This window comes from Peribacillus sp. FSL E2-0218, from assembly GCF_037992945.1.
GTDB lineage: Bacteria > Bacillota > Bacilli > Bacillales > DSM-1321 > Peribacillus > Peribacillus simplex_B.
Genome location: NZ_CP150304.1, coordinates 4,240,194 through 4,297,864, shown reverse-complemented (window position 1 = coordinate 4,297,864; position 57,671 = coordinate 4,240,194). Strand labels below are relative to the sequence as shown.

Sequence of the window (57,671 nt, the reverse complement as noted above, 5' to 3'; positions counted from 1 at the left end):
GAAAAATATAAAAAAGGTAGTTTATATGAGACGAAAAATGAAAAAATCATCGATTCAAATTTCGAGAAATGAAGAGAAAAAAGAACATCTACAAACGGTACATATTGTATTTGGTGATTCGACTGCAGGTAGCTTAAAATTCGCATTTCGTAAAACTATTTATGCAAAAACAGAAGAAATCATAGTGTTACCCGATATTTTATCGGTTGGTCCAATTGAATCACTCCAAACAAAAGAAGGGATAGAAAATCGTTTTCAATGGTTTAAGGAAAACTATCGTGATGACTTCAAAACTGTTGAAGAATATAAACAGGGTATGTTAAAAGCAATCGAGAAAATAATAGCGATACCACCTTATCAAAAGGTGATTATTTGGACATGTGAGAATGCTGCTGAGCAAACAGGTCTGCGTATTGTCCTTTATTTATTGCAAAATAAAGTCAATAATGTGTTCGAACTCAATACGTTTACAGCTTTTCACGAATTCTTTACATACCCTTTGTTAGAAGAGGAACAGTTTCCTCGTTCATCAGGAGAATTGACTCCCGAAAAATTGCTTCAATTTTATGAACAATTTGAGCTTAGACCATTGAATTTTGCAAAACGTAATGCTCTCAGCGACGAAGGACAGAATTTAATGCTGATTGGAAATCATTTGAGAACATGGGAGCATGGTGAGCTTAGGGATTCAAATATTGAACGAGGTGATGATTTTATCATTCTTTGTGCAAAGAAATTACATAAAGAACAAGGTACATATGATTATATGAAGTCGGCACGTTTGATTGGTGAAGTCGTTGGTCATATGCAGCAATACACTGGAGATGTATGGATAGAATATCGACTCCGAAATTTAATTTCAAAAGAAATATTTGAATATCGAGGGGATTTAAGTGCAATGAGACTATACGAAGTAAAATTAAAAAAAGAGTTACTTCACTAACGGGTGCTTTAGCTGAAGATCGGAGCTGACAATAAGGCAGCTCTTTTCTTATGGAACAAAAGGGGCAGGTTAGCTCAACAAGAAAATGTTAAAATAGGGAGTTGAAAGGTGGTTGATGTTGAGTGTATGTATTCCCAGAAGAAAACGACTTTCTTTCGTTATTTGAGTGCGAACCTATATTATTTGATACCTCTGCGAAAGATTTACCATTTTATTATAATAAAGCAACATATCAATTTTCTAATGGGGAGGAAGACTTTATTGTTACACTTTCTCCATCTTACGGTGAAGTGAAAATACAAGTAACCCAACCGACTTCAAGTAAATTGTTATCACTTTTGGATTTAAAACGAGTTGATAAATTTGAGATTACAGCAGACAAAAAGGAACTTTCAAGTGTACTTTTAACAGTTCTGCATGAGGATTCCCAACAAACAATAGAAGTTGATTTTAAGCCGAAATTTAAACTGATTTTTAGAGAACATGATAGGCGGTAAAAACACAGTCTTGTTAAACTAACGGGTGCATTAGCTGATTAGGGAATACAAAAATGAGCAATCTTTATTAACAATGAATAATCCAATTAGATAATAGAAGGGCATGTTTTGATCAATCTTTTATCAAAACATGCCCTTCTATTTTTCTTTTATCAAGATCAAGCCTTGTTTCAAAGCTGCACCAAACTCGAAAATCCGAAGGAATTGCGCCTTCTAAAATTTAAGGGTGTTTCTAGCTACAGTTAATCCTGCAAATTAAATTGAATATAATCAAGGTTGTAGGAACCTGGGCTTGTGACCTTGACTGTAAATAGGTGAGTACCTTTCTTTAGGTAGCGGTACTCCAAATTCTGAAGCTGGAATGCACGTTTGTGAGTTGTATTTTTCAGCTCGGTCTCCCCGCTTGTTTTGCCAGCCCAATCCAAGGTGATGGCACCAGCCGGGGTAGCGGCTGCAGAAACTCTGCCGGAGATTTTATATGTTCCTGACTTCTTAATGTTCACTTCGTATTTCGCCCACTCACCTTCCATGTTATGGCTTACAGCAATGGCTCCATCGATTTCGCAAACATCGAGTGAATCTTGGTCGGCTGTATTGCAGCGGTTGGCGTCCTGATCAAAATACCCGGTACCTTGCCCACCGCCAAGATGCTCCTCAGCCTGAACCCGAACTGTACGGTTCCCGGTATCGTACTGCCAGTGTCGCATATTGCCTCCATGCCGCCAGTAATCGATCGCTTCAATATTGTCAGTCTGTATCATATTCACTCCAAGCTTTGTTACGGCCTTCCATCCCATATTTACATCTCTTAGTGAAGCCTCATCCGTGTATTTTGCAGCAAGGCCATTCCACATTACATTTGCTAAGACCCTGCTACTTTTCTTGATTTGTTTCAGCTTTTCTGGCTGAATCTGCGGATCTGCAAGATCTGCAAAAACAATTTCATAAGCGACCGGCTGACGCCCCGGGAACGTTCCTATAGAGTTGACGTTGTTATCAAGGATAATGTGCATATATAGGATTTCTGGATCTTTCTCCATAAATTTGGCTGCTTCTTCAACATTTGGACTGCCCTTAAACAGACCGTGATCTACTGTGTCGGTTTTAACGAGAACCTTGTACATTTCATCCCGTATCTCCCAGCCCTTGTCCAGGTTTACAATTGCCCGGTCCTTTGCTACAAGCATGACCTCTTCAAGCGTTGGAATTTTGTGCTTGGTGAGCGCTGCCGTTTTACCTCCGAGACCTTCCTTGAGGCGAAGTTTCTTAATTTGAGCCAGTGTGAAGTCAGAAACCTTTCCTTTGCCATTGGTAGTACGATCAACGGTCGTATCGTGCATTAATACAGGTACACCATCAGCGGTTAGCTGGACATCTATTTCCACAATATCGGTGCCGTCTTTAATGGCCTCATTGACTGCTGCAAGCGAGTTCTCTGGATATTCACGCCATTGGCCCCGATGAGCCAGGGTCATGAGTGGCGCATTTTTACCATGATTGAGCAGCTCTGCGTGAATCTGTTCAAAGGATTTGTGCTCTTGGACAGCAATCGGTTTAGAGGCCTTTGCTCCTGCTTCCTGTACCGGCATTAAGGCAGACGCTATGAACCCTAATAAAAATAACTTTTTTAGCTTCAGCATTGTTAAGGCTCCTTTCTACTTTTAATCAATGAAAGATTGGAATAATATTGTCAACCTCCCAACATCGTTACTGAACCTTTCCGTTTTTACAGTTTCATTATACTTTCACTCTGCAATTAAATATCATGATTATACAAATTTTTACAAGCTTTTACATAGGTTTTACAAAGTTATCAATCGCTATCCTTGCTGGACAAGTCAAAGGATTTCGGAAAACCGCGAGATGCTGCAAACACTATTGAATTTCTTTCAGAAGGGGGATGTAAAGGTACATTAAATGAAAAACGCTTTTGTTCTGGAAGCTTTTTGTCGTAATACATTTCAAGGATAGGTATCAGTTTGTGAAGGGGGGACTTAGACTAAAGGGGCATAATAGCTGTAGAAGAACTATGAACCAAATTTTGTAATATCCCATGATGTAGGATAGAATTAATATATTAAAACAAGATTATTTTTGGAGGGAAACCATGAAAGAAAGTACAAAAAAAGAAGTTTATTCTTGGGTAAAATCAATTGTTTTTGCATTCATCTTCGTTTTTATTTGTAGACAGCTTCTTTTTACACCTACAACTGTATTGGGAGCATCCATGTCGCCTACCTTTCATGACCAAGATAGAGTGGTTGTAAGTAAAACGACTGAAATACAACGGTCTGATGTGATTGTATTCCATGCACCAGATGTTGATGGTAAAGACTATATTAAGAGGGTAATAGGTCTTCCTGGAGATAGTATTGATATGAAAGATGATGTGCTCTATATTAATGGAAAAGCCGTAGAGGAACCGTATTTAAATGCAAATAAAGAAGATAATCCTTTTAATAAACTGACAGAGGACTTTTCATTGCAAGAAAAAACTGGAGAGTCCCAAGTTCCTAAAAACATGTTATTTGTGATGGGGGATAATCGTTTAAATAGTAAGGATAGCAGGATTTTCGGATTTATTTCCTACGACTCGATTGTTGGAGAAGTGAAATTTCGATTTTATCCATTACAAGAAATCGGCATACCTAAATAGTTGCCAAGGCAATCTTTCATAATGAACTATCGGGTGCTTTACTTCATTACCAGGAGCTGATCAGCAGCTCCTTTTCTTATGGAACTATCGGGGCAGGATAGTTCATTAAGAATACATGTTTTCTTGGAAATAATTGTTATAATGAAGTGGGATATTCGTTAGGAAGGTTGCTGTTCAAGGTGGAGTATAGTTATGAAATCTAAAAAGACAGTATTGATTAATTTCATACTTGGAGTGGGTATTTGTTGGAGGGGATATAATGGAGTACAGGGGTGCATCAGCTTACAACGATGATGAATTTTTCAAGAATTATATAACCAGGAGAAATCGTGAGGAAAGTCCAAACAATATTATTGAAAAACCTATATTGCTTGAACTTATTGGTAATGTAGAAGGAAAAAAGGTGTTAGATTTAGGTTGTGGTGACGCTAAATTTGGATCTGAACTTCTAAAAAAAGGGTGTATTTCATATGACGGAGTAGAAGGATCAGAAAATATGGTAAGAGAAGCTACTAAAAATCTTAATGGCACAGAGGGGCAAGTGCATCTCGCTTCAATGGAAACGTGGAATTTTGAAGCAGATAATTATGATCTTGTTGTTTCACGGTTAGCCCTTCATTATTTAGAGGAATTAAAAGTTTTATTTAAAAAAGTTCATAAATCACTAACAGATAACGGGAAATTTATATTTAGTGTTCAACATCCTGTTTTAACCTCATCAACCAAGAGCGCTGCGGCTTCTTCCTCAAAAACTGATTGGATAGTAGACGATTATTTTAATAGTGGCGTAAGGATAGAACCTTGGATTGATAAGAAGGTTGTTAAATATCACCGAACGATTGAAGAATATTATCAACTTTTAAAACAAGCTGGATTCATGATTGAAGATATGAGAGAAGGCACCCCAAGACCTGAGAAAATTAAAAGTGAAAGTGAATATAACCGAAGAATGAGAATTCCTCTTTTCTTAATGTTTTCTTGTAAGGGAGATTAGCTTTTGAAGCGACTAAGGTTTTATTACATATATTGTTTAGAGGAGTTGGATAATATGATTAAAGGTTTATATGAGGTACATCTGCCAGTTCATGATTTACAACGTTCGATGGAGTTTTATAAAAACCTTGGATTGCAATTGGCTTGCGAATACGACGACATTGCCTTTTTTTGGATTGTACCAAACAAAACATGGCTAGGACTTTGGAAAACTGATATTTCTAAAGATAGGGAACCTGCCAGTTTTCCAGGTAATGGTCGGCATTTAGCTTTTGAAGTTGATTTCGAGGATATTAAGAAAGCAAGTGTATGGCTTACTGAAAGAGGGGTTACCCTTCGTTCTCATGGTGGATTGGAACCGTTGGAACCAATAGCTAGACCGCATCAGCAGAATGTATCGATTTATTTTGATGATCCTGATGGAAACGCTTTAGAATTTATGTGTAAATTGCCTGATGGTACTCCGAATGAACCAAGTAAAATGATGTATTTGAGCCAACTTGAAAAACTTATCCAAAAATAATTCAATAACCTTACCTTATTCCGTTAAAGGGTGCGATTCTTTAATTTTCTAATAGAACTAACGGGTGCGTTCGTATTATAAGGTCGACCAGTAAAAATTACTGGTTGACCTTTTTTTAATAGAATCTATTATATCAGTAGCCAGGGTAGGACGTACGGGTGCGTGGGACTTGATCCCGTGAACTAAACTGTCCGCCCCCTACTTGTAGAAACATGTTTGAGGCTGGTTGGGACGCAGATCTCGTATAACAAGCGAAGCTATGACACTACATGGAGAGGACTAGGGGTACTGGTTAGTAAGTAGAGGAGGAAAAAACAATGAATCCAGTTGTTGGTCTGGATGTGGCAAAAGGAGAGAGCCAAGTTCAGGCATTTTTAGATCAATCTAAACCGTATGGGAAGAGCTTTTCAATGAAGCATATCAAAGAGGAGTTAGATCATTTTTTAGAATTTCTAAAAGAAATGGAAGAGGTGACAGGGCAGATGCCTATGGTCATTTTAGAATCTACAGGGCATTACCATTCTCCTGTTATTCAATACCTGGAGGAACAAGGGATTCCATATATCTTACTAAATCCGATTATTTCTTATCAGGCAAAGAAGTCCAGCTTACGGAAGGTAAAAACGGACGCTATCGATGCGTACCAGTTGTGTGTGCTGTATTACAAAGAGGATTTAGAACCTCATAAAGTTAGAGGAATTCAGCTATTAGACCTTCGGAATTTGTCCAGACAACAGGAAATCGTAACGAATATGTATGTGGAAGCTAAACTTCAGTTTCACACCATTTTAGATCAAGTGTTTCCTGAATACCGGAAGGTTTTTGGGGATCTATATTCAAGGGTTTCCTTATTGATATTAAAGGAATATCCCACTTCAGAGGCGGTATTAGCAGCCGGAGAAAGTAAACTAGCAGAGAGTGTTATAGAGTTCTGTCCTAGCCGATCGGGTCAATGGGCATGGGAAAAAGCAAAAAAAATAATGGACTCCGCGTCTCGAAATCCATTTCAAATAAACGTGTATCAAAGTCACGTAATCAATCTTCGTATGTATATTGAGTTGCTTTTTCATTACCAGGGACACCTCTCTGAGTTGGAAGATCGTATAGTGGCCCTGGCAAATGAACTGGAAGAATATAAGATCATCCAATCGATTCCCGGTATCGGAGAAAAAATCGCAGCCACGATTATCTCTGAGATTGGTGAAATCGATCGGTTTAATCACCCGAAAAAACTAGTTGCCTTCGCTGGAGTAGATCCAAGTGTTCACTCATCGGGTAAGTTTACGGCAACCATTAATCGTATTACTAAAAGAGGTTCGAGCAGACTACGTCATTCTCTGTATCTTGCCGTACTATGTGGCATAAGAAGTTCAAGGAACAAAAAGCTTAAAGCCTTCTATGATAAGAAAAAATCAGAAGGAAAACCAGCCAAAGTGTCAATCGTTGCCTGTATGAATAAGTTGCTTCATTGGATTTACGCTTTATTAAAGAGAAAAGAAGCATTCCTAGATTTAGCCTGATTAACGATTTTGTGAAACAGAGAAAAATCCTTCCAAAAGGGTTTTGGAGGGTTATTTGTCATGAACAAAAATAGTATATCATAAGGGAAATGAAAATTTTAGAGAAAGATATTGACTTCCTATTAGCTGGTTAGTTCAGAGTACATATTATACATGACTAATATGTACTCTCCTTTATTTAATAAGGTTTTTTATAATTAGGTCTTGATAAATAATGAGGTCAAGTTTTTTCAACATCAGTTCGATAACAGCTTTTTAGGCTTCTTGACTTTTAGATATTATTCTATCCATTGTCATTAAATTATTACCAATATTTATTAAAAAATAATAAACATTTCCTATGGATTTGTTGAATAATCAACAGAAAGCTTTCATTTAACCATTGTAAGCATTTTATTTATTTTTATAATTATAGACAGATGTTGATTAATTATTAAAAAAATTCTTGCTGAAAATATAGTTTACGAGTGGGATAAGATGATTGATGTCAACATCAAAGGTATTTTTTATGCCATCGCTGCTATCGTTCTATTTATGAGAGAACGTAAATCAGGTCACGTAATAAATCTTTCTTCGGTAGCTGGACATAACATCTACCCTGGTGGAACGGTTTATTGTGGCACTAAATTTGCAGTAAGAGCAATCTCAGAAGGTTTACGTCAAGAAGAAGCGATGAATGGCACCAATATCCGTGTGACCAATATTTCTCCTGGGTCTGTCAGCAGTGAATTATTAGAAACTACAACAGACCCAACGATGAAGGCAGGATTGGAGGAATTTTACAAAATTGCAATTGATGCTGAAAACATTGCACGTGCGATTTCATTTGTGATTGAACAACCATCTGATGTAGCCATTAATGAGATGATTATTCGTCCTAAAAAACAAGAAGGTTAGAAAATCAATATTTTTAAATTGGTTTACGCGTAATTTTGAGGGAACATTCGAAGGTAAGTCAAACATGTATCAATTGGATTGAGGAATGAAAGATCTAAGAAGTAGAAAAGCTCCTCTAGTTGTTTTTAATACACATTCTGGATAAGAATTTTAAAAAATAAAGGAGATAAAAATATGAAGAAAAGAATTTTGGGGAAAAACGGATTGGAAACATCTGCTATTGGATTTGGTTGCATGGGATTGAACTACCATAGAGGACCAGCAAAAGATCGAAATGAAATGATTTCAGTTGTTCACTCAGCGATTGATTCAGGAATTACGTTGTTTGATACGGCGGAAGTTTACGGACCTTATACGAATGAAGAATTAGTAGGGGATGCCATAGTAGACCGCAGAGATAAAGTGCAAATTGCAACAAAAGGGGGATTTAAAATCGATGGCGTTACCAACACTAACACACCCGATAGCCGTCCAGAAACGCTACGTCATTCATTAGATGGCTCTCTAAAACGTTTAAAAACAGATTATATTGATTTGTATTATATCCACCGTATTGATCAAAATGTACCAATTGAAGAGGTCGCGCAAACAATTCAAAAATTTAAAAAAGAAGGTAAAATAAAACATTGGGGTCTATCAGAAGCCGGTGCTGAAACTATACGTAGAGCTCATTCTATAGAACCATTAGCTGCTGTTGAAAATGAATATTCCATGTGGTGGCGCGAACCCGAAAAGGCAATATTCCCGGTTTTAGAAGAACTAGAAATAGCTCTTGTCGCTTACAGCCCCTTAGGCCGTGGTTTTTTAACAGGAAAACTCGATAAAAATATGTCTTTTAGTGAAAATGATAACAGAGGAGAATTACCTAGGTTTACTAAAGAAGCTTTAGAAGCCAATCAGGTAATTCTTGATTTTATTGAACAAATAGCCAAAGAAAAGAACGCTACCCCAGCTCAGATTGCGTTAGCTTGGCTATTGAGACAAAGACCTTGGATTCTTCCTATTCCTGGAACTACAAAAATTGAGCGAATTAAAGAAAATAAAATCTCCGCGGAGATTTTATTTTCAATCGATGAAATGCAACAGATTAATGAAGTCCTAGATAATATTAAAATTGTAGGAGATCGTTATCCAGAATCCGAGAAAAATAAAACTGGAAAATAACTCTGCATCAATTAATAGAAGAAATTTCAATATTGAAATGTTTCTTTTTAAATACAACTATTCACAAAAAAGAATCCATTTTAAATTATCTTTTTTTAAAATGGATTCTTTTCTGCCGTAAAATATGGGTTTGTTGAACAATATCAATTAAAATTCATTTTAAAACTACATTAGAGAAACCTGAAGAATATGTCTACAAGAAATGTTTACAACAGCTAATAATGAAACTAATTCAATCATTTTTTATAATACTGCTTAGAATCTATTAAAAGAATTACTAACAGATAAACTTCTAGATTGGAGATAACAATACAGTGAAACATTTATTCTATTTTTTTATTTCCATACTTGTATTAACAGGTTGTCTGAGTGAAACAAAGGAACCCAATAGAACTGATTCAACAGGAGAAGACACTTCTGAAGTTACGGAAACAGAAAATAACAATACAGAATCCCGATTCATAGGTATGTCAACGAGAGACTGGAAGGTAGAAGAGCTAGCTGATAATTTGCATTATCCATGGGATATAAAAGTGATGGATAATTTCATTGTTATTCCGGAGGTTGTTGGAACGATTGCCGTGATGGAGGATGGTCAACTTAAAAGGTATGATGTCCAAACGTCTGATCCTATAGTACAGGAGGGGGGAAGTGGCTTACTCGGCATAGCTCTTGCAGATGATTTTTCAGATAGTGGAGTAGCATATTTATATCACACGTACCGGACAGATTCAGGATTGGCCAATAAGGTTATACAGATGGTATATGACGGTGACTCCTGGAAGGAAACAAATGTACTACTTGATGCAATTCCAGGTCATGAGCTATACAACGGAGGTAGAATCGCCATTGGTCCTGATGGATATTTGTATGTTGCAACAGGCTGGGCTCATGAAGAGGAATTTGCACAAGATATTGATAATTTAGGTGGGAAAATTTTAAGAATGAATGTAGATGGTTCAATTCCAGAGGATAATCCATTCCCTGAATCGTATGTGTATTCATATGGGCATCGTAATCCTCAGGGATTAACATGGAATGATGATGGAACTATTATGTACAGCTCGGAGCATGGCGAATCTGCTCATGATGAGATTAATATCATTAAGCCTGGAAAAAATTATGGATGGCCAGTTATAACGGGCGATGAGGAACAAGAAGGGATGGAAAAGCCCTACCATCACTCAGGAACCGATACATGGGCACCTTCAGGAATTACATTTTTTGATAATCATTTATTTGTAGCAGGTTTAAAAGGACAAAGCTTGTATGTTTTTAATGAAACAGAAAAGTCTTTGGATGTAGTATTTACTTCGAATGAAAGATTGAGAAATGTTTACCCATTTGAAGGATATTTGTATCTGATTACAACCAATACTTCGCCGAGGGCAGATAATCCCGGAAATGATGATCGTTTGTTAAGGCTAAGTCCCCGTCAATAAAAAAATCAATTTCTTCAGCCTGAAAATGCAAACATAGAAAGAGAAGTTATATGGGAATGAACATAGGGAGTGTCGAATGGTTGGCATTTTGGGGGAGTTATCTTGGAGGGAAAGCAACATTAATAGCTGTGTGCTTTACTTTAAGACAAAATGAATAGTTTTTATACAGAACCAAGAAAAACCTAAACTTTCAAGAAGAACGTTCTAGAATAGCTCTCATGCCCTATATAGACGTTAGGGTTTTCGTTGATAAAGAGTTTCACGAGTAAGGCTAAGGCCGAACCTTTATGGTTCAGGCCTATTTTTTGTTAGCACCTACAATAAATAATTTAAGGATCTCTTGGAGATAGCCTTTTATGACACCTTGTTAGTGCCTAAAAATCTATTTTGTTAAATCATTGAAATTTAAGGGTGTGGAAATTTTCCTTTTGTTCATTCCACAAAATTTTGAAAACTAACTCAATGAATTAAAAAAATGACAATTCCACTTAAAAGTTTATTTTTCTAACTGAAATGAACGGCTTAAAGAATATTCTGAAAAATATGAACGATTTTGAATAAATTGTTCAATAAACAACAAATGGCATTAATTTGATCATTGAAAGCACCCTGTTTTTTTTCATACTTATAAACAGTTGTTAATTTTCCAATCGACATTGATTATTCAAATCAAAATTTAGAAAGGGGAACAAATGAAAAAGAAAATTACAACAATGATTTTGTCACTTTCGCTGCTTTCTGTAGGGAGTTTCTTTGCAGGACAGGCACTGGCCGCAGATGCAAAAGAAAATTCACAAACAATTACTAGAGATGGTTATCAGACTTCCTCCAAGGGATCGGCGGAATTTTTTACCGGCAATGTACGAATTGATTCCTTATTCTCTGAAAATGATTCGGCACCCTATACTGGTGGTTACGTAACGTTCCAGCCAAGTGCCCGTTCCGCATGGCATACCCATCCGGCAGGACAAAGACTGATTGTTACAGAAGGAGTTGGCTGGGTACAGGAGTGGGGTGGACCGATTGAGAAAATCCGGGAAGGCGATGTGGTCTGGTGTCCGCCCGGTGTCAAGCATTGGCATGGTGCCACACCAACTACTTCAATGACACATATTGCTCTCACAGGAATGCTCGAGGGCAATAACGTTGAATGGTTAGAGAAGGTTAGTGATGAGCAATACGATACGAAAACTGAAAAATCAAAAAAATAAAAAAAGAAAAATAAAACACAAGCCCTAACTGCTAAACAAGAAAATATCGTGACGATTGCATCATTTACTGCCAGTGGGGACATGCCAAAGTTGAATAATGCCTTGTACGAAGGTTTGGGAGCTGGTTTGACTGTCAATGAAATCAAGGAAGTCCTCGTACAGATGTATGCTTATGCAGGGTTCCCAAGGAGCTTGAATGGGCTCAACACTTTTATGGGCGTCATGGAAGAAAGGGAAGACAAAGGTATCAAGGACGTGATTGGTAAGGAAGCAAGCCCATTGCCTGTCAACAAAAGTAGCTTTGAACTTGGAACGGAAATCCAGACCAGCCTGGTTGGAACACCTGTTACAGGGGGGTATATAAATTCACCCCTGCTATAGATCAGTTTTTGAAAGGACATTTGTTCGGTGACATTTTCGGACGTGACAACCTGGATTACCAGAGTAGGGAGTTAGCAACCATTGCAGCCCTAGCGAATATGGAGGGAGTCAACTCCCAACTGGAGGCCCATTTTACCATAGGATTTAATACAGGTCTTACTGATGATCAAATGAAGAGCCTGATATCAGTCCTTAAATCCGAAGTTGGCAAGAAAGAAGCTAAAAATGCTGATAAAGTATTAGAGAAGGTTCTAAGCAACAGGGAAAAATAAGATTATTTGCTGAACTAAGTATAAATACGGGTTGAAGTTAATCTGAGCATTATATCCGTCCAATTCAGAGAAGTTTACCTCAGTGTAAGGCAAATAGAATGCTCGGTTACCAATACTCTTTCGTTGTTGCCAAGGAGAAAAACAACGAAAAGAGTGTATACCTATGGCCCTGTGGAGGTAATGATAAAATGGTGATTTCAGGATAACGAGTGATCCATTAGGATAACTATCAACAGAAGATGCGTTATCAGATAATTTCATTTTATAATTCCCATCACTCTACAAAATGACTACTCATTATGAAGTGTCCTTGTCAATTAGACGTAATAATTAAGCACCACAACCTGAGTCTTGTATAGTTCTGAACTCAGGTTATTTAATTTCTTTTGGAAACGTTGATAAATTATCATAGATTCCGTCTATCAGAATCCCCAGCTGTACTGCAATAACACGAGGCGGACAAGGCATCTCTTTTGTAATCCACCATTCCACCATTCCTACAAAAGCTGTCACAATAAACTGAAGTAAAACCTCTTCATTCACTTCTGGATTTAACTCTTTTGACATGTCAATATCATTTTTGATTTCTTCGATGAGCAGCTCTAGGAACCGACTGCGAAAATAAGAGGCTTTACTGCTTGCAAACAACGTTGAAAAGAATGAATAGTTGCTCTCAAAGTATTTGAACCATTCTACATTTGAATCTACAAAATCTAAATCCATTTCTACTGCAGATTCGCACATTCTCCTTAATTCATTAATATGTTCATCAATGATTTTATCCAGTAAATCAAACTTATCCATGTAATGAAGGTAAATGGTTCCTCGATTAACATTTGCCTTGTCAGCAATATCTTGAATGGTAATATCATCAAAATTTTTTTCAGACATCAGTTCGATAATAGCTTTTTTGATAGCTTCTTGGCTTTTGGTTATTCTTCTATCCACTTTAGACATTATTAGGTCACCAACCTTTCCTAAATATAATCAACAATCTTTATTCATTTGTTGAATAAACAACAAATAGCTTTCATTTAACAATTGAAATAATCCTTTTTCTTTTTATAATTATAGACAGATGTTGATTAATCAATCAATATAGAGTTTTTAAAGTTTTAACATTAAGTAATGAAGGTAGGTGACGAATTTTATGGCTAAACGAAACAATTTGCTTTTATTAATATTGACCATAGGTGTTTTCGGTATCTTGAATACGGAAATGGGGATCGTTGGGATATTGCCTTCGATTGCTGATTACTTTCATGTAAGTATACCTAAAGCAGGGTTGCTAGTGAGTCTTTTTGCACTTGCTGTTGCAATCTCTGGTCCAATTATGCCGTTATTGTTCTCTGGAATAAATCGCAAGAAGGTAATGTTATTTGTGTTAGGTGTTTTCATTATAGGTAACATTGTTTCCATGTTTACATCGAGCTTTATAATTTTATTAATTGCTCGTGTAATTCCAGCCTTTTTTCATCCTGTTTATGTCTCAATAGCTTTGACAGCAGCTGCAGCCTCAGTTAGTGAGGAAGAAGCTCCAAAAGCTACTGCTAAAGTGTTTATGGGCGTAACGGGCGGAATGGTGCTTGGTGCACCAGTCTCTAGTTTTATCGCTAATACAACTTCGCTTGAAATGGCCATGTTATTCTTTACGATTGTAAATGCTATAGCATTCATTGCGTTATTCCTATTTGTACCATCTATGCCTGTTAAGGAAAGACTCTCTTATGGTTCTCAATTGAGTGTATTGAAAAAACCAATTATTTGGCTATCTATTGTTGCTGTCATTTTTATTAATGCAGCGATGTACGGAGTTAGTAGTTACCTTGCTGAGTATCTTGTAACCATTACGAATATACCTGGTAAAACGATTGGTTTAATGTTATTCATATTCGGTGGGGCAAGTATAATAGGAAACATCATTGCAGGGAAGTTGCTTACTAATAATGCCTTAAAATCTGTAGCATCTTTTCCATTCGTATTAGGAGCCGTTTACATCTTAGTATTCTTAATGGGACAGTTCACTGGACCCATGGCGTTAATACTTTTTATTTTTGGTATACTAGTGGCTTTAGGAAATAATATTAGTCAATATTGGATTACGTCTGCAGCACCAGAAGCTCCTGAATTCTCAAATGGATTGTTTTTAGCATCTGGAAACTTAGGGGTAACAACCGGCACGTCTGTAGGTGGATTAGTTATATCAGGAATGGGTATACAGAACATCGTATTAGGCGGATTCCTATTTCTGATATTGAGTTTAGTATTTATTTTACTGAGATACCACAAAGAAAAAGAACTTACTGGCGCCCAGTAAGTTCTTTCAGACTGTAGACAAACTCGATTTTTATCGAGTTTGTCTACAGTCTGAAGCGAAGGGATAATCCCTTCGCTTTTTATTGTATATATTACTAGAATAGATGTCGCTTTATAAATCCACAATAAGCAGCTAAAAGGAACTTCCAGCCGAAGATCCTTTTTTAGTTAAAATCGCCCTTTAAATTATTTTAAGGAAGAGGGAAATATCCTTCTGCCTATTATCGTATGAATATTGATCCACCAGTCCATGTTATGTAGAGGCTTCCACTTATAACTTTAACTTTATAATCACTATAACGAGCATGTTCACTCAATCCTTGATTTCCACTTTGGACTGAATCTTTCACATAAATTAATGAATTCAAAGAACTGTAAAAGGTATACTTACTTTCATACTCATCTTTTGGCCATTGAAATGGTTCCTTTTCATGTATAACATAAGGGGAAGAAAGGTATTTAGCACTTTTAATAAAAGTATAGTTTTCGGATAAAATGGAAAACGACCCTAATAAGTAAAGAAAATTAGCAAAAACAACTATATTAAACAAAGTACTTTCTTTCTTTTTATTAAGCTTAATCTTTTTCAATAGTATAGAAATAGAAACAGGCATAGTAATTAAACCAATTAATGCAATCCATTTATCAAAAGGTTCGCCATTCACCCATATTAGTATTCCCATTAATCTCAATAGAACAAAGAGTAACACAAAAGCCGTCAATAATGATGATAGGCCGATGATAAACTTCTTAAACTTCAACGATTTCACCTCTTCGGAATTCTACCATTTTTCTGGTTTTCAGTAAATATAAAGAAAAGACTAAACCCACGTTAAGTAAAATCAGCAGATATGTGTACTTGGATAAAACCGAATGAATTACCATCAAGATAACGTAGCCCTGATTGGTTCCTTTACTAATAGTTTGTGATAAATGCACTTAAACTACGGGTGCTTTAATAAATGAGGGAGTTGCTTTGGAAGCTCTTCTTCTTATGTCACTAATGGGCAGGGTAGCATAATTAAATTATAAAACCAAAAACAACTCTTTATTTTGCATCTTAAAATACGATATAATCGTATTTAACGATATAAAGGGGTGTTATTTGTGAACAGTAAAGTTTCACTATTAAACCAATATTGGACGGATATTTATTTTCATTTACATTATCTCCATAAAGAAAAGATCTCACATCAAGTGGTCCGTATTCTTCAACTTATAGATAAACAGGAACAAATAGGAGTAAATGGGGTCGCTTCATTCATACAAGTCTCTCATAATACTGCCTCGGAACACGTTAAAAGAATGATTGAAAAGAACTATGTAATAAAGGGGAGAGATCCTCTTGATGATAGAAAAGTAATTCTTCGTCTAACCGATTTTGGTAAAGAAGTTTTACATAGAAATACGAGTCTAGATGAAGAAAAATTAGAACAGGTGTTGAGTCAACTAAGTGACGATGAAAAAAATTTAGTAGAACAAGCCCTAAAGGTCTTAAGTGAGCGAGCAAAACAATGTATGTAATAACGAAAATTATTGCTTCAGCAATCGTTATTGGTGTGGTTACGGAAATTTCAAGAAGATTTCCTTCATATGGAGGAATACTTGCTGCGCTTCCATTGGTTAGTTTACTTAGCATAATATGGCTGTATGTCCAAGGGGAACAAACCGCCACATTAAGCAAGTTTGCATTAGGGGTACTTTGGGGATTTCCTGCAACTGCAGTTTTGTTAGTGATCGTTTATATAGCTTTACAAAACTCCGTTCAATTATTTATATCCATTGGTTTAGGAGTATGTGGCTGGTTGATATTTTTATTGGTTCAAGATCTTGTTCTAAAATACGTCAGAGTTCTTTTCTTCAACTAACAGATGCATTAGCTTAAGATTGGAGGTATTTTTTTAGTAGTGTTTTATGTAACTAACGGGCATTATAGCTGGATTCATTCTTTATTTTATCGAATAGATTATAGATAGGATAAAATAAAGTAGTGAAAGAATGATAATGAATACATCTGAATTAGTTGATAATGAAACAACACATTCAGAGGATATGAATACATTTGAAACGCTCTTCGGGGATGTAAAAGGGAATTCAAGTTATGAAGCCTTGTCGGGATCTCATACTTTTAAATGGGAAGATAGCAGAGGAAATGGGTTATCAAAAGTATTTTGACAAATGGAAAGTGCAAAGATTGTTTAACTACCGGGTGCATTAGCTAAAAGAAGGATTGTTCAACAATCTGGGCATTTTATTGAAAACAGGTCTTGTTTAAAATGAGTGTATTTGAAATAATTGGAATCTGATAAAAGAAAAAGTTTTTTGGTAGGTGGTGATTCGTTCGTGGAGAGTGTTTTCGTAAAGTTAATTTTATTGTTATCTATTTTTGGACTTTTTCTCTTTTTCATTAATAAAGTTTTGAGAAAATGGCTTAATGTTAAAAAGAAAGAATTGTTTTCCTATGGCCATGTAAATGATAAACACAAAAAAATTGATTGGACAATTAGAATCATTTTTATTGTCTTTTCGTTTATCGGTTTTTTAACTAACGTCAAACGTGAACCTTTAGAGCATATTTGGTATTTGGAAACGCATATCCTCTTGTTTGTTTTTATAATTGCATCTGAAACAACTAGAGTGATTATGGAGAAGAAATATGCAGAAAACAGAAATGATTATATTTTTTCAACTATTCAATTAGTGATAATATCAATATTTTTACTTTTAATGTTTACGACTGATTTTTTTGGATTGTTGAAATGGTAAAAAATCTATCTTCAGCAATCGGGCACGATTCTTATACATAGTTTTTGTCGGGAATGTATAACTAATATATATATTATGTAAAAATGGAATACAGATATTGTTTGGAGGGATTATTCTGACAGTAGAAAAAAATTTAAGGGTTTGTGAAAAGGGACATAAGTATTACAAAAGTAGTGACTGTCCAAGTTGTCCTACATGTGATAATGAGAATAAGCCTAAAAGTGGCTTCCTCTCGAAACTCAGTTCACCTGCAAGAAATGCATTGGTTCACGAAGGGATCGACACGTTGAAAGAACTATCAAAGCACACGGAAAAAGAAATTTTAAAAATTCACGGTATTGGCCCAGCTTCCTTACCAACTTTGAGAACTTCATTAGAAGAAGAAGGGTTATCATTTAAAGAATAAAGAATTATGACGTACATTACTTGACGAACATGTGCGTTAGGTGAAGATCGGAGCTGTCTTTAAGGCAGCTTTTTTCTTATGGAACTAACGGGGCAGGTTAGTTTAATAAAAGTTGCGTATTGTTTACGCAACTTTTATTAAATTAAATCTAGAAAATAGACATAGATATTAGTCGGGATAAGAGATAATTAAATAGAATCTAACCAGTTCATCAGAAGAGTTTATATAAATGTGTTCAGTATTTGCGTTAAATTTAATAGTCTCATCAGTGTTTAATTCAAACTTCTCACCTTGAACATCGAGTGTAAGTGTACCGCGTTGTATAAGTAAATATTCCTCACCTAAATGCTTTTCGGATATATGACTAAAACCAGGTTTTAGGTCTACAGTGAAAATTTCAAACTTTTTTTCTGGATGAAATGGGAAAACGGAATATACAAGATAATTTCCATCATCATCAAGCAATGGGTTCAGTTGATTGATGTTTATTTTTTCAATTTGTGGCTTATCAGTTTCCTTTAAAAAAGCAGAAAAAGATACTTGTAACCCATTTGCAATTTTCCAGAGAGTGGTGACAGTCGGATTTGATTTTCCATTTTCAATTTGAGCTAACATTGCTTTACTAACTCCAGTCAGTTCTGCTACCTTATCTAAACTCAATCCTCGCGTTTTTCTCATTTGGGCAAGGTTATTAGCTATAACCTCTTGAATGAATTCCATAAAAAATCTCCTTGACTCTTTTTTATGTTTATTATAACATACAAACATATAACATAACAGACATACATTTAACATAACAGACTAAAAGGTGGTGCAACTATGAATGAATTAGCAAACGAAATAAATAGCGAAGAAACTCTCCCTACATTTTCTCAAGGAGTAAAAGATTGTATTCCTACTTTAATTGGTTATATCAGCATTGGAATTGCTGCGGGGATTGTTGGAGCTTCATCAAATCTAAGTCTTTTCGAAGTAACTCTTTTATCGGCATTAGTTTATGCTGGTGCATCTCAATTTATTATTTGTGCACTGTTAGTATCAGGAAGTCCTATTTCAGTCATTTTATTTACAACTTTCATAGTGAATTTGCGGAATTTTTTATTAAGTATGACATTGGCTCCCCACTTTACAAAATATTCTTTAATGAAAAATATCGGTATTGGAGCTCTTGTAACAGATGAGTCATTTGGTGTAGCCGTTAATAAAATTGCTAAAAAAGAAATTATGAGTGCTCAATGGATGAATGGACTGAATGTAACGGCTTATATATTCTGGATTTTATCTTGTATGTTGGGCGCTATCTTTGGTAAATGGATTTCAAATCCAGAAGCATTTGGATTAGATTTCTCTTTAACAGCTATGTTTTTGGCATTACTTGTTTTGCAATTACAAAATATTGATCAAGGTAGATTGAAGTTTTATCTATCATTAATTGTTTATGTAGTTTTATTGATGCTGGTACTATGTATGCTTGTTCCATCTTATATTGCAATTATCTTATCGACAATAATCGTTGCAACGATTGGAGTGGTAAAAGACAAATGAGTATTAATTTATCCGTTTTATTAGTCATTTTAGGGTGTGCTATTGTAACCTTTATTCCGAGAATTATTCCATTTATAGTTATAAGAAATATTGAGCTCCCGAAAATTGTGGTCAAATGGCTTTCATTTATCCCTATTTGTATTTTTGCTGCACTAATCGTTGATAGCTTCATCATTGAAGATGAATCATTACTATCGGTTGATTGGAGCGTTCTTGCTGGTATAATACCTACTCTTATTGTAGCCATATGGACGAAGAGTTTGTCCGTTACAGTTTTAGTGGGCATAGTGTGTATGGCTACTCTTAGGTTTTTGTTTTAAAAAAGCCAACGATTGTGAAAAAATGCACTTAAACTCCCATGAAAATTAAAAAACCTCAAAACCTAGAAAAAAACACAACAAAATAGACCCAGTAAAAACGCTTTTAAAAAAAAGGCTGAGCCTTATGAGTGATCTGATTGGTTTGGTAAATCGTTAAACAAAAAACCTCCAAATATAGAAAAATAAGTAGAGGCTAGCGCGACGACCAAAAAAGGATTAATCTCCCATGAGTGCTACCCATAAAGGGCGCGACAGTCGGTGGTACACCGTGGTCGTCGGAGTCAGACTAACGGATGGGCTCAAAGGCACCATAGTTCAACGACCTTCTTCGCCAGCCATTAAAACATTATCGACATAGAGACCAATTTTCATTCTCTGTGGTGAAGCGCTGATTTTTGCTAACGGGTGCTTTACTTCAATAGATAGGTTGCTGAGGCAGCTCTTTTTGTTATGGAACTATCGGGGCAGGATAGTTCATTAAGACGATTGGAAAATGAAGTATAATTTAAAAAGTGAAATTAAGAAATGAGTGATGATGAAGTGGATTATAATGAATTGATGCAAGGGAAAGGATTTATTTATTTGGAAGAAATATTTGAACCCAAAGAAAATTCATTACGATTGCTTATTAATAGAAGCAGGCTCAACAACGATTTACCTATGGTGCAATTAGAATTTGAATCCTATATTTCATATTCTGTTATTGATGAATGTTTTTCATATTCTATAGATAATTCTGAAATATCAAAGGGAGAGCTATTTAGGATATATACCAAGTCAAGGTACTTGGATTTAACAAAATTAGCCACGAATGAACGAGAAGATATATGTCCTTCTGAAAATACGTTCATTATCAGTTTTCCTGCTTAAATCACACGATTGATGTCATTTCTTGTGAAGAACCAAAAATAACCGTGGTATCAGGATAAACTGATTTATTTGAATCCTTTTCTTGTTGAACTACCGAGTGCGGTTGCTGCGGTAACCTTTTCTAATGGAACTAAAGGGGCAGGATAGTTCAACAAGCATAGTGTACTCGTACTGTGACAATACAAAATAATGAGAATAGAATAATTGTTATTGGTATAACCAATTGTATTTTTATGGTAAAATTAGTTATTAACCTAATTACCAAAGAGGTGATTTAATGGATTTTTTATTCTCTTCTTATTCAAGTTACGTTATTACCTTTATTCTTCTAGTTACTTTTGTAATAGCCCTTACAAAGAACAAAAAAAGATTAGCCATTGCTTGTCCACTTATTTTCATACTTTTAGGTATTATTAATCTCGTATCTGGCCTTTTAATTGTAGGAGGTTTTGAAGGAATGGCTGTTTCGATTTCTGGTTTTGTTTATTTGGGACTGGGAGCAATTACACAACTTATAAACAGTCTATTTATTTTTTATAGGACAAAAGATACTCATAAATTTTAGACGGTAAATCCGTCTTTTTTTATGTCGTAGTTTGTGTCAACTCTGCGATAAGTCTTAATGAACTAACGGGTGCGTTTGCTGAAGATCAAAGTTGTCATTATGGCAGCTTTTTCGTTATGCAACTAACGGGGCAGGTTAGTTCTATAAGAAATTTTAAGTTGATAACCGAATAAAGGGGTATCAGGAGATTTTGAAGAAGTGGGTGTCGAAATGCTGCAACAGATTAAAATACAGAATTGGTTATTAGAAGTTGATATTGATAAGACCCGAGAATTTTATAAAAAAGGTATAGAGGTATGTAGTTGTCTATACTGCAACAATTTTGTGGCTGCTTGTAAGTATATAGATACTTCCGTAGCAAATATATTCAGTAGACTAGGCATTGATCCTACTAAACCAGGACACCTCTCTGATTATCCTACAAATGAATGCGGAATACGTGCATACATAGGTATTTATCATTTAGTTGGTAGAGTGTTGGAAGGAGAATTGTGTACAACGTCTACTTGGAATGATACTAATACAGTTCGTATAAAGAACTTTACAATAGGTTTTTCTTACGACCTAGAGTTTGTACCAGAATGCTTCCCGAATCCTGTCGTGCAGTTGGAATTTGGGGCTGATATCTCTTGGGTACTTGATGAAAAGCCCGATGAATGTTAAGTGAAATAACTAACAGGTGCGATAGCTGGAGAAAAGAGCTGTCTTAAAGGCAGCTCTTTCTTATGGAACGATTGGGGGCAGGATAGTAAGATAAAAATATTAAAACAATAATATAGAATCAATACTTATTGGTAGGTGAAAACAGTGTATTTTAAGGCATTTTTTAAAAAGAAAAAAATAGATTTAATTATTTTTGCATTCGCTATGATTTTAGGATGGATTTCAAGTTATATACTTATTAAAGGACCAGCATCCTGGGGAGGTCCTGTTGGTGTAATAATCGCTTATTTAATAAGGTTCTTTTGGGAATATAGGAAATTTAAAATAGATACTAAAGAATCAAATAAATTTTCACATAGTAGACGGAGTTTTTAATAATATTAAGAACTTCGTTTCTTGTTTTACCAACTTTCTCATTGTGACTAAATACACTTAAACAAACGGGTGCATTAGCTGAAGATCGGAGCTGTCATTAAGGCAGCTCTTTTCTTATGGAACTAAAGGGGCAGTTTAGTTGAATAAGAAAATATGATAGACTTAATTTAAAAAAAATTCAAAAAAGGAGTTTTAACTTTGAATACTTTAACAATAAAAGAACTTAAATTACGTAATGAGATAATTGAAGCATTTCCGATAATGAAGCAGTTACGAACTCATCTTGACGAAGGTACTTATCTTGAATTAGTAATGGAAGCACAAGAAGTAGATAGATATAAAATGTTGGCTTTATTTGATGATGAGAAAATTGTGGCGGTTACCGGTTTTAAGGCAATGACAACACTGTATTATGGAAGATTTGTTTGGGTTTGTGATTTGGTTACGGACATTAATATACGGTCAAAAGGATATGGTGAAAAGCTACTAACATATGTTCATGAATGGGCAAAAGAAAATAAGTATGAAAGTGTTGCCCTATCTTCAGGGTTACAGCGTACAGATGCACACCGTTTTTATGAAGATAAAATGAATTATGACAAAGTAAGTTATGTGTTTAAAACACCTTTAAAATAAGTATAAACTACGGGTGCGTTAGCTAAAGATCAGAGCTGTCTTTAAGGCAGCTATTTTCTTATGGAACTAAAGGGTGCTTTAGCTGAAGATCTGAGCTGTCTTTTAGGGCAGCCTTTTCTTAATGAACTAAAGGGGCAGGTTAGTTGAACAAAATATAAAGACTTATAAAGCTAACAAGTACCATACTTCAAGAAGGAAGTGTGGTTATTCTTATTGAAGTAAAGGAGTGGCATGGTTTAGAAGGGAAATAAAGGTACTTAATAGTGAATGGGGTTTTTACATGACAGAAGTTTTTCATATACCATATGGGGATCACCCATCCCAATTCGGTGTATTGCGTATGCCAGGGGTGTCTGGACTTAGTCCAGTAGTTATTACGATTCATGGTGGTTTTTGGCAATCAAAATATGGACTTGAAGAAAATGACCCACTTGATGAAGATTTGACTCGTCGTGGTTATGCTACTTGGAATATTGAGTATCGAAGAGTCGGAGAAGATGGCGGAGGTTGGACAGGAACATTTATTGATGTTATAGATGCTGTAAATCACCTGCCCCAGCTTAAGGAACGCTTTCCACTCGATCTCTCTCGAGTGGTTATCCTTGGGCATTCAGCAGGGGGACACTTGGCTCTCTGGTTGGCATCCCGAATTAACAATGTTCAAACGGACGAGATCGGTAGTACTCTGCTTGTACCTATACAGAGTGTGATAAGTTTGGCAGGGGTTTCGGATCTGAGGAAGATGTGGGATATCCATGAAGAACAAGGTGGGGTTAGTCACGTAGCTTCTTTTATTGGTGGATCACCTCATGAAGTATCTATCGTTATAGGTTAGCTTCACCGATAGAATTGTTGCCTTTGAATGTCGAGCAAATTTTAATTCATGGTAAATTAGACCGCCATGTACCAGTTGATTTGAGTGTTGAGTATCACCGTAGGGCTATTGAACAAGGCGATAAAGTTCGTTTGGTAGTGCTTCCAGAGGTGGAACATTTTATGATTATCGATCCGTCATCATCGGCATGGAAGGCAGTGACTGATTCACTGGAAACTTCAAAAAGAAGTTCCCGTTAAAGAACTAACGGGTGCTTTAGCTTAGGATCAGAGCTGCCTTTAAGGCAGCCTTTTTTTATGGAACTAAAGGGGCAGGATAGTTCAATAAGGATAATGGTTATTTGTGGTAAAATTCAGAGGAGATGATTGTTTAATTTACAGGGGGGGTTCAAATGAGTGAAGATAAAGAAACACCTGAAAGAAGAAGAGAAAGACTAAGACAAGAAGAACTAAAAAGGAATCCTGGTGGGAGTCTTCACGGTGGAGGCCTTCCAGATTTTGTAGGCAGTATGGGATGGAAAAGTACAGGAATTCTTATTCTTATAATCATAATTGGCTTTATTTTTGTATCAATCTTCTTCAAGTAACGGGTGCTTTACTTCAATAACAGGGGTTGCTGCGGCAGCCTTTTTCTTATGGCACTATCGGGGCAGGTTAATTGCATAAGGTTATATTTGCATTAAGATAGAATATAAGTGAAAAAGTTAAAAAATAAGGGGTGTTTTTTTGGCGAAAAATATTGGGAATTCAGATAATTTTAAACAAGTAGTAAAGAGAATTTGTAAAATTAACAATATTCCCCCCCAGAAACCTAAATTTGAAGTTATCGATAACTTAATGGTTATTAGTATAAAGAACCATTTAAAAGATGGAGTAGACTTAGATTGTTTTAATATTCTAAATCTGATTTACCGAATAATTGGACCTTTAGGGATAAGATTCAATCAACAAATGTACCTCTATCCAAATTCGGAAAGACTGGCTAGAGTAACTGTATCTTTTAAAAAAGAAGATTATGATGATTTAAATATCAAAATGAAAGAATTTTGTGAATAAATTTACTTAAGCTAACCGGTGCGTTAGCTGAAGATCGAGCTGTCTTTAAGGCAGCTCTTTTCTTATGGAACTAAAGGGGCAGGCTAGTTCAACAAGGGTTTTACCAATATTTGTGGAATGTTATTTGTTACCAACAATTTTAGGAGGGGGTAACTTGAACAAAAACAAAGTAGGATGGTTGTTTTTAGGGCTTGCAGGGTGTTTAGGCTTATTATTTATTATGATGGCAGGGGAAGGTTACGGTTTATCTACTAGTAGTATAGACGGGAATATGCAGTTGAATTTTTTAGGGATAAAAATCGCTGACGGTATTACAACAACCGCAAGATGGAACCAGTATGGAACATATTTTTATCTATGGAGTTTAGTACCATTAACTTTAACTATTTTCTGTTATCGTAAATTTTTAAAACTTGTACCAACTATTTCAAACTAATATATATGAGTAGCTGTCTTTTAGGGCGGCTTTTTTTATTTATTGTTAAGATTGTGAAAGATTGTACTTAAACTAACGGGTGCGTTAGCTTTAGATCGGAGCTGTCTTTAAGGCAGCTCTTTCCTATGGAACTAAAGGGGCAGGTTAGTTTAAGAAAAAATGCTATAATGATTATCACGTCAACTATTTATGTATATAAATCCAAATCTTTTTTGGATATCTTGACTCGATGTAAACGAAAGCGAGAATGAGAATATGAATATAACGGACTATCTCAATGGAAGGTTTCCAACAGTCGAATTAGTCCCAAGCATTTATTATCAATGGGACATTGGCATCCACTTTTCACTTGGTGAGGAAATCTATCAATTCAAAGAAAATGATGAACTCAATCTTGAAAGATTTCGTCTAGTATATAAGCAAACCTCCACAATATTTAATGAATTGTTTGAGCAAAATGACGACTTGTTCTTTGTAACGAATGTATATAAGCACAGAACAAAAGAGAAACGTACAAGAAAACTGAAGGTATACCAACCTTTTCTGAAGTGTAAAAATAATTTGAATCGAATTCAGGTGAAAACATACCCTTATCCCTTCAAATTGGACGGAGCAGAAGAATTTGAGATGCAACAATTTTCCTTGTTGTGTAAACCAGAAGACATACGTGTAAATGATTTACTTAAGGCAGCGAGTAATGAGGATTTTCCATTGAAACCAAAGTTTGGGAGATACTCCATTGCTTATCCTGATGTTTTCTTAGTGAACATTACAAAAGACATTATTTTCTTTGTCTACGACGATCGAGGGTGCGAAGTCATAGCCCGTGAAGCAGACCAGATACGTCCTCTTTATGAGAAATGCTATGATTGGGTAGAAGAAATTGATAGAAAAAGGATTGAAAAAGGGTTGGGAGAAAGATAACAAAAAATTAAAATGACCAAATTTTCATCTAATATCTCTTGTTAAACTAACGGGTGCTTTACTTCAATATCAACTAACGGGTGCGTTAGCGTTATAAGAAAGGTGACAAATGTCAACCCTTAGAACGAGAAAGTGAGAATAGTTAATTAAATGGGTCTTATAAAAGGTGAATAAAGAATATAATTAGACTTCAGATAGGGGTGAAAATAAAAATGAAACCAGGTGAAACAGAAGAGGTTATTTTACTAAATCAAATTGTTGTAACGGAAGAGTTTTTAAATTCTAATCCGAGTGTTGAAAAAACACAACAAGTCTTAAATCATGTTAAACGGACAGGCTGCTTAGATGAACCTATTACGATAAATAGGGATACAAAGATCCTTAGGGACGGGTACAGACGCTATATTGCAGCCAAAAAGGTGGGGATGGAGCTTGTCCCTATTATTTATGAAAAATAAGCTTTTACATAATCAAAAATAGAAAAAAGGAAGAAAACCCTAAAACCAAAATTTTCGGGTTTTTTACTTCCTATAAGTCCATTCAATTTTTAACCAACCAGAACCATTCAGCAACTACTGAACAATTAAATAACTGGTGGCGATAGCTAAAGATCATAGCGTCCTTAAGGTAGTTTTTTCTTTTATGCAACTAACGGGGCAGGTTAGTTGAAGAAGAAATGATAAAATGAACGCAATTACAAGGTTATAAAAGGAGATTAAATAATGGATATTAGGAAACTCAATAAAGAAGAAAAACCTCCAATGGAAATGTTGTTATTGGCTGACCCTTCGAAAGATATAGTTGAGGAATATGTCAATAGGGGAGAATGTTTTGTAGCTGAAAGTGAACACCAAATTGTTGGAGTTTATGTACTACTTCCAACAAGACCTGAGACAGTGGAGTTGGTGAATGTTGCAGTTATAGAAGAGCAACAAGGTATAGGATTAGGGAAACGGTTAGTACTGGATGCAATACAAGTAGCCAAGGCAAAAGGTTATAAAACCATTGAAATTGGTACTGGGAATTCAGGTATAGGACAATTGGCTCTTTACCAAAAATGTGGCTTCAGAATTATTGGTGTAGATATGGACTTTTTTATTAAGCATTATCAAGAAGAAATTTTTGAGAACGGGATACAGTGCAGGGATATGCTTCGTTTATCTCAAGATTTATAGTCTAAAAAGGAGTGATCCTTGTTGAACTAACGGGGCAGGTTAGTTCTACAAGCACAGTGTATTCGAACTGTGCATTAGTTGTCGGTGTTCCCTTTTTTTATATCATTATTGACTTTTCTCCAATCAGTAGCTCTTAAAAAGTTATTTGATACTTTTATGCTATGGGATTTAGATTTTGCTTTTAACGAAACGAATCCATTAGATGTGTGCAAAATCGAGTAACCCATAGTTTCTGAATACCATACATCTCCTTGTAAAGTTTGTTTAAGCATTTGCCAAGTTTTCACTCCATTATTCCTCCTTCAGAGCTTTTTCTTAATCATGCTCCTTATAAATTTTATTCAATTTAAACCATTTAATCACTGCGTAGTTTGTGTCAACTCTGCGATGCGATAAGTCTTAGTGAACTAACGGGTGCGTTAGCTGAAGAGCGGAGATGTCTTTAAGGCAGCTCTTTTTCTTATGGAGCTAAAGGGGCAGTTTAGTTCAAAAAGCGCAGTAAAGTCAAACACTTAACTATTAAACTTATTTTTATTTTTCTTATTTTGATATTCCGTTAAATATGAAAGTGGTATTGAGAAAATAAATGCACCAATTGCAACAAATATAGCTTCTTGTGTAAAAAAACTGGTATTTTTTATGGTATAGCTGTAAATACAAAAACCTATGAAGCAAAGAAGTACACTTAAAAAGGGTACAAGTATATGTTTATAAAATTTCACAGCAGCATAACCTCCTCTAATGTATAGAGTTATGTTTACCCCTTTTTTAGAATTTTTTAACAAAAATTCCTTTTGCAAAGTGATACATAAAAAAGTGCGTCTAAACAGTCTGCAATTAAATTTAACTTTTACGTCTACAAAATAATCAAGAAGAGAAAATGAATGGCTGGACACTTGTGCCCGTTGTTTACTGCACAGTTTGTATCAACTCTACAATAAGTCTTATGGAACTAACGGGGCAGATTAGTTCAACAAGGGTAATTCATAATTTGTATAGAATATGTAGAGTGTAGGTTCATTTGAAGGGAATGAGGTGGCTATCATAAAGAAAATTCTTAGTTTATTGTTTTTGTCTGTATTGTTTATTGGTGTAGTTGCTTGTAACAAAGATGTGGTCAAAGAAAACGGTGAAGAAAAAGAAGGAAAACCCGTTAAAGAGGAAAATGTGGTCAAAATAGAAGAGGCAGAAAAGTTATTTAATAGTTATAGTACAGAACTATATACGATTAAAGATCCATCCAATCCCCCAACTTCTGATGAAATCGCAGAAAAAGCCAAAGGATATTTAACGGAAGAACATTATAATGCTGAAATCGCTAACCGTAAATTTCAAATACCAGAATTGGTATCCAAACAAATTAATAAAAGGATTGAAGTACAAGATGTGAAACTTGAAGAACAAAGCAAAAATGATGATGGCACAATCGATTACTTATATACCACGACATTTAAAGTTTATGACGAGAACTCATCTAAAATGTATGAGAAAAAAGGAGAACTAACCCTATCCACTACCAATAATGAATTAAAAATCGATCGTGAGTGGAGCAGAGGCGTAAAAATTGACGGTTTAGATGGTGGACTTTAAGAACTTATAGAACTAACGGGTGCGTTAGCTGAAGATCAGAGCTGTCTTTAAGGCAGTTTTTTCTTATGGAACTAAAGGGGCAGGTTAGTTCAAGTAGCATAGTTTAGTCGTACTGTGACGCAATGACTTTTTCTAACAAAATTAAATAAAGGAAACAGATTAGAAACACTTAACTATTAAACTTATTTTTATCTTTCTTTTTTTGATATTCAATTAAGTATGAAACCGGTATTGCGCCAATGAAGACACCAATTGCCGTAAATAAAGACTCTTCCGTAAAAAAAGCCGTACCTTTTATGGTATAGCTGTAAATAGAAAAACATACGAAGGATAAAAGACCGACTAAAAAAGGAACAAGAATATGTTTATAAAATTTCATAGTATAGCCTCCTCTAATGTATAAAGTTGTGTTTACCCTTTTTTTGAAATTTTTAACATAAATTTCTTTTGTAAAGTAATGCATAAAAAAGTGCGTCTAAACAGTCTGCAATGAATTTTATTTACCCCTACAAAATAATTAATAAGAGAAAATGAATGGCTGGACACTTGTGCAGTAGTTTACTTCACAGTTTGTGTCAACTCTGCGATAAGTCTTATAGAAACTAACGGGTGTGTTAGCTGAAGATCGGAGCTGTCTTTAGGGCACCTTTTTCTTATGGCACTAACGGGGCAGAATAGTTCAATAAGAATTATCCAGAATCAATGGGGAATTAATTAAAAAAGGTAGTATCCTTTTTCGATTATAATAAACTTAAAGGAGAGTCTAAATGGAGTTGGTATTTATTCGTCACGGTCAAGGAGAACATACATTAGATATACCTAGTAGCCTACAAATAGAAGACCCTTCGTTAACTAATAAAGGGGTAGAACAGGCAAAATTATTAAGAAATCAAATTCCTCTAACTAATAAAGATATTATTATTATAAGCCCTATTAGAAGAACGTTGGAAACAGCATTAATTTGGAGTGAAAATATAGATTGTCGCAAGATTGTAAGCCCATTAGTGTCTCCTAGAATGTTCCCCATTCGTCCAGAATGGGAAACATTTCCCTGCGATAGAATAATTGATTTAGAAATAATTAAAAATGTTTATCCAACTTTTGAAATTGATAGTAAGGTTCCTCTAAATATATGGTCTGATGGCATAAATACTTTTCCTGAAAACCAATTCATAAAACTAGCTGAAGAATTCATTGTGAATTGTAAGCAACTACAAAAAGAAAAGATTTATATAGTGTCACACGATGGTACCATTACTTCCTATCGTCAAATGATTTCTGGTCAAAGTCTCACTAGAAAAGATTTCCTACTAGAAACAGACTGGTTTCAAATTACTTGTTGAACTAACGGGTTCATTAGTTCATTAAGAAGGCCGCCAATTGGCGGCCTTTCTAGAATGTGCGATTCTTACAATTATCAACATTCAAATTTTTGTGAAAAATCCCCTTAACTAACAGTGAAATTAGAGATAGCAGGGTTTTCGATGTGTAATTAACTTATAAGGATAGGAGTATGTATTACTTAGAGGTCTCCTTAAAAGTAACTTTAATTACCCTCCCGGTATCATTATTAAATTCAATATTTATAAATACACCGAATTCTTTACTGCTATCTTTTAACCACAATTTGAATGTCTCAGTGGAGGTATGAGTACTACTTTTTCTTCCAGTATGAAGAAAATCAATGACTTGGGCATTCGGATACTTTTCTTTAGTTTTCTTTAATGCAAAAACGCCCCACTTAGCATATTGCGGAATAGGTTTCTGTTGTGCAAATACAGGATTGAATAAATTCAGTGGATTTGCACTTTCAGAGAAAAAAACCAATGTTACAAATAAACTAATCAGTATCTTTCTCACATAATTACCCTCTTTGTTTTTGATATTATTATTTCATTTCAAGCATTAACTTATGTAACAATACAGTGAACACCTACAATAATAAAAATAACAGTTCTTGTTTAACTAACGTGTGATCTACTAATAAGGATAGTTGTTAAGCAGCCTTTTTCTTATGGAACTAAAGGGGCAGGTTAGTTGAACAGAAAAAGGAGGTTAATAGCCCCTTTTTCATTCCCAATTTTTTGCATGCTTTTGTATTACATAATACATTGCATGGATGGAGGGGGATAACCACTTATCTTTATGATAAGCCAAATATGTTGAAATTGAAGGATGTTCCTTTGAAGCAATATCTCCCTTAAATATCCCGTTTAATAACTCTTCTTTTACCGAAAAGAAAGGGACCAAAGATACACCTAAACCATGTTTAACACAATGCTTTATCGCTTCTATACTTTGGAATTCTAGGCGTTCTTTAATATCTAATTGATTTAAAGTGATGTATTTATCAAACACTGATTTATAACTACATCTTAAGTCAGAATACAACGCTGTGTCAGAAGCATTAACCTCGTTGGGACTTATAAAGACCATTTTCTCCCTAATCAATTCCTTAATATTAAGATCTCCCTGTACCCAGTTTTCCTTTTCCAAAATTAGAGCTAAATCAATATCCCCATTTTGGAGGCTTTTTGTCACATCATAATTTTCTAGCGATTTGACATGAAGACTTACTTTTGGATGTTTTCTTTTAAATTCGAGAAGAATTAGTGGAATCCTACATATGGTTAAAGATTCGGATATGCCAATGGTTAAATCTCCTTGTGGTTCTTTATCTATAGTCAGCGATTGTTTATAAAGTTCAATAATTTGATTTGCATAAGGAAGATATTGTTCACCGAAATGAGTCAAAACAACCTTTTTCCCTAATCGATCAAACAGCGGACTCCCTAACTCTTTTTCGAGTTCTTTTATATGTGTTGTTATAGATGATTGAGAGTATCCTAAGTATTCTGCAGCTTTGTTAAACCCACTCTTCTCAACAATAGTTTTAAGTGTAACTAAATGACGAAGTTCCATTTTAATACCCCCTTAATTAGTGTGTTCAATATTATTGAACTATATATTCAAATATATTCATTTTACTAAACTATATTTATCATTTAAGCTAAGAGTCAAGCAGGTGTCAAATATTATTTACAACAGGAGGAAAGAGACATGGATAAAAATATCTTGTTTGATTCTTTTGAAATTAATGGTACTGAGTTGAAAAATAGAGTTGGAGTAGCCCCAATGACTCGGATTAGTGCTACAGAAGAAGGTTCTATTACAGATATAATGGTGAACTACTATCGTTCCTTTGCAAAGGGCGGTTTTGGGTTAGTCATTACAGAAGGTACGTATATAGATGATAAAAATAGCCAAACGTACCATTATCAACCAGGTATTGCACTAGATGGACAAGCCAAAGAGTGGAAAAAAGTTGTTGATGCGGTTCATTCAGAAGGTGGAAAAATCTTTATGCAACTACAGCATACTGGACCATTATCACAAGGGAACCGTTATAAAGATGAAACAATTGCCCCCTCTTCCGTTCAACCAAAAGGAGAACAGCTAAAATTTTACTTTGGTGAAGGGGAATTTAAGCTTCCAAGAACCATAACTAGAGAAGAAATGAACGAAGTAAAGAACAGTTTTGTTGCAGCTGCTAAAAGAGCGAAGTCTGTGGGTTTTGATGGTATTGAGCTACATGGTGCAAATGGTTATCTTTTAGATGCTTTTCTGACGGAATATACAAACCTTCGTACAGATGAATATGGTGGTAGTACGGAAAACAGAGTAAGATTCTTAGTTGAAATTGCTAACGAGGTAAGTCTAGCCGTTGCAGGAAGTAACTTTACAATTGGTATGAGAATTTCTCAATCTCAAGTAAATGATTACTTCTATAAGTGGTCAGGAAAAGAAGAAGATGCAAAAATTATCTTTGGTGCGTTAGGAAAATCTGGACTGGATTATATTCACGTAACGGAGTATGAGGCATGGCAACCAGCTTTTGAGGGTAACGAAGCGTCTCTTGTATCTCTTGCTAAGAAATATAGTCAATTACCGATTATCGCAAACGGTCAATTGGAAAATGTGGAACGAGCTGTAGATATCCTTACTAATGGAGGAGCTGACATAGTTACGCTTGGTAAAGGAGCTTTAGCTAACCATGATTGGGTTAAAAAGGTTCAAAAAGGAGAGTTTTTGTCTGATTTCAAACCGAATGAGGTTTTATATCCATTAGCAAACATTAAGGATTTTGAAATTGAAGAATAACTCTCTAGGAGCTCTAACTCAGTTGAGTTAGCTTCTTTATCTAATGGGGGCTATAGTGAAAGAACTAGATTAAACATCTGTATTGTTCTTCACATACCTTAATGAGATCCTAACTCATTTTATTAAATAACTTTAATAACCACCTATTTGTAACTTGATAGGTGGTTATTGGATTTGGGGTGGAAATAATAAATGATTTTATTGTTTTAACACATCTGCTAAGCGAAATTCTTCTCTTAGCAGATTTTTGACTTCTTGTATTTTTGGGTTGATTAAAAAATCAGATTGTAAAGGATTGTACTTAAACTAACCCGTGCGTTAATTCTATAAAAGAAAAAGGAGAGAACATATTATGCATGGCTAATATGTTCTCTCCTTTTTTTATTAAAGTTTTTAAAATAAGATCTTCAAATGGGGTATCGTCAGGAAAATGCCATCGCTAACTTGGTGGTACCCCTTCACTATCACTTTTGAAGCCTATCGATAAGATAAAACAAATTACAAGTATAGCCTTAGATACTGCGGGTGAGAGCATTCAAATTCATGCATTAATTTCATAACCGTTAATTTCTAGAAGCCTTATTGAAAAATAGAGATGCGATATTTCAGTTACATGATTTAAATCAATTCCAGTCATGTCCTTTATTTTATTGATTCGATAAAATAGGGTATTTCTATGGATGCACAACACTTTAGATGCTTCATTTGGTGAACTCCTATAGTAAAGATAGTGCTTAAGTGTAAGTAATAAATCTGATTGGTTTTGCTGATCAAACTCTATAATTTTTATTACTGCCGGATGACAAAAATCCATATAATTGTACTTGCTTTTAATTAAGTCAGAAATGATATTTAGTGCAGAGTCCTTAAAAAAAGATACGATAATATTTTGTTTCTTTCCAATCTCAAGGGCCTCTATTGCTTGTAAATAATATCTTTTGCAATCAGAAATTTCAGAGAGATTCAAGCTAATTCCTGCTCTTAATTCATTTCTTTCTAATGAATTTATAAATTCTGATTTGGAGCCAATAAATAATTTTTCATAAAGTTTTTTGGGGATAAATGCTGTAATATTTGATTGAAATATAATGCAATTTTCCAGTGGAATGAATTCTTTTAAAACTTGGACCACTGCTGGAATTTTAAAGTCTAATCCTTTTCGGTCTTTGTTAGATATCACTATAATATATAGGTTCTTTTCTTGTATCCAATTTAAATAATGCAGCTTGTCTCTAACAGCATCCTGCGTCATTATTTTTCCATCCAACAAGTCTGTAAGAACATAATTTGGTATAAGACTATGGTCCATGTTAAATGCATTGCTTTTTTGAAGTTCAACAGACAAAATCTGGGTAATCTTATCGATGAGTTTAAAATCAATTTCTTCAAACTTAATTCCTGCCTCATATACAGCAAACTGTGCAATTTCAATGTCATTAATTTTAATTATAGAAAGATTTGTTCCGTTTAGAGGTTCCAACTTTTTAATGTATTCAGAAGAACCTTTTTTGCGTACCTTATCCGCAACATTATTGGAACGAATAAACTGAATCGTATCTTCATTAATATAATTATTTCCGTGCTCATCTTGTGTGAAATCTACAATCTCATGTGCATCATAAGAAGCTGTTAGCACCTTAAATCCCATATCATGAACAACCATGGGGTGGCCTAGTATTTCTCTGGCTTTATCAATGAGCTGTTGCAATCCTAAGTTCAGATAGAGTACTTCAAATAGTTCCTGAATATATAGGGCTAATTTTATTTCAGTAGTATCTGCATTCGAGTTAGCTTGTTTTGAATTATTCATATATCTATCTTCTCCATAATAAAAGTATTGTGCTGGAGTACAATATTTTACTTAATATCTACTTCAATATCAAATCCTAGTACATGGCAATATACTTAGTCGAAGAGTAAAATATCTTACATAGGGCAAGATATTTTGTGATGTAAATTGTTCTACCGTATAAAATACATTTAAGAATAGGAGTATGCATATATGATGATATTAAAAAGACCAACAGTAAATACACAACAGGATCTTATTGATAAGGCAAGTGTTAAAGAATTAATTGAATTTGAGCGTTTTTGCAGAGATAACGCTTTATGGGATGAAATGGACAAATGCTTTACATCTGATTCAAAGATAACAATCTCCTGGTTTCAAGGAACTGGACATGAATTTGTGGAAGCTTCCAAGAAGATGCCAGGTCGCGCACCACATAAAATTTATAATACTGAAATATGGCTCAATGGTGATAAGGCGGTTGCCATCATGATAGCAACCATTCAAAAACGAATAGATATTAATGGATACCCAGTTGAATTAAATTCTGATGCAAAACTAGTATTCAGTGTACAAAAAATAAATGGACAATGGTATATCGTTTCCATGGAAGGGATTTACGAAAAAGATTCTCTTGTACCTGTATATCCAAATGCCAATATAACTGTTCCTATGGAAGAGTTATCTGAATTTAGAGAAAGCTATGCTTGTCTTTCCTATGTTCTTAGCCAAGACGGCTATGATATAGCCGGTGATTTGCCTGGAATTGACAGACCTGACTTAGTAGAAGCTTTTTATAAGAAAACAGATGAATGGTTAAGCAAATAGGATTGAGGCAGTATAGTATTGAAGCTTCTGTAGCGTCCCAACCATTGCAAAATTTTTAGTATTAATACGCTATTTATGGTGCTATCTAAGCACGTAATACAGAGTCTACCGGGTGCGTTACCTGAAGATTGGAGCTGTCGTTAAGGCAGCTTTTTCTTTATGCAACTAAAGGGACAGGACAGTGTAACAAGAAATCAAAGTAATCATATACTTTGGAAGAAGAATATTAGGATGTTTTTGAACAATGAAAAGGTTTTTTAAAAATAAATCTATTTTATATTCATAAAAGCTAAATTTATTTCAATTATTAATTTACTTGCTGTTTAAATATGATAGAATTGTCTTTAAATTCATAATACTTATCAAGAGAGGTGGAGGGACTGGCCCTGCGAAACCCAGCAACCTTCAAACATATGTTTGAAAAGGTGCTAATTCCTGCAAAGTAATTTGCTTTGCAAGATAAGAAACATATTTTAGAATATGTAACCTCTCTTTTTTATAAATAGAGAGGTTTTTTGTATTTAAAATACTTTAACGCAGAGGAGAACTAACATGCATTCTAAATTAACCTTAGAAACTTATAATCAAACTACATTGTTATCATTTGAAATTACCTCTTTTATATACCAATTTTACAATGATATCTGGAATCAACATAAACTAGATAAAATTCCTCAATATTATGATGACAGGATAGTTCTATATAACAACAAAGAGCTTACCACGAATGAAGAAATTAAAGCCGAAATTAGTAGAGCTTTAATAGATATTGGAAGTGGCCCTTTAATTATAGACACCTTAACTTGTAATCAGAGTGGAGAGTCAAATAATTGGGATGTAACGGCTGAGTGGAAGATAGTATTATCTAGTAAAGACTGTAACTGTATATTAGGTATAACACGTTTTCAAATTTGCAATGCTAAGATTAGAAGCGAAATAATAAACTTCGTTAATTGACTTAAGACCCGTACTAGGCTGAGTCGTTTAAAACTTTAAGACACTCTTAAAATTGTCACTTTGACGGATAATTTGCGTATATTTTAAGGGTTATTTTGCACATCCAACTTTAAAAACCCAGCTACCTTCACATCAGAAGATTAGCTGAGTTTCTTAATTACATCTAATAATTTGATAGAACTATTCGGATCCGCCTAGTAAAAAGCGATTGCTCATTGTTCAGCAATCGCGCCCGATTGTTTAATACACCGTTCAAGAAACGTCACCATAAAAACAGTTTACTTTACTTTAAAAAACACTGGAGCTGAATCAACATTCTTAAGCCTTATGTGCTTTTGATCATTCAAACCATCCTTCACCTATACATCACCTTTATACTCCCTATCCTTTTTGCGTAACCAAGTCAGATATGAACCAACAACTTGAGGATCTTCATCAAATTCAATATTTTTCGGGAAAGAGGTGCTGTTATTGCATTTTTCACAGGAGAAATTGCTACGGTTATAATGCTGTACTTAATTTTAATTACTCTAAATGGAATACATTCAACCATTAAAGATTTTTATGATAATTGGAAAAATAGGTATTAAAGTTGAAATACTGTTTATCTTTTCCCTTGTTAAACTAAAGGGTGCGTTAGCTGGTCATCGGAGCTGTCTTTAAGGCGGCTTTTTCTTTTGGCACCATCGGGGCAGGTTAGTTCCGTTGTGTACAGTTTATTGTACTTTACAATATCAAATATTTATGGAAATTATTTCATAAGTTAGGTAAAATATCATATGGTTCTTTGATTTGGAATTACAAACTAGCTTGTTCATGATCTCCTTTAAATAGTAATTACCAATAGCTTTTTATTTTGATGGATAAAAGCCACAAAGGGCGGGGCGTAGTGAAATTTCATTCATCAACTGCTATTTTTGTTTTGATCAAGTAGAAAGGAATGAAAGCAATTAAATGATAAATATAAAGAAATTAACAAAATGTATCGGAATAATTATTATAATATTATTAATCATTTCCCTTTTTTCACCAACATGGACTTCTCATATAAAAGGTGATAACAGTATAAGTGCATTAGAACAAGTAGAGATAAATGGAAGTAGTCAGGAAATCATGATACGTGGTAAAGATAAAGATAATCCGGTTATTATTTTTGTACATGGAGGACCCGGATGTCCGGAAATGCCATATGCTGATCAATACCAAGACTTATTGGAAACTAATTTTACGGTTGTTAATTATGACCAAAGAGCAAGTGGAAAATCATATCATTTTTTTGAGGACTACTCCAATCTTTCATCAGACTTACTGGTGGAGGACTTATTGGCTATGACGGATTATATATCAGAACGTCTTGGCAAAGAAAAGATTATACTTATTGGTCATTCTTATGGTACATATATTGCCATGCAAGCTGCTTATGAAGCTCCTGAAAAATATGAAGCATATATTGGTATCGGACAGATGAGTGATACAACAGAAAGCGAGATTGACAGTTTGAACTACAGTATTAATCAGGCTCAAAAAGCTGGCAATACGGATGATGTCTTATTTTTACAAGGGTTCACAGAAAAAATCAAAAAAATGGCGATACGTTCACCCCGCGAAATTATGTCATGAAATATGGCGGGGCCTCAAGACTTATTGATAACCCTGATGGTGATAACATAGGTATTTTATTCAGCAGTGAGTATAACTTATTAGATGTCATCCGTTATAACTTTGGGTTATCCTTTTCTCAAAATACTTTGTTAAAGGAAGTATTAAAAAATCCCTTACCCACTATAGTAACGGATCTTAAAATACCATGCTATTTCATCATGGGTAAATACGACTATATGACATCATCTAATGCAGCAAAAAATTATTTTGATATGATCGAAGCAAATAAAAAAGAATTTATTACTTTTGAACAATCAGCTCATTATCCACAATTTGAAGAGAAGGAAAAATTTTATGAATGGATGTGCGATACATTTATAAAATAAATATAGATAAGGCAGCGTTTTCCTTATCTTGAAAAAGAGAGTGTGAAGAATTGTAACTTAATCTAACGGGTTCTTTACTTCAATAAGATAGGTTGCTGAGGCAGCCTTTTCTTATGGCGCTAACTTGATCATAAGTTTGAAGTAAGCTATAAAATTTATGACGCTAAATCAAGGAGTCTTATTCTAACAAGTGAGTAGCTCCGTATACATGTTGATAACATGGGGAATTATGAACTAGCGGGTGCATTTGTTGAACAGGAAGTAAAAGGGGTGATACATCTTAATATGTATCACCCCTTTTTGTAACTTGGTATGATTTAGGTCTTGAAAAATTTCAAACAACCTAAAAATCGGTATTATTTCTCTTTAATCTGCTCCGTAAGACGGTAGGTCATTACCCAATACAAAAGGGCCAAAGCGCTGACAGAGGCACCAAATAGAGATACTCCGATCCAGCCATAGTTTGCGTATATATTGGTTGAAATAATTGAACCCATGGCACTGCCGATGGAATAAAAAATCATGTAAGCAGCAGTAAGTCGGCTTCTTGCCTCAGGACGCACTGTGAAAATCATACTCTGGTTGGTTACATGTACTGCTTGCACAGCCAGGTCAAGAAAGATAACGCCAATGACTAATGCGACCAGTGAGTGTTCGGTAAAGCTGATTGGGAACCATGATGCTAACAATAAAACTAGGGCTATGCAGGTTGTTCGCTGCCCTAGACCTCGATCAGCCAGACCTCCAGCATGAGCAGCAGCTAATGCTCCGGCAACTCCAGCAAGACCAAACGCTCCAATTGCGGTATGTGAAAGGGAGTATGGTGGAGCACTGAGAGGTAGCACCAGCGAAGTCCACAATGTGCTAAACGCGGTAAAAATCAGCAGTGCCAGTACTCCGCGGATGCGTAGGATTCGTTCTTGCCTGAACAATGTGAGCACCGAACGAAGCAGCTGCGGATAGGAAAGTGACTCTCTTTCGCTTTCATCACGCGGGAGTACTCGGAACAACACGCCGGTCATGATGAGCATCATGGCGGCAGAAACAAGATAGACCGAACGCCAACCGGCGAGATCGGTTAGTACACCAGCGAATGTTCGTGCGAGCAGAATGCCAATCACGATTCCACTTTGCACCAAGCCGACTATACGTCCACGCTCGGATGGGGCAGCCAAAGTCGATGCGAACGCTACGAGCACTTGAGTCACCACAGCAAGCAGCCCGACCGCAGCTAACCCGGTGAACAGCACGGTGATGATGGGGGCGATGCCGACGACAATCAGAGACAATACGGATAAAAGCATCTGACTGATGATTAGCCGACGTCGATTCAGTAGATCACCGAGTGGTACCAGCAGTAGCAGTCCTAGGGCGTAACAAAGCTGGGTAATGGTGATGACAATGCCGATGGATGAATGGGCGATACCGAATTCGATCGACAGGGAGTCTAGCAACGGTTGTGCATAGTATATGTTGGCGACAGCCATCCCACAGGCTGTTGCAAACAATAGTGCCATGTAGCGAGTCATGGTTGATCCGGATACTATTTGAGATTGATCCGTTTTCGTATCATGATCTTCACCTTTAATTGTTGTTTTTTCTTTCACCTTCACCATAACTTCCCTCCTTTTTGTACTTAAAAGTATAATATATCGTTCAGTATGAAATAATTCCTTATAAGGATAACCAACAAAACGTTTTGATGTCAAGTAAGTTAAGCAGTAATTAGAATGATGTCCTTGAAATGATCATCACAATTTGACATTAGGACTGTAATTAAATAAGATTATAATATACCGATTGGTAATTAAAAGGAGGGTTAATCATCCATGAATCAAATACCGGGGAATAACGAATTCACGGAAATATCTGGGGGCGGTTCACCAGCTCCAAAATTCCTGCAGACAAACGAACAGATTATAAAAAGCTTCTTTGAAGTTGTCAGGTCAGGTAGCAACCCCGAACAAGCTAAGTTTTTTATGGCGAAAGAGGTAAGAGCACATCAAGTGAATTCAGAAAGCATGGTGACAATTAAAAGGTCACCTGAGAATTATGCTGATCATATAAGAGAAATGAAAGATGCATGGGGGAATTTTAAAATAGAAATCCAAGAATTAATTTCTCAAAATCAAAAAGTTCATGTCAGATGGAAGCAGACAGGAATGCATATCGGAGAGTACGAGGGGTATCTGCCTACAAATAAAGAGGTTATTGAATTAGGAAGTGCCGTATACCTGTTAGAGGATCAAAAAATAGTGGAATACTGGATTCAGGTGGACAGATTGGGAATCATTGAGCAAATAAAAAAGAATCAAGAACAAGATTAATTATCTAGTGAAGAAATTTTGTTTTTTGAAATGAGGGATGTATTATGGTTCGACTTCGTGAATTTGATGAGGAAAAAGCGTTGGATGAAGCTATGCTGCTTTTTTGGGAGAAGGGGTACAAGGCTACTTCGCTAAGCGATTTGACTGCCAAAATGGGGATACAACGACCAAGCTTATACTCAGCTTTTGGAGACAAAGAGAAATTGTTTGAGGCTGCATTACGCAAATATACAAAGCTACATGCTTCCCATATTCGAACAAAATTTCAAAACAATCTATCTGTAAAGGAAGCATTTCAAACATTTTTTGAAGATTTGGTGGAAGAGGAATATAAAGAAAGTCCGAACAAAGGATGTTTTTGCATTAATACAATGGTGGAACTTGCTCCTCACGATGAAAAATTTGAAATCCTTACAAGGGAGCATCAAATGTATCTTTCGATCATATTTCAAGAAACGATTGTCCGAGGTATTCGCTCAGGTGAGCTCGAAAGCAGCCTTGATGCTAAAGTTTTGGCACAGACACTAGTCGTTTCATTAATCGGACTTACCGTGTTAATGAAATCTCGTCCAGAGCGTTCATTTGTAGAAAATTCTGTAGCGATGATATTATCATTATTAAAATAAATTCATCAAAATTCCAGTTTTATCAATCATGTCAGTCTCTGTGATCGATCGATTGCAGCTGTCATGCTAATGATTATTTTAACCAGTTTCGGCAAGTTTCTTTAATAAAAGAATGATTCATTAATTATAGTAAAAGCGTATCTTTTTTCAAAACACGCTTTTACTTCGAAAAGAAACTATATTTTTAGATTGTTTTTTATTGGTTAACGGGTGCTTTACTTCATTATCAGGAGCTGATCAGCAGCTCCTTTTCTCATGGAACTATCGGGGCGGGATAGTTCATTAAGGAAAACAAGTATTTAATGATATAATTGTAAAAAACAGGGATTGTATAGGTGGGTAGATTTATTAATAGGAGATATTATGAAAAGAATACCGTTTTATAGTTTCTGGTTTGCTAAGACAAGTATCGCCCTAGCTGATGTGCTTTACATTATGGTAATTACCACATTTATATATCAAAAAACTGATTCTGCATTAATGGCTTCATTATTTCCTTTATTCAAAGCCTTGGCTAATTTGATTGCTGGTCTTACATCACCATTACTTTATAAAAAGTTCACTTTCTCTACATTACTTGTGAGTCTTCAAGGTTTGAAGGCTATAATACTTACTTTCTTACTTCTGGGTTTCTTGCCTATAACTAATCATATTTATGTTCTGTTATTGTTTATTTTAGTTATATCTTTTATGGAAGGATGGGGAAACCCGTTACTTAATTCTGTTACACCTAAAATTGTACCGAAAGGAAATCTTGTGAAAGCTAACAGTTCTTTATCTATTACAACACAATCTGTTCAAATAGCTGGGTATAGCTTTACAGGTTTTGCTGTCATAAATTGGGGACATAATTCAACTTTGGCTTTTAATGTAGTATTGCTTTGGGTTTCTGTATTGGCTTTATATATTACATCAAAATATTTTATGGATAACGTTGAAGTTCAAATAGAAAATAAGTCTAAATGGACACTAATGAATGAAGGATGGGTTATTTTATGGCGTAATCAAACTCTTAGACTGGTTACATTAATGGATGTTATTGAGGGAATGGCAGGTTCCATTTGGATAGGAGCAATAACATTGGTGTATGTAAAAGAAGCCTTAAACCAAGGGGAACAATGGTGGGGGTTTATTAATGCAAGTTATTATATGGGTACTATTTTTGGGGGTATAATCACCTTGTTCATAGCTAAAACCATACAGAAGCACTTAATTTTTAGTATGGCGATCGGTTCGTTATTATTTAGTATTTTCACGTTAATATATGGGCTGACGAGTAACCCTATACTGGCTCTTCTGCTTTGTGTTGCAATGGGTCCAGCCTACCAAATAAGAGATGTAGCTCAACAAACTGCATTTCAAATAAATATTCAAGCCAACCATTTACCAAAGGTGTATGCATCCCAAGGTATCCTTTTATCAACTGTTACAGGTTTATCCATTTTTCTGATGGGTTTTATTGCTGATTTTGTTGGAGTACGAGCTGTATATATATTTGGATCTATCCTAATCTTTATTTCTGCTATATTATCTTTTACATTAGTTAAGGCTCATAATAAAATGAAAATCTTCTTTAACTAATTTACTACAATAAATTTGATTAAAAAATGTATATAAATTCATATAAAATAAGCTAACGAAGGGAAAACAATATGCCAATTATTAGCGTTAGAGATTATCCAGAGTATAAAGAAAAAGCAATTAAATATATTCAGTGCAAATGGGCAAACGAAAACAGCCTGAAAGTATATGAAGACTGCATTATGCACAGCATAACAACAAAAAGTCCGCTCCCTATTTGGTATTTGATGGAGGATTCGGATGAAATTATTGGCTGCGCAGGTCTCATTAGCAATGATTTTATTAGTCGTATGGATTTATGGCCCTGGATATGTGCCCTTTATATTGAAAATAGCTATCGTGGTAGGTCTTTAGGCAAAGAGCTACTAATGCGTGCTAAAGCTGATGCGGAAAAAGCAGGATTCAATAAAGTTTTCCTTTGTACTGACCACATTGGATACTATGAAAAATATGGATTCACTTATATAGGTAACGGATACCATCCTTGGGGAAGTAGTTCAAGAATTTATGAGAGCAATAACCAATTCATTTAGCTGTAAAAAATGGGAGTGACTCTATATTAAAAATGTTCCTTCTTTTTGGTATTCTGTTTATTGTCATTTTTGGAGTTTGGTTGAGAAAAGGATTCTTTTATTCGAAATTAAAAATAAAAGGAAATTGTCTTCTTATTGGATAACTCTTATTGTTCTAGGAGTACTATTTATTGTGATTTTTCTCTAAGCTTATTTCGTAAACGGGGAATTTGGTGATTGGACTGATCGGGTTTATTACCTAAATACCAAATAGAAAATTCTTGAACTAACAGGTTCTGTAGTTGAGATCCCGGGCTGCCATTTGGTGGCCTTTTTGCTTCATGAACTAAAGGGGCAGGTTAGTTAAAGAAGGTGATAAAATATTATTAGAACAAAATGAACAACGGGGGAAAAATATGAAGTTAGAATTGGTAACGAATGAAGAAATTAATATGCTGCATTCAAAGTTTAAAAAATTCAATACTCATCTTGTTGAAGAACCAAGTAAGTTATACAATCATATCGGTATTATGGATGTATATAATCGAGTTCTCACTGAAGAAGAGGCAAGAGAGTTATTGGGGAGAAGTCATAATGTAAAGTACGGTCCCAAATTCGTTAGTACCTTTACGAATTTTTTTCATATAGAAAATATAGAAGAGAATGAAGTGTATGTACACATTTATAAAAAAGGTTTGGTAAAAGCAGAGTTCAGGCATATATTAAGCTGTTTACATCGAAAAGAGGCAAATTTCTTTCGAAAGTTGTTTTCCAGCAACAAGGGTATTTACAAAATAGGTGACGTTGAAGCCCTTATCTTTTTAACGAAACTTTCCGTGAATGAATCGTATTTTACTAATTTTTTCTTTCCTTCTCTTGATACAGTGATAATCGGGAATTGGGATTTGTCTTTTCCTGTTTATTCTAAGACAACAATAGGCTTTCAGAAGGTTAAGGAGATTATTGAAGAAAATGGCTTATGTATACGACAGTAAGGATAAGAGAGCACCAGGAGCACTCATTTCTTGTTGAGCTAACCGATGCGTTAGTTCAAGAAAAAGACCGATTATTTCGGTCCTTTTGTTTTTCTTTTTATTCCGCAGTGAATGTAAATGTTTCTTTTAACGGTCTGCCTTCGCTGCCTTTTTTAGTCCAAACGATTTCAACTTCTAATTCCGTAGCCTTTTCAGCCAAAAGGAAATTGCTAAATCGATAAGGATACCCATCATTCAGTTGTTTAGCTAAGGTAATCGCTTGTTCATCAGTATCTAGTTTGCTACAAGGGTGATCAGGAGGACAACCAAAAAGTGCAAACTTCGTCATAGAATTAGGTTCATTTCTATACATGTGAATTTCCGCAGATATTACATCCTTACCAATGTTATCAACCTCTAAAGAGTAAGTATGATATTCTCCGTTTTTGGATTCTGCTAACCCCTTACCTTTTTCAGCTTGTCCTATTTGAACAGACCATTGTTTCGATGTTTGCTTGGCTGGCAATTCACCAAAGGTTAAAGCTTTTGCCCCTAGCATTGGTGAAACTATGTTCAAAAGAAATAATGTACATATGACAAGTATCGTTTTCTTAACCATGACTACCTCCTTTTTTAGTTACAGATATTTTGCCCAAAATCGATTGGAATATGTTTTAACTAACCGGTGCTTGCTATCAATAAGGAAGTTTGCAGCGGCCTCCTTTTTTCTTACGGAACTAAAGGGGGAGGATAGTTGCAGAAGAAAACAGAAGGGTTTTACATTTTTTTGAAGAAATACTTTCTTTAAGAAGCTAACAATCGAAATGTAATGAGGTGAAGAGATTAAAAAATTAATTATTATATGCCTACTATTAATTGCAACTGGCTCAATCTGGATGATATATGGAACGGAAAAGGTGAAATTTCCCAGCACTTCAACGGTTAAACAGGATAAGGAAGGGTTTTCACCAAAAGGATTATCTCCAGGTAGTGAGTCTGAGTACGATATTAATATGGAAATGGATGTAGAAGGTAACTTTAAAATCCATTCAACTACTTCTATTAAAAATATCTCTACTGATGAATGGGAACAGTTAATATTTTACTTTATTCCAAATATGTTTACTGAAACTAATTCATCCTTAGAAAAACCCTCTACTGTTAAAGTCGAAAGCATCAATCTTGATGGAGAAACAGTAAAGTTCAATCTTGAAAAAGATACGTTAACCGTTCCTTTAAATGAAAAGTTAGAACCAAATAAAGATGTAGTTGTCGACATTAAGTATGAATTCACTCTTCCAGAGAAGGGTTTTCGATTTACCAAAAATGAAACTAATTATTTTCTAGCCCAATGGTATCCTATGATTGCCACATATAGAAACCATAATTGGAATAAGGAAGCGTATCGGTTGAAAGGTGAGACCTATCATACTGGATTTAGTGATTTCAAAATACAATACAAATTGCCAAAAGATTTAACAATAATTTCATCTAGCGATACTGATAGGTATCCAAGTAAACGTACAGGCGTTTTAGAAGGGAAAAACTTGAAAGAATTTTATATTTCGTTACTGAGGGAACCAAATGTGATCCAAAAGAAGACAGATGACATTACAATAAGAGTATTTGGGGTTGATGAAAGAAAAGAATTACATAAAGAAATAAGTGAGATCGCGAGTGAAGCAATGAATTACTTTCAAGATACTATTGGACCTTATCCTCATAAGCAACTGGATATTATTTTAGATGAATTAGGAATGGAATATCCAGGTGTAGTAACAGCTAGTTCTATTTATAATCATTGGCTTGAAAGTCCTGAACATCTAAAACGTACAGTTGTTCACGAAATTGCTCATCAATGGTTTTATGGGGTTATAAGTAATGATCCTTATCACGATGCCTGGCTGGATGAAGGTATAACAACGCTCGCTACTTCGTTGTTTTATGCAAATCAAGGTAATGATAGTTCCTTTGATGAAGAGCTCTCTAGGGAATTTACTTTACCTGTAAACTTACCATTAGATAAATACTCTTTTAACGAACAGAGTGGTTATATTTATGGGAAATCTTCCGAAATGCTCTGGAAAGTTTTTCAGGAAAATGGTGGGAAATTAAAAGCAGAAGATTTTCTCAAAAATTATTATGATCATTATCAATATAAGGAAGTAAATACACTAGAGTTTGTACGTTTTTTAAAATACGATTTGAAATTAAAGGATGACGACTATTTTAAAGATTGGATTTTATTAGAGAATAACAATGAGCGGGTGCGTTAGCTGAAGATCGGAGCTTTCTTTTAGGCAGCTTTTTCTTTATGTAACTAACGGGGCAGGGGAGTTCAACTGTGTGATAAACATTAAACCTCCTTAGGAATAGTAATGAAAAAAATGAATGTGGCATTCTATTAATTTGTAATATTATTCAAGTAGAGAGTGTGAAAGGGAATGAATGACGAACACTGGCCTAAATGTTACTCAAAAGATATGTATTAAACAATAGTAAGAAGGAGTTCTTTGAATTGGGTGAAAATTTGACTGGAATTCCTTAACAACCATTTATACTAACATGTCCTTTTTTAAATAATAAACAAGGGAGAGATAAGTATTTTTTTATACATGTATGAAGCAGGAATTATACTGGGAATTATTATGTGTGGACTCACCTATCTATTTTTGAGAAAGATAGAGGACAGAACTCAATTCTTACTTCTATTCTCACTAGGCATTTTGATTTTAGTGTTTTCACTTTTTGTGATTGGTGGGTTTGAGGGGATGCCGTATGGTGTATTGAGCCTTGGTGTAATGACACTGGCGATTCTATATTTTTTCTTAAATAGATATCCCTTAGGAAGGAAAATTCTCTTTATTGGGGTTCCATTAATCATGGCTCTTCATATTTTATTCGTATTTATCAATCAAGTTGACTACAGGGTTGTGGATAAGGAAAGACTGACCGATGATGAAACCGGGAATTATATTGAAAAAATCGAGAAAGATACATCGATTGTCGGTTACAAAAAGTTTAAAGGAGGTGAAGGGGAGGACTTTTTATTAATATCAATGGGTGGTGAAAGAAAGGGAAATACCATTGAAGTGTTGGAAGTGAACGAAGATAGTGAAAAGACTATCATCCGCATTCGGACGTCTTTTAATAAAAACCCTGAGCCAAATCCGTATATAGCTGTAGCACTTACTCGTATAAAATCAAAGGTAGTCATTTTGGATACTGATGGAACAAATTATGGAGATGGTTTATTTGATTAAACCTTTAAAATTTGTTTCATACTTTGAATGCTTCCTTTTTCTTACGGAACTAACGGGGCAGGGTAGTCCAAGAAGTATTATTTTAGTGTATAGTGATTTCAATAACACAAATGTAGACAATTTATTTTTTCCTGCTTCTCGGCATCTCGCTAGATGATCGCTATAACGGTGGTTAAACGCTCATCAGGCGCAATTTCCGACATCTAAGCCATCGAAACTAGTATAAGGACTCGTATTCGTGAGACTTGTATCTTCTTTTCCTTGTTCAAGATTTTTCACGGTAGATCCACCTCTGCCAGTCAACAATGATCGTATAAAAAAGCCGAATGAAAAAAGCATCCAACTGGATGCTTTTTTGTTGTGAGTTACTTGAATGGACGGATGGCAATCAGCGTCATTTGTTTGCCTCGTTTACTGTCCAATGTTAACTCCACTTCAGTGCCTTGTAATGAAAACAGCTCATTTTTCAGTGAATCGGAAGTGGCTTTTGCTGAATAAGTAACACCATCATTGGCTATGAATCGGAAAACGCCCGTTGAGTCGACTCCTGTAACCATCCCTTTAACGTTAATCGTCGTATTGGTTTGAGTAGGGGGGGACACGACTGGGATCTTTATCGTTTGTCCGATTGTTAATTTTGATGAGTCCACTTTAGGGTTTGCTTCTTGAATAACCGCTACAGGAATGCCTAAACGTTTAGAAATCTTAGTAAATGTATCTCCACTTTTAATAATGTATATAGAAGAATGGGAAGGGTTCTCTTGTTTGCTTGTTTGCGGTTTTGCAGTTAAATAGCTCTCGCTCACATATGCTTTTTTTCCGTGGTACGTGATTTGAGCCCAACCATTAGTGGTTGAAACCACCGTTACTTTACTATTTTGTTTCAAGGAACCCAATACTGCACCAGTTGCAGAGGCAGCGGCCCTAACACGTAACGAGCTTGCATGTACATACATCGTCTTAGCTTGAACAGATGTATCGGGGGTAGTATCAACAGGACCCGTACCTTGATCCGTTGCTTTAGATTCAGAAATGTAAGCGGCACTCACAAACACCACTCTGCCTTCGATTATTATTTCTGCCCATCCATTTTTCACATGGATAAGTTTTACTGCATCCCCTTTTTTATAGCTGCCGACAATGGAGCTGCTTGTACTAGGTGAGGAACGAACATTCAAAGAAGTGGCTGTAACATACGCATCTTTAACACTTGGTAAAAGTAATTTTTGGTGATCTTTAATCGAAGTGATGCCGTTTGCCTCTTTGATTTGTTGCGGTGTAACACCGTGTTTTTTAGAAATAGCTTCAATCGTATCCGTATCCTTCACCACATACGTATATTCATCTATACACGCAGAAGCGGTTTGAGCCGAAAGTGTTAATAAAATCGTGAAAATTCCCGATACGATGACTGTTTTAGCTGGACTCCTTTTCACCCATTTCCTTACAGTGGCTACATGGGTTCCCCAATCCAGTGTGATGCTTCTCAAGAAAGATTTTACATCTAAAACATTTCTGATATCCAGATTATGGGTTGCTTTATTATATTGACGGGTTTCCATTCTTGTAGTGAATACGGGCGTGATTTCTTTCGCTTTGATTTTTCCTTCTTTGTGATACCCATGTTTTTCTTTTCTGCTTACTACCAATTTTCCATCCACCACTAAAGGCATCTCTATGTTCATTTTCATTCCCCCAAATGTGGTTTACACATTTCTATATTCTTTAAATGATAAGGTTCTGTCCTTAAACATTGCTGCTCATTTGTTGCTCCTTCTTTTGAATGGAAACCACCATTATTCCTGTTTCAATAAATTAAGATCATTCTTTTCCATTTAACGGCCCCGGTAGTGAAAAAATCCATATTAGTAAATTAGATCAATTGAATATTAATTATAAGTGTGAAATATGCGAACTAACAGGGCCAAAAGATGCAGTGAATTCAGCAGAATTCTATGTATTTTTAGGTGAATTATGGTAGTGTGAAATAGGGGTGATCACTTGAGGAAATGGTTTGTTCTTTTTATTAGCTTCTTTTTCGTTTTATTCTTTTTACCAGGTTGTTCAGCAAAGCCTTCTCTGGAGCTAGTAGATGCGGATGTTGATATTGTGAAAGATAAAAGCGTAGTTGGTGGGATTAGGATAACCGAAGGGGAAAGAAAGGGAGATGAGCTGATACCGACCGCTTTATTTTATCAATTCACCATTAAAAATAATGGCAATGATCCAGTAGGCAGCATCGAGAAAGCTGATAAAGGAATCGAACTTAAGATTGAGCCTAAAGACCAATTAAAATCGGTGTCAAAAGATGTGATAGGCTTCAATATATACAATCCTGATGATTATAATGAGAGTGGCGTAGGGTTCGGCCAATCCCTTATATCCATTATTAATGCTGACCAAAAGGAGAAGTATACATGTACCTACGATTTAGGTGTAAGCGAAGAAAACCCCGAAGTTCCGTTGCTTGTACCTTCAAAAGAAAAATTAGCCCAACTGAAAGAGAATGCATTTGATGCTTTCCTGATTGTAACGATCGAAAATCAAGAAATTGCAAGATTTGACCTGGATGAATTTAAAAACTAATGGAGCAAGTTAGTTTTACATAACAAACCTTGTAGAAAAAATCTGAATGAAGTCGGTGATGTTATGTTTAAGCAAAGCATCAGATTTCCCTTAATATATTTTGTGATATTAACCGTTTGGAAATTTATTGCTAACAAAGAGGTTGATTGGATAGATAACATAATGGCCTGTTTTATATTGTTCTTGATTATTTTGCTATATAATTGGGCGAAAGTCCCATATAAGTGGAATAAGGACAAATGAAGAGGGAAGATAATCAATACTTTTCTCTTCAGCTAACAGGGTGCGTTTGCCGAAGATCGGAGCTGTTTTAAAGGCAGCTCTTTTCTTATGGAATAAACGGGGCAGGTTAGTTCTATAAAAAGTATCCCGCAGTTGACGCAAACTGTGCATGAAAAAAAGTTACCTTTCAGCAACTTAGGAGTAGAAATCCATTATTTATATTTAGTAAGCCAGTCAATTAATTGGTCATAGTTACTTGAGAACATTGCATTGTCTTTGGTATTAGAATGTTTTAGGTGAATTAGAATATCCCCTTCTTCTAATAAAAAAGCGACTGCAATCGTGTTCTCTAATATATTATTAGAGAAAAATTTTTCTTTCCACAATTTTTGTACAGAAAAATGTTCTGGAGTATAACCTTTACGATTAACTAACAACTTATACTTTTTTCCATGTCTAATAAATGAATAGCACGTTTTCTCAAATGAATTAAACCAGGTGTTTACATCAGCAAGGCTTATGAAACCTGTCAAATTAGTGATAATTATATCTTCAGAAATGGATGTACTTAAATTTTTAACATTCAATTAGACAACAACTCCTTATCAATATTATAAACCAAATAATGTAAGGTGGGTGTAAGTTTTAATGTTGCACAGTACGAATAAACTACGTGGAAACAAAAGCTTAATCATTTTCATTGGCATTTAGAACTCCCAAGAAAATTAAAAAAGCTCAAAATCCAGAAAAAACCACAAGAAAATAGACCCAGTAAAAACGCTTTTTAAAAAAGGCTGAGCCTTATGAGTGATCTGATTGAGTTTGGTAAATCGTTAAACAAAAACCTCCAATCATAGCAAATTAATTGGAAGCTAGCGCGACAACCAAAAAAGGATTAATCTCCCATGAGTGCTACCCATAAAGGGCGCGACAGTCGGTGGTACACCGTGGTCGTCGGAGTCAGACTAACAGACTAACGGATGGGCTTAAAGGCACCATAGTTCAATGACCTTTTCGCCAGCCATTAAAACATTATCGACATAGAGACCAATTTTCATTCTCTGTGGTGAAGCGCTGATTTTTGCGCTTCATGGATGGCTAACGGGGCAGGTTAGCTGAGGAAGAGGAGTAAATAAAACTATGACGAATATATATTTATTGGTTAATTTGAGGAATTGGAGTAAAAAATTTTGAAAAAATATAAGATTGAAAATAATATCCCCACATTGGAAGAATACAAATATTTGTGTGAATCTGTGGGATGGACTAATTATATGAATTTTGAAGTGGTGGAAACATCCCTAAGGAATTCTCTTCACTCCATCACAGTCAAGGATAATGAACAAATTGTGGGTATGGGGAGAATTGTCGGCGATGGAGCTATTTATTTCTATATCCAAGATATAGTGGTTCATCCAGAATATCAGAAAAATGGTATTGGAAATGAAATAATGAATCTTTTGGTTGAATACTTAAAAACAAATGCCCCGGATAAGGCGTTTGTTGGTTTGTTTGCATCGCAAGGTAAAGAACCGTTCTATGAGAGATATGATTTTAAAAACTTCTCACCCAATATGACAGGAATGTTTACTGTAATTTCAAAAAAATAGATTCTTATAGAACTAACGGGCAGGTTAGTTTAAGATGAACTTCTATTTCTTCAGACAACGAAAAGTTTTAGATGATATGATTAAATAAGAAGGCTCTGTTAAAGGAAAAGGTTAATAAATCGTTAATGAAATTAGAAGTATTCAAAAAAGAATATATCAAAAGCCATAGAATAGGAGTAATCATCTTTGAATTATGTTAGATTTTGTGTTTATCAATTCATCTTATTTTCAGCAATTTTTGTTATCAACATTCCCCTGGATAAATACATAGGTAAACCATTTACTTCTGTTGATTTATTAGCAATATGTATAAGTATATTTTTCATACTAATCGTTTACGGAGTAATAAATAAGATATATAGCCGATTCGAGAATATTAGGTTACGAAATAAGATATTGATTTCAATACCAATTGTTATATTATCAATTCTGTTTATAGGGATACTGGAGCAACTGTTCGTTTAGTTTTCTTATTCAACTAACGGGTGCGTTAGCTGAGGATCGGAGCTGTCTTTAAGGCAGCTTTTTCTTATGCAACTATCGGGGCAGGTTAGTTCAACAAGGAATTTGGAGTAAGTATAACGAAATAGATAATTATGTAATTGTTAGGGGGTGGGGGAAAAGTGATTAATGCAGTGATTTTTGATTTAGATGGGACTTTATTAAATAGAGATGCTTCACTACAAAAATTTATTGAAGGACAATATGAAAGATTAAATAAATGGATAGGACATATACCAAAAGAGGAATACACATCAAGGTTCAAAGAGTTAGATTGTCGAGGTTATGTTTGGAAAGATAAAGTATATTAACAATTGGCTGGTGAATTTGATATTACAGGGATAACCTGGGAAGATTTACTTCAAGATTATATAAGCCAATTTAAGAATAGTTGCGTCTCATTTCCAAATCTTATTAGCATGTTAGAAAAATTACGAAGTAACAATCTAGTTCTAGGAATGATTACAAATGGAAAAGGACAGTTTCAGATAGATAATATAAGGGCTTTAGGTATTAAAAAGTATTTTGAAACGATTTTAGTATCTGAATGGGAAGGAATTAAAAAACCTGACCCACAAATATTTGAGAGAGCCTTGGAGCAACTGAATGTTTCACCTAATGAAAGTATATTTGTTGGCGATCATCCAAAAAATGATGTGAACGCTGCTCAAAATGTAGGGATGAAGGGAATTTGGAAAAGAGATTTTCAATGGAATAATGTCGAAGCAGATTTTATAATAGAAGATTTGGCGGAATTACCTTTAATCATCGAAAAATTAAGACAATCCCATATTAAATCTTCTTGAACTTTAGGTGCGATACTTCAATAACGAAGTGTCGTTTTTTTCTTATAGAGCTAAAGGGGCAGGTTAGTTCATTAAGAGAGTAATTATCTGATCAAATATAATCATTTGGGATATTTCATTAGCAATAGTTAGATAAATAACAAATTTGGTTATATTTGTTTTATAATTTTATCTATATCGGAAAAGGGGATAGTTATTGTGGAAGGTTGTTATTGTAATAACCACACTGAAGATACACAAACTTCAGGGACTTATAAGGGTGAAGAATTTAGTTGGGTTGGAAGTCAGGAAGCTTTTATTGATAATCCAGATATTCAAAAGCTTAACCAAATTATTGTTGGACGTTATGGAGGGTACTCAGAAGCAGGTCAAAATAAGAACGAAGATGGTTGCTTAGTGTGGTCAAATAAAAATGAGGATTGGGAATTCGTAATTATATTAGATGCACACTATACTGCCGACAGTGCTGAGATAGTGATTGATCTTTTTAAACAGAATAAAACGGATATGGAAAACCTATTATCCTTTCCTACTACAAATCATTATATGTTTAAAAACCTTGAAGAGAAGATATTAAACCTTTTTCAAAGTGATGAATTTCTTTCTATTTGTCGTAAAGTAAAAGGTGAAACCTCCTGTTTAATCGTTGTACGAAAACATAAGTATCTTTGGTGGTTTTCGGTAGGAGACTGTATTCTTTATTTGTTTCATCAAGATTTAGTTGTACTTGGATAATATCAACTTAATCAAAGGCAATTCTATGAATGGGTAGGAAAGGTCAACACATTTGATAACAAAGTGCCTTGTTATACCAGTGGGACAAGAGAGCTAAGAAAAGGGTTAAATCATATTTTTTTGACTACTGATGGTTTAATAGAATGTTCAAATGCCCCTTTTATTAATCCAAGTGAAATATTTAAAGTGTTTGCTAATTGTCAAACCGACGATGGTATTGAATTATTGCTGCAAGAAATTCAAGAAAACAATGTTAGGGATAGCACTACCATAGTTTCCTGGGAAGTTTATATATCAGAAGAAGCAAGTAAACCAAGCGACCAATAGAGGTGGGAGGGGCTTATGTTAAAGAAGATTTTCATTGTCAGACATTGTGAAGCACAGGGGCAACCTGCGGAATCTCCATTAACAGAAAAAGGTTTAAAACAAGCGGAATATTTAGTTGATTTCTTCAGTAATGAAAAAATTGACCGAATAATTTCAAGTCCTTTTTTGCGGGCTATTCAATCGGTAGAACCATTAAGTGAGAAAACAAATATTAAAATAGAGATTGATGAACGCCTCTCAGAACGAATACTAAGTACAATGGACTTACCTGATTGGTATGAAAAACTAAAAGCAACATTTAATGATATGGAATTAAAATTTGAAGGAGGAGAGTCAAGTCAAGAAGCAATGAATCGAATTGTAAATGTTGCAGAAGAAGTCTTTAAAAGAGGGACCGAAAACACAGTAATCGTCAGTCACGGAAATATAATATCCTTACTTTTAAAGAATTATCATAGTGACTTTGATTTCGAGTGTTGGAAAAATCTTATTAATCCTGACATTTTTCAAATAAACTTTATTAATAATGAAGTGACCTTGGGACGTATATGGGATGAAGATAAAATAATAAAAATCTAATTAATTACATTATTTTATAGAACTAACGGGCGCGTTATCTGCAGATCGGAGCTGTCTTTAAGGTTGCTCTGTTCTTATGGAACTAAAGGGGTAGGTTAGTTCATTAAGGTTGGAACATCTTTCTAGATAAATAAGAAAGGTGTTTTGTTAAGATTGAAGAAGTAACTACAAAGTAACTTGGAGGATATAGGCAAAATGCGTTCTTTCCTAGATAAAATTAAGAATACTTTTTTTGAGAAGTTGTCACGCAGAATTAAACCTCTGATGTTTGTACAGATATTATTATCAATCATTGCAATATTTGTTTCGTTGCAAGCATTGAATGAAATTGATACCACAGTTTATTACACATATTCCACGATTATAAAAATTACAGTAGGTTTTGTGATGCTTTTAATAGGGATTGAAAATTATATAGTTAACAAAAGAAATAAAAAAGAATATATAATTTGGTTTGTCGCTGCCTTAATATTTTTTGGAATAGCTATTGACCAATTTTTCTTCTTACGCTAACGGGTGCTTTACTCCAATAACAGGGGGATAATTAAGCTATGTTAGATTTTCTTTTAGGCATTCTATCAGCAGGATTCGGTGATAATTCTTTGGATACTCGAAAAATTGATCGAAATATAGAAATGCTGAAGAATCATACTTGGTTTAAAGAAATATACGAAGATGAAAAATATCATCGATTGTTTTTTGTAGATAGAAATGTTAGGCAGTATTTACAATGTACAATGCGTGTAAAAAGAATTATAAAAAGGGAAAAATCTCAAAGAGTATTTCTTGTATTTTTAAATAAGCAGTTAAAAAAATAAAATATCCTTAATGAACTAACGGGTGCGTTTGCCGAAGATCGGAGCTGTTTTAAAGGCAGCTCTTTTCTTATGGAACTAACGGGGCAGGTTAGTTTAGCAAAGATATTAAAAATGTAAAGGCACCCAATAAAGGCCGTATTTTATTTACTCGCTCTTTCGTTCGATTTTTGTCTTTTATGCAATGTATGCTTTGTTCCCCATTCATCCATTGCGTGTAAGATGTGTTCCAAGCTCCTGCTGTATTCAGTAATCGAATATTCCACTTTAGGAGGAACCTGTGGAAAGACAACGCGCTGAATAGTATCCTCGTTTTCTAACTCACGTCATTGATTGGTTAACATTTTTTGCGTGATTCCAGGCATTCTTCGTTTTAACTCACTGAATTTTTGAGTACCGTTCGTAAATAAATGCAATAAGATAATTGGTTCCCATTTCCCGACTAATATACTTAAAGCATCTTCTACACGGCATGATTCTGGTTCTATATTCAGCCTAATAGCTCCTTAAGTATCTTTTTCTATACTATACCACTTTTAAGTGCGTACTTTTTAATATGACCATTATGCGTAATAATAACATTGAGAGAAAGGATGATATTAAATGACAAAAATCGGTATTTTAGTTGGTAGCTTACGAAAAGAATCTTTTTCTAAAAAAATCGCATCGAATGTTGCAGCTTTGTTTCCCGAAGGATATGAAACAGAATGTATCGAAATCGGAAATCTCCCATTCTATAATCAGGATGATGATAGTGAAAATAATGTCCTACCAGAATATACGGCATTTCGTAACAAAACAAAGCAATTTGATGCTTTTTTATTTGTAACACCTGAATATAACCGTTCTGTGCCAGCTGTATTAAGTAATGCACTGGATATAGGTTCACGTCCTTATGGAGCGAGTGTTTGGAATGGTATACCAGCAGCCATTATTAGTCAATCACCTGGTAATTTAGGCGGTTTTGGTGCAAACCACCATTTACGTCAATCACTTGTATGCTTAAATATGCCAGTGGTTCAACAACCGGAAGCTTATTTAAGTAACGCGGCAGCTTTATTGGATGAAAACGGCAAAGTTAAGAATGAAGGAACTGTTCAATTCTTACAATCATTTGTCGATACGTTTGTAGGTTTGATTCAGAAATATCAAGTTTAGTTTTATTCGGCAATCGGGGCGCGATTGTAAAACATGAAGTAAAAGGGCGATACATATTAATCATGTCTAATATGTATCGCCCTTTATTTTTTATGGAGCCTACGCACCTTATATTTTGAAAGAAAACCGGAAGTAAATAAAAAACATACGCAATTAAAATATTGATTACCATAGCGGATTGCGTATTTAATGGATAGCGATCTGGTATATCACTATTAAATATAACTACATTAAACAAACCGGCAAAATAACCTGGCCAACGATACTCTTCAAATTGATGCACTAAAATGGCCACAAAACTTAACGCTAACAGTACTTTTATTTCACTCATTTCTCCCCAATTCGCGACT

At 34.9% G+C, this 57,671-nt stretch carries 63 protein-coding genes, 5 pseudogenes and 1 riboswitch (1 of these 69 only partly in view); of the genes and pseudogenes, 53 read left to right on the top strand and 15 right to left on the bottom strand.

Annotated features, from left to right (window positions below; all coding sequences use genetic code 11):
• Positions 1-37: 37 nt before the first annotated feature.
• Entirely contained in the window at positions 38-943 is a 906-nt protein-coding gene (locus tag MHI53_RS20670; RefSeq protein WP_061140971.1) for a DUF1835 domain-containing protein, read from the top strand.
• A gap of 122 nt (positions 944-1,065) precedes the next feature.
• A complete protein-coding gene (locus MHI53_RS20665; RefSeq protein ID WP_061140970.1) occupies positions 1,066-1,440 on the top strand; it encodes a hypothetical protein in 375 nt (124 codons plus the stop codon).
• A 242-nt stretch (positions 1,441-1,682) separates the two neighbouring features.
• Here MHI53_RS20665 and MHI53_RS20660 read toward each other — a convergent pair whose 3' ends face one another.
• A complete protein-coding gene (locus MHI53_RS20660; RefSeq protein WP_061140969.1) occupies positions 1,683-3,080 on the bottom strand; it encodes a glycerophosphodiester phosphodiesterase family protein in 1,398 nt (465 codons plus the stop codon).
• A 467-nt stretch (positions 3,081-3,547) separates the two neighbouring features.
• On the opposite strand from MHI53_RS20660, the gene lepB reads away from it, so the two are divergent.
• The 10 genes and pseudogenes from lepB (at position 3,548) to MHI53_RS20610 (ending at position 12,499) form a co-directional block, all read left to right on the top strand.
• On the top strand, positions 3,548-4,096 hold the full coding sequence (lepB, locus tag MHI53_RS20655; protein ID WP_100530989.1) for a signal peptidase I: 549 nt from the start codon (positions 3,548-3,550) through the stop codon (positions 4,094-4,096).
• Positions 4,097-4,355: 259 nt separating this feature from the next.
• Entirely contained in the window at positions 4,356-5,090 is a 735-nt protein-coding gene (locus MHI53_RS20650) for a class I SAM-dependent methyltransferase (protein ID WP_340372151.1), read from the top strand.
• A gap of 54 nt (positions 5,091-5,144) precedes the next feature.
• Complete coding sequence (locus MHI53_RS20645) at positions 5,145-5,612, top strand: VOC family protein (protein ID WP_340372150.1); 468 nt, start codon at positions 5,145-5,147, stop codon at positions 5,610-5,612.
• A gap of 317 nt (positions 5,613-5,929) precedes the next feature.
• Positions 5,930-7,132, top strand: a complete 1,203-nt coding sequence (locus MHI53_RS20640) for an IS110 family transposase (RefSeq protein WP_340372149.1) — start codon at positions 5,930-5,932, stop codon at positions 7,130-7,132.
• A 477-nt stretch (positions 7,133-7,609) separates the two neighbouring features.
• The gene (locus tag MHI53_RS20635) at positions 7,610-8,029 is read left to right on the top strand and encodes an SDR family oxidoreductase (protein WP_340372148.1); all 420 of its coding nucleotides are present in this window, start codon (positions 7,610-7,612) and stop codon (positions 8,027-8,029) included.
• A gap of 174 nt (positions 8,030-8,203) precedes the next feature.
• A complete protein-coding gene (locus MHI53_RS20630) occupies positions 8,204-9,193 on the top strand; it encodes an aldo/keto reductase (RefSeq protein WP_340372147.1) in 990 nt (329 codons plus the stop codon).
• Positions 9,194-9,507: 314 nt separating this feature from the next.
• Complete coding sequence (locus tag MHI53_RS20625) at positions 9,508-10,635, top strand: sorbosone dehydrogenase family protein (RefSeq protein ID WP_340372146.1); 1,128 nt, start codon at positions 9,508-9,510, stop codon at positions 10,633-10,635.
• A gap of 692 nt (positions 10,636-11,327) precedes the next feature.
• Positions 11,328-11,846: a cupin domain-containing protein gene (locus MHI53_RS20620; RefSeq protein ID WP_340372145.1), complete on the top strand. Its 519-nt coding sequence runs from the start codon at positions 11,328-11,330 to the stop codon at positions 11,844-11,846.
• Between the two features lie 30 nt (positions 11,847-11,876).
• Positions 11,877-12,227, top strand: a pseudogene (locus MHI53_RS20615) (carboxymuconolactone decarboxylase family protein); the annotation flags it as partial.
• A 20-nt stretch (positions 12,228-12,247) separates the two neighbouring features.
• Positions 12,248-12,499 carry a carboxymuconolactone decarboxylase family protein gene (locus tag MHI53_RS20610; protein ID WP_340372144.1) on the top strand — a complete coding sequence of 84 codons (252 nt, stop codon included), beginning with the start codon at positions 12,248-12,250 and terminating at the stop codon, positions 12,497-12,499.
• Between the two features lie 372 nt (positions 12,500-12,871).
• On the opposite strand, the gene MHI53_RS20605 is transcribed toward MHI53_RS20610, so the two are convergent.
• Positions 12,872-13,456, bottom strand: coding sequence for a TetR/AcrR family transcriptional regulator (locus MHI53_RS20605; RefSeq protein ID WP_340372143.1), 585 nt, complete (start codon positions 13,454-13,456; stop codon positions 12,872-12,874).
• A gap of 193 nt (positions 13,457-13,649) precedes the next feature.
• Here MHI53_RS20605 and MHI53_RS20600 point away from each other — a divergent pair, with 193 nt between their 5' ends.
• The gene (locus MHI53_RS20600; protein WP_340372142.1) at positions 13,650-14,816 is read left to right on the top strand and encodes an MFS transporter; all 1,167 of its coding nucleotides are present in this window, start codon (positions 13,650-13,652) and stop codon (positions 14,814-14,816) included.
• A 220-nt stretch (positions 14,817-15,036) separates the two neighbouring features.
• Here MHI53_RS20600 and MHI53_RS20595 read toward each other — a convergent pair whose 3' ends face one another.
• A complete protein-coding gene (locus tag MHI53_RS20595; protein ID WP_340372141.1) occupies positions 15,037-15,576 on the bottom strand; it encodes a hypothetical protein in 540 nt (179 codons plus the stop codon).
• A gap of 346 nt (positions 15,577-15,922) precedes the next feature.
• Between MHI53_RS20595 and MHI53_RS20590 the strand changes: the two genes are divergently transcribed.
• The 5 genes from MHI53_RS20590 (at position 15,923) to MHI53_RS20570 (ending at position 17,987) form a co-directional block, all read left to right on the top strand.
• On the top strand, positions 15,923-16,339 hold the full coding sequence (locus tag MHI53_RS20590; protein ID WP_340372140.1) for a MarR family transcriptional regulator: 417 nt from the start codon (positions 15,923-15,925) through the stop codon (positions 16,337-16,339).
• Positions 16,330-16,683, top strand: coding sequence for a DUF3147 family protein (locus MHI53_RS20585; protein WP_340372139.1), 354 nt, complete (start codon positions 16,330-16,332; stop codon positions 16,681-16,683). Before MHI53_RS20590 ends, MHI53_RS20585 begins: the two co-directional genes overlap by 10 nt.
• A gap of 136 nt (positions 16,684-16,819) precedes the next feature.
• Positions 16,820-16,990 (top strand): hypothetical protein, encoded by a 171-nt coding sequence (locus tag MHI53_RS20580; RefSeq protein ID WP_340372138.1) that lies wholly within the window; start codon positions 16,820-16,822, stop codon positions 16,988-16,990.
• A gap of 168 nt (positions 16,991-17,158) precedes the next feature.
• Positions 17,159-17,581, top strand: a complete 423-nt coding sequence (locus tag MHI53_RS20575; RefSeq protein WP_340372137.1) for a DUF4181 domain-containing protein — start codon at positions 17,159-17,161, stop codon at positions 17,579-17,581.
• A 115-nt stretch (positions 17,582-17,696) separates the two neighbouring features.
• Positions 17,697-17,987, top strand: coding sequence for an RNA polymerase alpha subunit C-terminal domain-containing protein (locus tag MHI53_RS20570; protein ID WP_340373713.1), 291 nt, complete (start codon positions 17,697-17,699; stop codon positions 17,985-17,987).
• 168 nt (positions 17,988-18,155) lie between these two features.
• On the opposite strand, the gene MHI53_RS20565 is transcribed toward MHI53_RS20570, so the two are convergent.
• On the bottom strand, positions 18,156-18,707 hold the full coding sequence (locus MHI53_RS20565) for a helix-turn-helix domain-containing protein (RefSeq protein WP_061140967.1): 552 nt from the start codon (positions 18,705-18,707) through the stop codon (positions 18,156-18,158).
• 99 nt (positions 18,708-18,806) lie between these two features.
• Here MHI53_RS20565 and MHI53_RS20560 point away from each other — a divergent pair, with 99 nt between their 5' ends.
• The 14 genes from MHI53_RS20560 (at position 18,807) to MHI53_RS20495 (ending at position 27,386) form a co-directional block, all read left to right on the top strand.
• The gene (locus MHI53_RS20560; RefSeq protein WP_340372136.1) at positions 18,807-19,532 is read left to right on the top strand and encodes an AzlC family ABC transporter permease; all 726 of its coding nucleotides are present in this window, start codon (positions 18,807-18,809) and stop codon (positions 19,530-19,532) included.
• Positions 19,529-19,852, top strand: a complete 324-nt coding sequence (locus MHI53_RS20555; protein ID WP_340372135.1) for an AzlD domain-containing protein — start codon at positions 19,529-19,531, stop codon at positions 19,850-19,852. The genes MHI53_RS20560 and MHI53_RS20555 overlap by 4 nt, the downstream gene beginning before the upstream one ends.
• Positions 19,853-20,377: 525 nt before the next feature.
• Positions 20,378-20,722: a hypothetical protein gene (locus tag MHI53_RS20550; RefSeq protein WP_340372134.1), complete on the top strand. Its 345-nt coding sequence runs from the start codon at positions 20,378-20,380 to the stop codon at positions 20,720-20,722.
• A 277-nt stretch (positions 20,723-20,999) separates the two neighbouring features.
• Positions 21,000-21,287, top strand: a complete 288-nt coding sequence (locus MHI53_RS20545) for a YesK family protein (RefSeq protein WP_061140963.1) — start codon at positions 21,000-21,002, stop codon at positions 21,285-21,287.
• 198 nt (positions 21,288-21,485) lie between these two features.
• Positions 21,486-21,950: a hypothetical protein gene (locus MHI53_RS20540; protein WP_061140962.1), complete on the top strand. Its 465-nt coding sequence runs from the start codon at positions 21,486-21,488 to the stop codon at positions 21,948-21,950.
• A 573-nt stretch (positions 21,951-22,523) separates the two neighbouring features.
• Positions 22,524-22,961, top strand: coding sequence for a GNAT family N-acetyltransferase (locus MHI53_RS20535; protein WP_340372133.1), 438 nt, complete (start codon positions 22,524-22,526; stop codon positions 22,959-22,961).
• A 280-nt stretch (positions 22,962-23,241) separates the two neighbouring features.
• Positions 23,242-23,796 carry an alpha/beta hydrolase gene (locus MHI53_RS20530; protein ID WP_340372132.1) on the top strand — a complete coding sequence of 185 codons (555 nt, stop codon included), beginning with the start codon at positions 23,242-23,244 and terminating at the stop codon, positions 23,794-23,796.
• Positions 23,797-23,819: 23 nt separating this feature from the next.
• Positions 23,820-24,035 carry a hypothetical protein gene (locus tag MHI53_RS20525; protein WP_340372131.1) on the top strand — a complete coding sequence of 72 codons (216 nt, stop codon included), beginning with the start codon at positions 23,820-23,822 and terminating at the stop codon, positions 24,033-24,035.
• Positions 24,036-24,187: 152 nt separating this feature from the next.
• Complete coding sequence (locus MHI53_RS20520; RefSeq protein ID WP_340372130.1) at positions 24,188-24,382, top strand: DUF6366 family protein; 195 nt, start codon at positions 24,188-24,190, stop codon at positions 24,380-24,382.
• A 139-nt stretch (positions 24,383-24,521) separates the two neighbouring features.
• Entirely contained in the window at positions 24,522-24,851 is a 330-nt protein-coding gene (locus tag MHI53_RS20515; protein ID WP_340372129.1) for a hypothetical protein, read from the top strand.
• Positions 24,852-25,005: 154 nt separating this feature from the next.
• Positions 25,006-25,287 carry a hypothetical protein gene (locus tag MHI53_RS20510; protein ID WP_063576493.1) on the top strand — a complete coding sequence of 94 codons (282 nt, stop codon included), beginning with the start codon at positions 25,006-25,008 and terminating at the stop codon, positions 25,285-25,287.
• 255 nt (positions 25,288-25,542) lie between these two features.
• Entirely contained in the window at positions 25,543-26,211 is a 669-nt protein-coding gene (locus MHI53_RS20505; RefSeq protein ID WP_340372128.1) for a DUF3885 domain-containing protein, read from the top strand.
• A gap of 212 nt (positions 26,212-26,423) precedes the next feature.
• A complete protein-coding gene (locus tag MHI53_RS20500; protein WP_340372127.1) occupies positions 26,424-26,669 on the top strand; it encodes a hypothetical protein in 246 nt (81 codons plus the stop codon).
• 264 nt (positions 26,670-26,933) lie between these two features.
• On the top strand, positions 26,934-27,386 hold the full coding sequence (locus MHI53_RS20495; RefSeq protein WP_340372126.1) for a GNAT family N-acetyltransferase: 453 nt from the start codon (positions 26,934-26,936) through the stop codon (positions 27,384-27,386).
• 74 nt (positions 27,387-27,460) lie between these two features.
• On the opposite strand, the gene MHI53_RS20490 is transcribed toward MHI53_RS20495, so the two are convergent.
• Complete coding sequence (locus MHI53_RS20490) at positions 27,461-27,673, bottom strand: hypothetical protein (RefSeq protein WP_340372125.1); 213 nt, start codon at positions 27,671-27,673, stop codon at positions 27,461-27,463.
• Between the two features lie 748 nt (positions 27,674-28,421).
• On the opposite strand from MHI53_RS20490, the gene MHI53_RS20485 reads away from it, so the two are divergent.
• Complete coding sequence (locus MHI53_RS20485; RefSeq protein WP_340372124.1) at positions 28,422-28,976, top strand: hypothetical protein; 555 nt, start codon at positions 28,422-28,424, stop codon at positions 28,974-28,976.
• 169 nt (positions 28,977-29,145) lie between these two features.
• Here MHI53_RS20485 and MHI53_RS20480 read toward each other — a convergent pair whose 3' ends face one another.
• Positions 29,146-29,355, bottom strand: a complete 210-nt coding sequence (locus MHI53_RS20480; RefSeq protein ID WP_340372123.1) for a hypothetical protein — start codon at positions 29,353-29,355, stop codon at positions 29,146-29,148.
• 388 nt (positions 29,356-29,743) lie between these two features.
• Between MHI53_RS20480 and MHI53_RS20475 the strand changes: the two genes are divergently transcribed.
• Positions 29,744-30,319: a histidine phosphatase family protein gene (locus MHI53_RS20475; RefSeq protein ID WP_340372122.1), complete on the top strand. Its 576-nt coding sequence runs from the start codon at positions 29,744-29,746 to the stop codon at positions 30,317-30,319.
• A 175-nt stretch (positions 30,320-30,494) separates the two neighbouring features.
• On the opposite strand, the gene MHI53_RS20470 is transcribed toward MHI53_RS20475, so the two are convergent.
• Both MHI53_RS20470 and MHI53_RS20465 read right to left on the bottom strand, forming a co-directional pair.
• Positions 30,495-30,836, bottom strand: coding sequence for a DUF3889 domain-containing protein (locus MHI53_RS20470; protein WP_340372121.1), 342 nt, complete (start codon positions 30,834-30,836; stop codon positions 30,495-30,497).
• A gap of 210 nt (positions 30,837-31,046) precedes the next feature.
• Complete coding sequence (locus tag MHI53_RS20465) at positions 31,047-31,898, bottom strand: LysR family transcriptional regulator (protein WP_340372120.1); 852 nt, start codon at positions 31,896-31,898, stop codon at positions 31,047-31,049.
• A 138-nt stretch (positions 31,899-32,036) separates the two neighbouring features.
• On the opposite strand from MHI53_RS20465, the gene MHI53_RS20460 reads away from it, so the two are divergent.
• Positions 32,037-33,137 carry an NADH:flavin oxidoreductase gene (locus MHI53_RS20460; RefSeq protein WP_340372119.1) on the top strand — a complete coding sequence of 367 codons (1,101 nt, stop codon included), beginning with the start codon at positions 32,037-32,039 and terminating at the stop codon, positions 33,135-33,137.
• 541 nt (positions 33,138-33,678) lie between these two features.
• On the opposite strand, the gene MHI53_RS20455 is transcribed toward MHI53_RS20460, so the two are convergent.
• Positions 33,679-34,947, bottom strand: a complete 1,269-nt coding sequence (locus MHI53_RS20455; RefSeq protein ID WP_340372118.1) for a helix-turn-helix domain-containing protein — start codon at positions 34,945-34,947, stop codon at positions 33,679-33,681.
• 195 nt (positions 34,948-35,142) lie between these two features.
• Here MHI53_RS20455 and MHI53_RS20450 point away from each other — a divergent pair, with 195 nt between their 5' ends.
• From MHI53_RS20450 to MHI53_RS20440, 3 genes and pseudogenes are all read left to right on the top strand, one after another.
• The gene (locus MHI53_RS20450) at positions 35,143-35,754 is read left to right on the top strand and encodes a nuclear transport factor 2 family protein (RefSeq protein WP_061141070.1); all 612 of its coding nucleotides are present in this window, start codon (positions 35,143-35,145) and stop codon (positions 35,752-35,754) included.
• 356 nt (positions 35,755-36,110) lie between these two features.
• A riboswitch (SAM riboswitch) is annotated at positions 36,111-36,220 on the top strand.
• An 86-nt stretch (positions 36,221-36,306) separates the two neighbouring features.
• Entirely contained in the window at positions 36,307-36,711 is a 405-nt protein-coding gene (locus MHI53_RS20445; protein WP_340372117.1) for a hypothetical protein, read from the top strand.
• A 954-nt stretch (positions 36,712-37,665) separates the two neighbouring features.
• Positions 37,666-38,699 (top strand): annotated as a pseudogene (locus MHI53_RS20440) (alpha/beta hydrolase).
• A gap of 356 nt (positions 38,700-39,055) precedes the next feature.
• Here the strand turns inward: MHI53_RS20440 and MHI53_RS20435 are convergent.
• The gene (locus MHI53_RS20435; protein ID WP_340373712.1) at positions 39,056-40,228 is read right to left on the bottom strand and encodes an MFS transporter; all 1,173 of its coding nucleotides are present in this window, start codon (positions 40,226-40,228) and stop codon (positions 39,056-39,058) included.
• Between the two features lie 300 nt (positions 40,229-40,528).
• Here MHI53_RS20435 and MHI53_RS20430 point away from each other — a divergent pair, with 300 nt between their 5' ends.
• From MHI53_RS20430 to MHI53_RS20410, 5 genes are all read left to right on the top strand, one after another.
• Complete coding sequence (locus MHI53_RS20430) at positions 40,529-41,026, top strand: ester cyclase (RefSeq protein ID WP_081092310.1); 498 nt, start codon at positions 40,529-40,531, stop codon at positions 41,024-41,026.
• 44 nt (positions 41,027-41,070) lie between these two features.
• Positions 41,071-41,652 (top strand): TetR/AcrR family transcriptional regulator, encoded by a 582-nt coding sequence (locus tag MHI53_RS20425; protein WP_340372116.1) that lies wholly within the window; start codon positions 41,071-41,073, stop codon positions 41,650-41,652.
• 363 nt (positions 41,653-42,015) lie between these two features.
• Positions 42,016-43,233, top strand: a complete 1,218-nt coding sequence (locus MHI53_RS20420; protein ID WP_340372115.1) for an MFS transporter — start codon at positions 42,016-42,018, stop codon at positions 43,231-43,233.
• Positions 43,234-43,304: 71 nt separating this feature from the next.
• A complete protein-coding gene (locus MHI53_RS20415) occupies positions 43,305-43,766 on the top strand; it encodes a GNAT family N-acetyltransferase (protein ID WP_061140952.1) in 462 nt (153 codons plus the stop codon).
• Between the two features lie 395 nt (positions 43,767-44,161).
• Positions 44,162-44,740, top strand: a complete 579-nt coding sequence (locus MHI53_RS20410; RefSeq protein WP_340372114.1) for a hypothetical protein — start codon at positions 44,162-44,164, stop codon at positions 44,738-44,740.
• A gap of 97 nt (positions 44,741-44,837) precedes the next feature.
• Here MHI53_RS20410 and MHI53_RS20405 read toward each other — a convergent pair whose 3' ends face one another.
• Positions 44,838-45,338 carry a hypothetical protein gene (locus MHI53_RS20405; RefSeq protein ID WP_340372113.1) on the bottom strand — a complete coding sequence of 167 codons (501 nt, stop codon included), beginning with the start codon at positions 45,336-45,338 and terminating at the stop codon, positions 44,838-44,840.
• A 277-nt stretch (positions 45,339-45,615) separates the two neighbouring features.
• Here MHI53_RS20405 and MHI53_RS20400 point away from each other — a divergent pair, with 277 nt between their 5' ends.
• Both MHI53_RS20400 and MHI53_RS20395 read left to right on the top strand, forming a co-directional pair.
• Positions 45,616-46,995: a M1 family metallopeptidase gene (locus tag MHI53_RS20400; RefSeq protein WP_340372112.1), complete on the top strand. Its 1,380-nt coding sequence runs from the start codon at positions 45,616-45,618 to the stop codon at positions 46,993-46,995.
• A gap of 339 nt (positions 46,996-47,334) precedes the next feature.
• On the top strand, positions 47,335-47,982 hold the full coding sequence (locus tag MHI53_RS20395; RefSeq protein WP_340372111.1) for a YesK family protein: 648 nt from the start codon (positions 47,335-47,337) through the stop codon (positions 47,980-47,982).
• Positions 47,983-48,347: 365 nt separating this feature from the next.
• Here the strand turns inward: MHI53_RS20395 and MHI53_RS20390 are convergent, their stop codons facing one another.
• On the bottom strand, positions 48,348-49,667 hold the full coding sequence (locus tag MHI53_RS20390) for an SH3 domain-containing protein (RefSeq protein WP_340372110.1): 1,320 nt from the start codon (positions 49,665-49,667) through the stop codon (positions 48,348-48,350).
• A 316-nt stretch (positions 49,668-49,983) separates the two neighbouring features.
• Between MHI53_RS20390 and MHI53_RS20385 the strand changes: the two genes are divergently transcribed.
• Positions 49,984-50,568, top strand: a complete 585-nt coding sequence (locus MHI53_RS20385) for a hypothetical protein (protein ID WP_340372109.1) — start codon at positions 49,984-49,986, stop codon at positions 50,566-50,568.
• A gap of 434 nt (positions 50,569-51,002) precedes the next feature.
• Here MHI53_RS20385 and MHI53_RS20380 read toward each other — a convergent pair whose 3' ends face one another.
• The gene (locus tag MHI53_RS20380; protein ID WP_061140945.1) at positions 51,003-51,377 is read right to left on the bottom strand and encodes a hypothetical protein; all 375 of its coding nucleotides are present in this window, start codon (positions 51,375-51,377) and stop codon (positions 51,003-51,005) included.
• 603 nt (positions 51,378-51,980) lie between these two features.
• Between MHI53_RS20380 and MHI53_RS20375 the strand changes: the two genes are divergently transcribed.
• The 6 genes and pseudogenes from MHI53_RS20375 to MHI53_RS20350 all read left to right on the top strand — a co-directional run bounded on the left by MHI53_RS20375 (position 51,981) and on the right by MHI53_RS20350 (position 56,166).
• Positions 51,981-52,400: a GNAT family N-acetyltransferase gene (locus tag MHI53_RS20375; RefSeq protein ID WP_061140944.1), complete on the top strand. Its 420-nt coding sequence runs from the start codon at positions 51,981-51,983 to the stop codon at positions 52,398-52,400.
• A 623-nt stretch (positions 52,401-53,023) separates the two neighbouring features.
• Positions 53,024-53,707: pseudogene (locus MHI53_RS20370) on the top strand (HAD family hydrolase).
• Between the two features lie 198 nt (positions 53,708-53,905).
• Complete coding sequence (locus tag MHI53_RS20365) at positions 53,906-54,442, top strand: PP2C family serine/threonine-protein phosphatase (RefSeq protein ID WP_340372108.1); 537 nt, start codon at positions 53,906-53,908, stop codon at positions 54,440-54,442.
• Between the two features lie 342 nt (positions 54,443-54,784).
• Complete coding sequence (locus MHI53_RS20360) at positions 54,785-55,348, top strand: histidine phosphatase family protein (RefSeq protein WP_340372107.1); 564 nt, start codon at positions 54,785-54,787, stop codon at positions 55,346-55,348.
• Positions 55,349-55,543: 195 nt separating this feature from the next.
• Entirely contained in the window at positions 55,544-55,861 is a 318-nt protein-coding gene (locus MHI53_RS20355) for a hypothetical protein (protein ID WP_061140941.1), read from the top strand.
• A gap of 38 nt (positions 55,862-55,899) precedes the next feature.
• The gene (locus MHI53_RS20350) at positions 55,900-56,166 is read left to right on the top strand and encodes a hypothetical protein (protein ID WP_061140940.1); all 267 of its coding nucleotides are present in this window, start codon (positions 55,900-55,902) and stop codon (positions 56,164-56,166) included.
• Between the two features lie 140 nt (positions 56,167-56,306).
• Here MHI53_RS20350 and MHI53_RS20345 read toward each other — a convergent pair.
• Positions 56,307-56,657 (bottom strand): annotated as a pseudogene (locus MHI53_RS20345) (helix-turn-helix domain-containing protein).
• A gap of 109 nt (positions 56,658-56,766) precedes the next feature.
• Here MHI53_RS20345 and MHI53_RS20340 point away from each other — a divergent pair.
• Entirely contained in the window at positions 56,767-57,321 is a 555-nt protein-coding gene (locus tag MHI53_RS20340) for an NAD(P)H-dependent oxidoreductase (protein ID WP_061140939.1), read from the top strand.
• 109 nt (positions 57,322-57,430) lie between these two features.
• On the opposite strand, the pseudogene MHI53_RS20335 reads toward MHI53_RS20340, so the two are convergent.
• Positions 57,431-57,671 (bottom strand): annotated as a pseudogene (locus MHI53_RS20335) (HXXEE domain-containing protein); its annotated part runs 80 nt beyond the window's last position; the annotation flags it as partial.

Coding starts and splice junctions, on each gene's coding strand:
- MHI53_RS20355 (WP_061140941.1), top strand. CDS start 55,544: ATGCGTTCTTTCCTAGATAAAATTAAGAATACTTTTTTTGAGAAGTTG.
- MHI53_RS20645 (WP_340372150.1), top strand. CDS start 5,145: ATGATTAAAGGTTTATATGAGGTACATCTGCCAGTTCATGATTTACAA.
- MHI53_RS20340 (WP_061140939.1), top strand. CDS start 56,767: ATGACAAAAATCGGTATTTTAGTTGGTAGCTTACGAAAAGAATCTTTT.
- MHI53_RS20445 (WP_340372117.1), top strand. CDS start 36,307: ATGCATTCTAAATTAACCTTAGAAACTTATAATCAAACTACATTGTTA.
- MHI53_RS20465 (WP_340372120.1), bottom strand. CDS start 31,898: ATGGAACTTCGTCATTTAGTTACACTTAAAACTATTGTTGAGAAGAGT.
- MHI53_RS20435 (WP_340373712.1), bottom strand. CDS start 40,228: ATGACTCGCTACATGGCACTATTGTTTGCAACAGCCTGTGGGATGGCT.
- MHI53_RS20480 (WP_340372123.1), bottom strand. CDS start 29,355: ATGAAATTTTATAAACATATTCTTGTTCCTTTTTTAGTCGGTCTTTTA.
- MHI53_RS20420 (WP_340372115.1), top strand. CDS start 42,016: ATGAAAAGAATACCGTTTTATAGTTTCTGGTTTGCTAAGACAAGTATC.
- MHI53_RS20620 (WP_340372145.1), top strand. CDS start 11,328: ATGAAAAAGAAAATTACAACAATGATTTTGTCACTTTCGCTGCTTTCT.
- MHI53_RS20580 (WP_340372138.1), top strand. CDS start 16,820: ATGAATACATCTGAATTAGTTGATAATGAAACAACACATTCAGAGGAT.
- MHI53_RS20565 (WP_061140967.1), bottom strand. CDS start 18,707: ATGGAATTCATTCAAGAGGTTATAGCTAATAACCTTGCCCAAATGAGA.
- lepB (WP_100530989.1), top strand. CDS start 3,548: ATGAAAGAAAGTACAAAAAAAGAAGTTTATTCTTGGGTAAAATCAATT.
- MHI53_RS20505 (WP_340372128.1), top strand. CDS start 25,543: ATGAATATAACGGACTATCTCAATGGAAGGTTTCCAACAGTCGAATTA.
- MHI53_RS20500 (WP_340372127.1), top strand. CDS start 26,424: ATGAAACCAGGTGAAACAGAAGAGGTTATTTTACTAAATCAAATTGTT.
- MHI53_RS20400 (WP_340372112.1), top strand. CDS start 45,616: ATGATATATGGAACGGAAAAGGTGAAATTTCCCAGCACTTCAACGGTT.
- MHI53_RS20650 (WP_340372151.1), top strand. CDS start 4,356: ATGGAGTACAGGGGTGCATCAGCTTACAACGATGATGAATTTTTCAAG.
- MHI53_RS20455 (WP_340372118.1), bottom strand. CDS start 34,947: ATGAATAATTCAAAACAAGCTAACTCGAATGCAGATACTACTGAAATA.
- MHI53_RS20475 (WP_340372122.1), top strand. CDS start 29,744: ATGGAGTTGGTATTTATTCGTCACGGTCAAGGAGAACATACATTAGAT.
- MHI53_RS20670 (WP_061140971.1), top strand. CDS start 38: ATGAAAAAATCATCGATTCAAATTTCGAGAAATGAAGAGAAAAAAGAA.
- MHI53_RS20635 (WP_340372148.1), top strand. CDS start 7,610: ATGATTGATGTCAACATCAAAGGTATTTTTTATGCCATCGCTGCTATC.
- MHI53_RS20640 (WP_340372149.1), top strand. CDS start 5,930: ATGAATCCAGTTGTTGGTCTGGATGTGGCAAAAGGAGAGAGCCAAGTT.
- MHI53_RS20395 (WP_340372111.1), top strand. CDS start 47,335: ATGTATGAAGCAGGAATTATACTGGGAATTATTATGTGTGGACTCACC.
- MHI53_RS20405 (WP_340372113.1), bottom strand. CDS start 45,338: ATGGTTAAGAAAACGATACTTGTCATATGTACATTATTTCTTTTGAAC.
- MHI53_RS20560 (WP_340372136.1), top strand. CDS start 18,807: ATGAATGAATTAGCAAACGAAATAAATAGCGAAGAAACTCTCCCTACA.
- MHI53_RS20495 (WP_340372126.1), top strand. CDS start 26,934: ATGGATATTAGGAAACTCAATAAAGAAGAAAAACCTCCAATGGAAATG.
- MHI53_RS20545 (WP_061140963.1), top strand. CDS start 21,000: ATGGATTTTTTATTCTCTTCTTATTCAAGTTACGTTATTACCTTTATT.
- MHI53_RS20410 (WP_340372114.1), top strand. CDS start 44,162: ATGAAGTTAGAATTGGTAACGAATGAAGAAATTAATATGCTGCATTCA.
- MHI53_RS20460 (WP_340372119.1), top strand. CDS start 32,037: ATGGATAAAAATATCTTGTTTGATTCTTTTGAAATTAATGGTACTGAG.
- MHI53_RS20605 (WP_340372143.1), bottom strand. CDS start 13,456: ATGTCTAAAGTGGATAGAAGAATAACCAAAAGCCAAGAAGCTATCAAA.
- MHI53_RS20660 (WP_061140969.1), bottom strand. CDS start 3,080: ATGCTGAAGCTAAAAAAGTTATTTTTATTAGGGTTCATAGCGTCTGCC.
- MHI53_RS20520 (WP_340372130.1), top strand. CDS start 24,188: ATGAGTGAAGATAAAGAAACACCTGAAAGAAGAAGAGAAAGACTAAGA.
- MHI53_RS20585 (WP_340372139.1), top strand. CDS start 16,330: ATGTATGTAATAACGAAAATTATTGCTTCAGCAATCGTTATTGGTGTG.
- MHI53_RS20530 (WP_340372132.1), top strand. CDS start 23,242: ATGACAGAAGTTTTTCATATACCATATGGGGATCACCCATCCCAATTC.
- MHI53_RS20350 (WP_061140940.1), top strand. CDS start 55,900: ATGTTAGATTTTCTTTTAGGCATTCTATCAGCAGGATTCGGTGATAAT.
- MHI53_RS20600 (WP_340372142.1), top strand. CDS start 13,650: ATGGCTAAACGAAACAATTTGCTTTTATTAATATTGACCATAGGTGTT.
- MHI53_RS20555 (WP_340372135.1), top strand. CDS start 19,529: ATGAGTATTAATTTATCCGTTTTATTAGTCATTTTAGGGTGTGCTATT.
- MHI53_RS20360 (WP_340372107.1), top strand. CDS start 54,785: ATGTTAAAGAAGATTTTCATTGTCAGACATTGTGAAGCACAGGGGCAA.
- MHI53_RS20630 (WP_340372147.1), top strand. CDS start 8,204: ATGAAGAAAAGAATTTTGGGGAAAAACGGATTGGAAACATCTGCTATT.
- MHI53_RS20450 (WP_061141070.1), top strand. CDS start 35,143: ATGATATTAAAAAGACCAACAGTAAATACACAACAGGATCTTATTGAT.
- MHI53_RS20415 (WP_061140952.1), top strand. CDS start 43,305: ATGCCAATTATTAGCGTTAGAGATTATCCAGAGTATAAAGAAAAAGCA.
- MHI53_RS20550 (WP_340372134.1), top strand. CDS start 20,378: ATGAGTGATGATGAAGTGGATTATAATGAATTGATGCAAGGGAAAGGA.
- MHI53_RS20430 (WP_081092310.1), top strand. CDS start 40,529: ATGAATCAAATACCGGGGAATAACGAATTCACGGAAATATCTGGGGGC.
- MHI53_RS20390 (WP_340372110.1), bottom strand. CDS start 49,667: ATGAACATAGAGATGCCTTTAGTGGTGGATGGAAAATTGGTAGTAAGC.
- MHI53_RS20425 (WP_340372116.1), top strand. CDS start 41,071: ATGGTTCGACTTCGTGAATTTGATGAGGAAAAAGCGTTGGATGAAGCT.